Annotated in this window: 57 protein-coding genes, 1 tRNA gene, 1 other RNA gene and 1 pseudogene (2 of these 60 only partly in view); 35 read left to right on the forward strand and 25 right to left on the reverse strand. The window is 62.7% G+C overall.

Going from position 1 to position 54,439, the window contains the following annotated elements:
• Positions 1-597, reverse strand: partial view of a tRNA lysidine(34) synthetase TilS gene (tilS, locus tag ACZYTC_RS27990; protein ID WP_441771273.1) — the 5' portion only. Its footprint begins 447 nt before the window's first position; only the first 597 of its 1,044 coding nucleotides appear in the window; it begins with the start codon at positions 595-597; its stop codon lies off the left edge, out of view.
• 72 nt (positions 598-669) lie between these two features.
• Positions 670-1,809, reverse strand: a complete 1,140-nt coding sequence (ybgF, locus tag ACZYTC_RS27995; RefSeq protein ID WP_441771272.1) for a tol-pal system protein YbgF — start codon at positions 1,807-1,809, stop codon at positions 670-672.
• A 197-nt stretch (positions 1,810-2,006) separates the two neighbouring features.
• On the opposite strand from ybgF, the gene ybgC reads away from it, so the two are divergent.
• The 5 genes from ybgC to tolB all read left to right on the forward strand — a co-directional run bounded on the left by ybgC (position 2,007) and on the right by tolB (position 7,065).
• Positions 2,007-2,441 (forward strand): tol-pal system-associated acyl-CoA thioesterase, encoded by a 435-nt coding sequence (gene ybgC, locus ACZYTC_RS28000; protein ID WP_441771271.1) that lies wholly within the window; start codon positions 2,007-2,009, stop codon positions 2,439-2,441.
• A gap of 530 nt (positions 2,442-2,971) precedes the next feature.
• Positions 2,972-3,691 carry a protein TolQ gene (gene tolQ, locus ACZYTC_RS28005; RefSeq protein ID WP_441771270.1) on the forward strand — a complete coding sequence of 240 codons (720 nt, stop codon included), beginning with the start codon at positions 2,972-2,974 and terminating at the stop codon, positions 3,689-3,691.
• Between the two features lie 40 nt (positions 3,692-3,731).
• Positions 3,732-4,187 (forward strand): ExbD/TolR family protein, encoded by a 456-nt coding sequence (locus ACZYTC_RS28010; RefSeq protein WP_441771269.1) that lies wholly within the window; start codon positions 3,732-3,734, stop codon positions 4,185-4,187.
• A 147-nt stretch (positions 4,188-4,334) separates the two neighbouring features.
• Complete coding sequence (gene tolA / locus ACZYTC_RS28015; protein WP_441771268.1) at positions 4,335-5,699, forward strand: cell envelope integrity protein TolA; 1,365 nt, start codon at positions 4,335-4,337, stop codon at positions 5,697-5,699.
• A 37-nt stretch (positions 5,700-5,736) separates the two neighbouring features.
• Entirely contained in the window at positions 5,737-7,065 is a 1,329-nt protein-coding gene (gene tolB, locus ACZYTC_RS28020; RefSeq protein ID WP_434955148.1) for a Tol-Pal system beta propeller repeat protein TolB, read from the forward strand.
• Positions 7,066-7,111: 46 nt separating this feature from the next.
• On the opposite strand, the gene ACZYTC_RS28025 is transcribed toward tolB, so the two are convergent.
• The 6 genes from ACZYTC_RS28025 to ACZYTC_RS28050 form a co-directional block, all read right to left on the reverse strand.
• A complete protein-coding gene (locus ACZYTC_RS28025; RefSeq protein ID WP_441771461.1) occupies positions 7,112-8,146 on the reverse strand; it encodes a bile acid:sodium symporter family protein in 1,035 nt (344 codons plus the stop codon).
• Positions 8,147-8,369: 223 nt separating this feature from the next.
• Positions 8,370-9,482 (reverse strand): sulfate/molybdate ABC transporter ATP-binding protein, encoded by a 1,113-nt coding sequence (locus ACZYTC_RS28030; protein ID WP_434955149.1) that lies wholly within the window; start codon positions 9,480-9,482, stop codon positions 8,370-8,372.
• Positions 9,483-9,496: 14 nt separating this feature from the next.
• Positions 9,497-10,402: a sulfate ABC transporter permease subunit CysW gene (cysW, locus tag ACZYTC_RS28035; protein ID WP_488991063.1), complete on the reverse strand. Its 906-nt coding sequence runs from the start codon at positions 10,400-10,402 to the stop codon at positions 9,497-9,499.
• A complete protein-coding gene (cysT, locus tag ACZYTC_RS28040; RefSeq protein WP_441771267.1) occupies positions 10,395-11,249 on the reverse strand; it encodes a sulfate ABC transporter permease subunit CysT in 855 nt (284 codons plus the stop codon). Before cysT ends, cysW begins: the two co-directional genes overlap by 8 nt.
• 180 nt (positions 11,250-11,429) lie before the next feature.
• Positions 11,430-12,404 (reverse strand): sulfate ABC transporter substrate-binding protein, encoded by a 975-nt coding sequence (locus ACZYTC_RS28045; protein ID WP_434959588.1) that lies wholly within the window; start codon positions 12,402-12,404, stop codon positions 11,430-11,432.
• 255 nt (positions 12,405-12,659) lie between these two features.
• Entirely contained in the window at positions 12,660-13,709 is a 1,050-nt protein-coding gene (locus ACZYTC_RS28050) for a sulfate ABC transporter substrate-binding protein (RefSeq protein WP_488991064.1), read from the reverse strand.
• Between the two features lie 362 nt (positions 13,710-14,071).
• Here ACZYTC_RS28050 and pal point away from each other — a divergent pair, with 362 nt between their 5' ends.
• Positions 14,072-14,602, forward strand: coding sequence for a peptidoglycan-associated lipoprotein Pal (pal, locus tag ACZYTC_RS28055; protein ID WP_434955153.1), 531 nt, complete (start codon positions 14,072-14,074; stop codon positions 14,600-14,602).
• Between the two features lie 121 nt (positions 14,603-14,723).
• Here pal and ruvB read toward each other — a convergent pair whose 3' ends face one another.
• From ruvB to ACZYTC_RS28105, 10 genes are all read right to left on the reverse strand, one after another.
• Entirely contained in the window at positions 14,724-15,797 is a 1,074-nt protein-coding gene (ruvB, locus tag ACZYTC_RS28060; RefSeq protein ID WP_434955154.1) for a Holliday junction branch migration DNA helicase RuvB, read from the reverse strand.
• Positions 15,794-16,411 carry a Holliday junction branch migration protein RuvA gene (gene ruvA, locus ACZYTC_RS28065; protein WP_454812824.1) on the reverse strand — a complete coding sequence of 206 codons (618 nt, stop codon included), beginning with the start codon at positions 16,409-16,411 and terminating at the stop codon, positions 15,794-15,796. Before ruvA ends, ruvB begins: the two co-directional genes overlap by 4 nt.
• A 72-nt stretch (positions 16,412-16,483) precedes the next feature.
• Positions 16,484-17,302: an isocitrate lyase/PEP mutase family protein gene (locus tag ACZYTC_RS28070; RefSeq protein ID WP_488991065.1), complete on the reverse strand. Its 819-nt coding sequence runs from the start codon at positions 17,300-17,302 to the stop codon at positions 16,484-16,486.
• A gap of 118 nt (positions 17,303-17,420) precedes the next feature.
• Positions 17,421-17,930 (reverse strand): crossover junction endodeoxyribonuclease RuvC, encoded by a 510-nt coding sequence (ruvC, locus tag ACZYTC_RS28075; RefSeq protein WP_434955157.1) that lies wholly within the window; start codon positions 17,928-17,930, stop codon positions 17,421-17,423.
• A gap of 93 nt (positions 17,931-18,023) precedes the next feature.
• Positions 18,024-18,770 (reverse strand): YebC/PmpR family DNA-binding transcriptional regulator, encoded by a 747-nt coding sequence (locus tag ACZYTC_RS28080; RefSeq protein ID WP_434955158.1) that lies wholly within the window; start codon positions 18,768-18,770, stop codon positions 18,024-18,026.
• A 134-nt stretch (positions 18,771-18,904) separates the two neighbouring features.
• A complete protein-coding gene (locus ACZYTC_RS28085) occupies positions 18,905-19,723 on the reverse strand; it encodes a TIGR00282 family metallophosphoesterase (RefSeq protein WP_488991066.1) in 819 nt (272 codons plus the stop codon).
• A 317-nt stretch (positions 19,724-20,040) separates the two neighbouring features.
• Positions 20,041-20,619, reverse strand: a complete 579-nt coding sequence (locus ACZYTC_RS28090) for a 5-formyltetrahydrofolate cyclo-ligase (RefSeq protein WP_434955160.1) — start codon at positions 20,617-20,619, stop codon at positions 20,041-20,043.
• Between the two features lie 22 nt (positions 20,620-20,641).
• A non-coding RNA gene (gene ssrS, locus ACZYTC_RS28095) (6S RNA) lies at positions 20,642-20,799 on the reverse strand.
• Positions 20,800-20,905: 106 nt separating this feature from the next.
• Positions 20,906-21,271: a cell division protein ZapA gene (locus tag ACZYTC_RS28100; protein WP_434955161.1), complete on the reverse strand. Its 366-nt coding sequence runs from the start codon at positions 21,269-21,271 to the stop codon at positions 20,906-20,908.
• Position 21,272: 1 nt separating this feature from the next.
• Positions 21,273-21,554, reverse strand: coding sequence for a DUF4164 domain-containing protein (locus ACZYTC_RS28105; protein WP_434955162.1), 282 nt, complete (start codon positions 21,552-21,554; stop codon positions 21,273-21,275).
• A 265-nt stretch (positions 21,555-21,819) separates the two neighbouring features.
• On the opposite strand from ACZYTC_RS28105, the gene tkt reads away from it, so the two are divergent.
• From tkt to ACZYTC_RS28125, 4 genes are all read left to right on the forward strand, one after another.
• Entirely contained in the window at positions 21,820-23,808 is a 1,989-nt protein-coding gene (gene tkt, locus ACZYTC_RS28110; protein ID WP_434955163.1) for a transketolase, read from the forward strand.
• A 137-nt stretch (positions 23,809-23,945) separates the two neighbouring features.
• Positions 23,946-24,956, forward strand: a complete 1,011-nt coding sequence (gene gap, locus ACZYTC_RS28115) for a type I glyceraldehyde-3-phosphate dehydrogenase (RefSeq protein ID WP_434955164.1) — start codon at positions 23,946-23,948, stop codon at positions 24,954-24,956.
• Between the two features lie 171 nt (positions 24,957-25,127).
• Positions 25,128-27,245 (forward strand): tetratricopeptide repeat protein, encoded by a 2,118-nt coding sequence (locus ACZYTC_RS28120; protein WP_488991067.1) that lies wholly within the window; start codon positions 25,128-25,130, stop codon positions 27,243-27,245.
• A 2-nt stretch (positions 27,246-27,247) separates the two neighbouring features.
• On the forward strand, positions 27,248-27,961 hold the full coding sequence (locus ACZYTC_RS28125) for a DUF3142 domain-containing protein (protein WP_441771260.1): 714 nt from the start codon (positions 27,248-27,250) through the stop codon (positions 27,959-27,961).
• A 452-nt stretch (positions 27,962-28,413) separates the two neighbouring features.
• Here ACZYTC_RS28125 and ACZYTC_RS28130 read toward each other — a convergent pair whose 3' ends face one another.
• Together ACZYTC_RS28130 and ACZYTC_RS28135 are read right to left on the reverse strand one after the other, a co-directional pair.
• Positions 28,414-28,650 (reverse strand): hypothetical protein, encoded by a 237-nt coding sequence (locus tag ACZYTC_RS28130; RefSeq protein WP_488991068.1) that lies wholly within the window; start codon positions 28,648-28,650, stop codon positions 28,414-28,416.
• 27 nt (positions 28,651-28,677) lie between these two features.
• Positions 28,678-29,553: an NmrA/HSCARG family protein gene (locus tag ACZYTC_RS28135; protein WP_488991069.1), complete on the reverse strand. Its 876-nt coding sequence runs from the start codon at positions 29,551-29,553 to the stop codon at positions 28,678-28,680.
• A 96-nt stretch (positions 29,554-29,649) separates the two neighbouring features.
• Here ACZYTC_RS28135 and ACZYTC_RS28140 point away from each other — a divergent pair, with 96 nt between their 5' ends.
• The 9 genes from ACZYTC_RS28140 to ACZYTC_RS28180 all read left to right on the forward strand — a co-directional run bounded on the left by ACZYTC_RS28140 (position 29,650) and on the right by ACZYTC_RS28180 (position 36,796).
• A complete protein-coding gene (locus ACZYTC_RS28140) occupies positions 29,650-30,546 on the forward strand; it encodes a LysR family transcriptional regulator (RefSeq protein ID WP_488991070.1) in 897 nt (298 codons plus the stop codon).
• A gap of 167 nt (positions 30,547-30,713) precedes the next feature.
• On the forward strand, positions 30,714-31,904 hold the full coding sequence (locus ACZYTC_RS28145; protein WP_434955170.1) for a phosphoglycerate kinase: 1,191 nt from the start codon (positions 30,714-30,716) through the stop codon (positions 31,902-31,904).
• A 47-nt stretch (positions 31,905-31,951) separates the two neighbouring features.
• Entirely contained in the window at positions 31,952-33,016 is a 1,065-nt protein-coding gene (gene fba, locus ACZYTC_RS28150) for a class II fructose-bisphosphate aldolase (protein ID WP_488991071.1), read from the forward strand.
• A gap of 129 nt (positions 33,017-33,145) precedes the next feature.
• Entirely contained in the window at positions 33,146-33,796 is a 651-nt protein-coding gene (locus ACZYTC_RS28155; RefSeq protein WP_488991072.1) for a thiamine phosphate synthase, read from the forward strand.
• The gene (locus ACZYTC_RS28160; protein WP_434955173.1) at positions 33,793-34,899 is read left to right on the forward strand and encodes a tetratricopeptide repeat protein; all 1,107 of its coding nucleotides are present in this window, start codon (positions 33,793-33,795) and stop codon (positions 34,897-34,899) included. The genes ACZYTC_RS28155 and ACZYTC_RS28160 overlap by 4 nt, the downstream gene beginning before the upstream one ends.
• 56 nt (positions 34,900-34,955) lie before the next feature.
• Entirely contained in the window at positions 34,956-35,402 is a 447-nt protein-coding gene (locus ACZYTC_RS28165; RefSeq protein ID WP_454812849.1) for a pyridoxamine 5'-phosphate oxidase family protein, read from the forward strand.
• 138 nt (positions 35,403-35,540) lie between these two features.
• Positions 35,541-36,329 carry an inositol monophosphatase family protein gene (locus ACZYTC_RS28170; RefSeq protein ID WP_434959589.1) on the forward strand — a complete coding sequence of 263 codons (789 nt, stop codon included), beginning with the start codon at positions 35,541-35,543 and terminating at the stop codon, positions 36,327-36,329.
• A gap of 137 nt (positions 36,330-36,466) precedes the next feature.
• A tRNA-Met gene (locus tag ACZYTC_RS28175) sits at positions 36,467-36,543 on the forward strand.
• Between the two features lie 37 nt (positions 36,544-36,580).
• A complete protein-coding gene (locus ACZYTC_RS28180; protein WP_488991073.1) occupies positions 36,581-36,796 on the forward strand; it encodes a hypothetical protein in 216 nt (71 codons plus the stop codon).
• 249 nt (positions 36,797-37,045) lie between these two features.
• On the opposite strand, the pseudogene ACZYTC_RS28185 reads toward ACZYTC_RS28180, so the two are convergent.
• The 4 genes and pseudogenes from ACZYTC_RS28185 to ACZYTC_RS28200 all read right to left on the reverse strand — a co-directional run.
• A pseudogene (locus tag ACZYTC_RS28185) lies at positions 37,046-38,107 on the reverse strand (recombinase family protein); the annotation flags it as partial.
• A 155-nt stretch (positions 38,108-38,262) separates the two neighbouring features.
• Entirely contained in the window at positions 38,263-38,679 is a 417-nt protein-coding gene (locus ACZYTC_RS28190) for a helix-turn-helix domain-containing protein (protein WP_488991074.1), read from the reverse strand.
• Positions 38,676-39,656 (reverse strand): hypothetical protein, encoded by a 981-nt coding sequence (locus ACZYTC_RS28195; protein WP_488991075.1) that lies wholly within the window; start codon positions 39,654-39,656, stop codon positions 38,676-38,678. The genes ACZYTC_RS28190 and ACZYTC_RS28195 overlap by 4 nt, the downstream gene beginning before the upstream one ends.
• 109 nt (positions 39,657-39,765) lie before the next feature.
• Complete coding sequence (locus ACZYTC_RS28200; RefSeq protein WP_488991076.1) at positions 39,766-40,548, reverse strand: XRE family transcriptional regulator; 783 nt, start codon at positions 40,546-40,548, stop codon at positions 39,766-39,768.
• Positions 40,549-40,631: 83 nt separating this feature from the next.
• Here ACZYTC_RS28200 and ACZYTC_RS28205 point away from each other — a divergent pair, with 83 nt between their 5' ends.
• The 7 genes from ACZYTC_RS28205 to ACZYTC_RS28235 all read left to right on the forward strand — a co-directional run bounded on the left by ACZYTC_RS28205 (position 40,632) and on the right by ACZYTC_RS28235 (position 45,208).
• Positions 40,632-40,844 carry a YdaS family helix-turn-helix protein gene (locus tag ACZYTC_RS28205; RefSeq protein ID WP_488991077.1) on the forward strand — a complete coding sequence of 71 codons (213 nt, stop codon included), beginning with the start codon at positions 40,632-40,634 and terminating at the stop codon, positions 40,842-40,844.
• 268 nt (positions 40,845-41,112) lie between these two features.
• The gene (locus ACZYTC_RS28210; RefSeq protein ID WP_488991078.1) at positions 41,113-41,523 is read left to right on the forward strand and encodes a hypothetical protein; all 411 of its coding nucleotides are present in this window, start codon (positions 41,113-41,115) and stop codon (positions 41,521-41,523) included.
• Complete coding sequence (locus ACZYTC_RS28215; protein WP_488991079.1) at positions 41,520-41,945, forward strand: hypothetical protein; 426 nt, start codon at positions 41,520-41,522, stop codon at positions 41,943-41,945. Before ACZYTC_RS28210 ends, ACZYTC_RS28215 begins: the two co-directional genes overlap by 4 nt.
• Before the next feature lie 65 nt (positions 41,946-42,010).
• Positions 42,011-42,982, forward strand: a complete 972-nt coding sequence (locus tag ACZYTC_RS28220; RefSeq protein ID WP_488991080.1) for a hypothetical protein — start codon at positions 42,011-42,013, stop codon at positions 42,980-42,982.
• Entirely contained in the window at positions 42,976-43,287 is a 312-nt protein-coding gene (locus tag ACZYTC_RS28225) for a hypothetical protein (protein ID WP_488991081.1), read from the forward strand. The genes ACZYTC_RS28220 and ACZYTC_RS28225 overlap by 7 nt, the downstream gene beginning before the upstream one ends.
• The gene (locus ACZYTC_RS28230) at positions 43,238-44,641 is read left to right on the forward strand and encodes a DnaB-like helicase C-terminal domain-containing protein (RefSeq protein ID WP_488991082.1); all 1,404 of its coding nucleotides are present in this window, start codon (positions 43,238-43,240) and stop codon (positions 44,639-44,641) included. The genes ACZYTC_RS28225 and ACZYTC_RS28230 overlap by 50 nt, the downstream gene beginning before the upstream one ends.
• Positions 44,642-44,644: 3 nt before the next feature.
• Entirely contained in the window at positions 44,645-45,208 is a 564-nt protein-coding gene (locus tag ACZYTC_RS28235) for a hypothetical protein (RefSeq protein WP_488991083.1), read from the forward strand.
• A 397-nt stretch (positions 45,209-45,605) separates the two neighbouring features.
• Here the strand turns inward: ACZYTC_RS28235 and ACZYTC_RS28240 are convergent, their stop codons facing one another.
• Positions 45,606-45,806, reverse strand: coding sequence for a hypothetical protein (locus ACZYTC_RS28240; protein ID WP_488991084.1), 201 nt, complete (start codon positions 45,804-45,806; stop codon positions 45,606-45,608).
• Positions 45,807-45,903: 97 nt separating this feature from the next.
• Between ACZYTC_RS28240 and ACZYTC_RS28245 the strand changes: the two genes are divergently transcribed.
• The 9 genes in view from ACZYTC_RS28245 to ACZYTC_RS28285 are tightly spaced (at most 43 nt apart) and all read left to right on the forward strand, a layout consistent with a single transcriptional unit that may run on beyond the window.
• Positions 45,904-46,416 (forward strand): terminase small subunit-like protein, encoded by a 513-nt coding sequence (locus tag ACZYTC_RS28245; protein WP_488991085.1) that lies wholly within the window; start codon positions 45,904-45,906, stop codon positions 46,414-46,416.
• Complete coding sequence (locus ACZYTC_RS28250) at positions 46,382-47,953, forward strand: terminase (protein ID WP_488991086.1); 1,572 nt, start codon at positions 46,382-46,384, stop codon at positions 47,951-47,953. The genes ACZYTC_RS28245 and ACZYTC_RS28250 overlap by 35 nt, the downstream gene beginning before the upstream one ends.
• Complete coding sequence (locus ACZYTC_RS28255; protein ID WP_488991087.1) at positions 47,953-50,139, forward strand: hypothetical protein; 2,187 nt, start codon at positions 47,953-47,955, stop codon at positions 50,137-50,139. Before ACZYTC_RS28250 ends, ACZYTC_RS28255 begins: the two co-directional genes overlap by 1 nt.
• Entirely contained in the window at positions 50,139-51,149 is a 1,011-nt protein-coding gene (locus ACZYTC_RS28260; RefSeq protein WP_488991088.1) for a hypothetical protein, read from the forward strand. The genes ACZYTC_RS28255 and ACZYTC_RS28260 overlap by 1 nt, the downstream gene beginning before the upstream one ends.
• Positions 51,146-51,421 carry a hypothetical protein gene (locus ACZYTC_RS28265; RefSeq protein ID WP_488991089.1) on the forward strand — a complete coding sequence of 92 codons (276 nt, stop codon included), beginning with the start codon at positions 51,146-51,148 and terminating at the stop codon, positions 51,419-51,421. Before ACZYTC_RS28260 ends, ACZYTC_RS28265 begins: the two co-directional genes overlap by 4 nt.
• Before the next feature lie 2 nt (positions 51,422-51,423).
• Entirely contained in the window at positions 51,424-51,783 is a 360-nt protein-coding gene (locus ACZYTC_RS28270; RefSeq protein WP_488991090.1) for a hypothetical protein, read from the forward strand.
• 43 nt (positions 51,784-51,826) lie between these two features.
• Positions 51,827-52,951: a hypothetical protein gene (locus ACZYTC_RS28275; protein ID WP_488991091.1), complete on the forward strand. Its 1,125-nt coding sequence runs from the start codon at positions 51,827-51,829 to the stop codon at positions 52,949-52,951.
• Positions 52,952-52,975: 24 nt separating this feature from the next.
• A complete protein-coding gene (locus ACZYTC_RS28280) occupies positions 52,976-53,977 on the forward strand; it encodes a phage major capsid protein (RefSeq protein WP_488991092.1) in 1,002 nt (333 codons plus the stop codon).
• 11 nt (positions 53,978-53,988) lie between these two features.
• Positions 53,989-54,439, forward strand: the 5' portion of a protein-coding gene (locus tag ACZYTC_RS28285; RefSeq protein WP_488991093.1) for a hypothetical protein. It continues 326 nt past the right edge of the window; only the first 451 of its 777 coding nucleotides appear in the window; the start codon lies at positions 53,989-53,991; its stop codon lies beyond the right edge, outside the window.

Consider the following 54,439-nt stretch of genomic DNA (forward strand, 5'->3'; position numbering starts at 1 on the left):
GCGTACGCGCTCGAATCGGGGATTGCGGTTGGAGGGATCTTCGAGCCAGGCCACCCCGGCGGCCTGCAGGGTCGCCACCAGCCGGGCCCGCGTCGTGCCGAGCAGGGGGCGGAGAAGGCTGAGGTCGGCCAGGGGCGTGAGGGGACGCATCGCCGCCAGGCCGTCGACGGCCGAGCCGTGAAGCAGCCGCATCAGCACGGTTTCGGCCTGGTCGTCGAGCGTATGGGCCGTGGCGATCGCGTCCGCTCCGACTTCGGTGGCCACCGCAGTCAGCAGGGCGTAACGGGCGCTGCGAGCCGCTTCCTGCAAGCGTGCGGCAGGCTTGTCGCCCTCCCAGCGCTTGACGATACAGGGCAAACCAAGATCGACGGCTCTTGCGGAAACGATACGGCATTCCTCCGCGCTTTCGGCACGCAGGGCGTGATCGATGCTCGCGACGGTGAGACGGGTTTGCGGGCTTTGCTCGCGCCAGCGCGCGGCCAGCAGCATCAGGGCGGTGGAATCGCCGCCGCCCGAGACAGCGAGGATTACATGGGCGCGATTGTGGAAATCGGCGAAGAGGGCAGGAAGTTCCTGCAGGGCAATGGCTGCGGACACGGCTCAGTCCCCGAACGCGCGGTTTGCGTCCGCAATGGCAATGTTCCGGTCAGGCATCTGCAGATGCCTGACTCACCCCACCTTGCAGGCGTTCTTCTTGATCTCGCGATCGGCACCGCTGAGGATGGTCGGGCCGGCCTTGGGGTATTTGCTGCCGACGGCCTGAAGAGCCGCGCAGGCTGCATCCTTCTCACCCATGGCCGCCAGCGTGATGCCCAGCTTAAGCATGCTGGCGGGTGCGCGCCTGGAATTGGAATAGGTCTTGGTGACCTTCAGGAACTGCTCGGCCGCATCGGTATATTGCTTGCGCTGATAGAGGCTCTCGCCGATCCAATGGATGGCGTCGGGCACGCGCTTGTCCTTGGGATGGCTGGCGACGAAATTGCGAAAGGCGGCCTCGGCCTGGTCGTAGCGCTGGGTCTCGATCAGGCGATAGTCGGAAGCGTATTCGGCCTCTGGCGTAGCGGGGGCGGCCGGTGCCGGTGCCGGTTCAGCGCCTGCTTCCGGCGCATTGCTGGCCATGGGACGCGATGTGTCGACGGCGATACCCGGCAGGCCAGGGGAGACGGTGGAGTTGCGCGGGCGCGGCGCCGAGGGCGGCGGCGCCTGTTCGGGAACATCGCCTGTGGAGTCCTGCATGGCGACATCGTTGCCACCGCGGGCGGGAAGGCTGCCCAGGGAATTGGGCTGCGTGGCCGGGGCGCTCTGGCCGCTCTTCTGGCGCGAAGGCGCGCTGGGCGCCGGCTTTGGAGCGGACGCCTTGCCCCCGCCGCCTTCGAGGGCCTGCAGGCGATATTCGGTATCCTCCTGCTGCCGCTTCATGTCGTCCTGAAGCTTGCGCACCTGTGACTGTAGATCCTCGACGGTGCCAAGCAGTCGGCGGTTCTCGCCTTCGAGCCGTTGTACGCGCACGAGAAGATCGCCCATGGTGGATTCCTGGGCTACGACATAGCCGTTCTGCGGCGCGCTCGGGGCCGCAGCCGCGGGGGGCTGTTCATCGGTCGAGCCTGTGACGTTGCCGTCATACCCGGCCTGTGCGGGCGGCTGGGGGTAAGGTTGGTCGGGCGTGTAGCTGTTGTCCTGCGTGGACTGGTCCTGCCCGACGCTGCCGGGCGGCATCAGTCCCTCGTCATAGGACGCTGCGCGCACCGGGCCCAAGGGCAGGGCCAGGGTCACGGCCAGCAAAAGCGCGGCGGAAGCGGGGCGGAGCATGAGGCGGCTCATTCGGTTGCAATCAATCCAAAGCGTTCTGCGATCTGGCGGAATCGCCGTAAATCGCAAGGATGGGTCGAAACTCGGTATTCGGGCAAGGCGTGTTCTCATAAAAACACATCCTGCTCCAGTCACGTCGATACCACACAGGTCAAGTCAGGCGAAACTTTGAACAAACGGCTTTCCCCATGATAGAAATGGCGCAAACCCCGCCGAATTTCGGCGGCGTGCTTAATGAGGCGTGCCACAGCCTGCCTCTTCGGGTCTATTACGAGGACACCGATTTCTCCGGCATCGTCTACCATGCCAACTATCTGCGCTTCTTCGAACGGGGGCGAACCGAGTTCATCCGCGCGCTCGGTGTCGATCAACTCGCCCTTCACCGCGAAGAGGGCATCGCCTTTGCCGTGCGTTCGATCCAGGTCGAGTTCCTGCGCCCTGCGTTGATGGACGACATCGTCGAAGTGGAGACCAAGGCCGGCGAGGTGCGCGGGCCTTCGCTGCATCTCGAACAGAGCATCCGGCGGGGCGAGGAAGTCCTGACCACCGCCAAGGTTCTGGTGGTCTGTATCCGCAACGGCCGGCCCCAGCGCCTGCCGGAGAGTCTGCGCAACGTGTTGTCCAAAGCATAGTGCATTGAAGCGTAAATGCTTTTTTGCGCCAACGTCTTGTTTCCGCACTTCTTCGCGGTTTGGGCTGTTTCCATCAAATCGTAAAACGCTTTAGTCGGGATCAGTAATCGGTCGGCTTTGGAGCCGCCGTCATCAATGTTGCAGCGCATCGTAAATAAGAATTCGCGAATCGAGGTCGGCCGTAACCCGACATTAACGGTACCGATGATCAATAGGCCTGGAATCCGCCGTTTATCGCGGTCGGGAAGGGGTGCCGCACTGCGGTCACATTCAAACGTCAAAAGGAGCCCGTGACGCTTGGTGTTGTTGCTCTGCACAACCAGGTGCGTGGATTTCCCGAGTAACGTTTGGTGTGTGCCGGGGCGGTGCCTGAGGCAGGCTTGATCTCGGCTTGAAGCGCGGGATCGAGATCAGGCTCGCCGATTATTGTTGCGACTATGCCGATCTTGCACGGATCTGCTTAGCTACGAATGTGCCGATCCCCTGCGGACCGGCTTGGCCCGTCGGCCTCAGGACGAGGAATTGAAGGAATGGAAGCGACCGCCGATATGGCCCAGACGGCCCTGGCTCCGGTAACCGATGTGAGCCTGCTCGGATTGATCATGAATGCCGGTCTGGTCGTCCAGATCGTCATGCTGGGCCTGATGGCAGCCTCGGTGTGGTGCTGGGCCATCATCATCGACAAGGCCATCCTGTTCTCGCGTTCGCGTGCCGCCATGAATCGTTTCGAGCAGGTGTTCTGGTCGGGCCAGAGCCTGGAAGAGCTCTATCGTTCGCTGTCGCAGCGCCAGAACTACGGCATGGCCGGCCTGTTTGTCTCCGCCATGCGCGAGTGGAAGCGCTCGCTCGAATCCCCCGGCCGCTCCTTCCTCGGCCTGCAGGCTCGCATCGAAAAGGTGATGGACGTCACCGTTCAGCGCGAGGTGGAGCGCCTGGAATCCAAGCTCCTGGTGCTCGCCACCGTCGGCTCCTCCAGCCCGTTCATCGGTCTGTTTGGCACGGTGGTCGGTATCATGACCGCTTTCCAGTCGATCGCGGCCACCAAGAATACCTCGCTCGCCGCCGTGGCGCCCGGTATTTCCGAAGCCCTGTTCGCCACCGCGATGGGTCTGGTCGCCGCCATTCCGGCGGTGATCGCCTACAACAAGTTCAACGCGGAAGTCGCCAAGCAGCAGGCGCGCCTGGAAGGCTTCGCCGACGAATTCTCCGCCATCCTGTCGCGCCAGATCGACGAGCGCATGGCCGCCTGAGCGGCCGCCTCGTTCCGGTCCCTCATTCAAGGAAAGCATCATGGGTGGAAGTGTCGCGACAGGTTCAGGCGGCTCGGGTGGCGGAACACGCCGCCGCCGCCGTCACAAGGCGCCGATTGCCGATATCAACATGACGCCGTTCATCGACGTCATGCTGGTGTTGCTCATCATCTTTATGGTCGCTGCGCCGCTGTTGACCCAAGGCGTCGATATCGATCTGCCACAGACCCAGGCGAAGGCCATTTCGGTGGACAAGCGCCCGATCACCGTCTCCATCAAGGCGGACGGCCAGTCCTATCTGAACGACAGCGACAAGCCGGAGCCTGATTTGCTCGGCCGCCTCAAGGCGATGACGGAGAACGGGGCAGGGATCGAAGAGCGCATTTTCGTCAAGGGCGACGGCAAGGCGAGCTGGGATCAAATTGCCAAGGTGATGAGCGATATCACGAGCGCGGGGTTCAAGAAGGCAGCGCTGGTAACCCAGCCGCAGAGCTAGAAACGGGAATGCTCGCATTTACCTCGTTTCGGCTGATGTTCGCGCTGACAGGCGGGCGGCACGGGGGCGGGGTAGCTTGGCGACGTCGCGGAATATCGAGCAGGCGATGACGTCGAGATTGGGGTTTGAAAGGCCGGTTTGAGTACGATGCGTGATTATGGACTTCCCGTTTCGGCGGCGGTGCATGTAATTTTGCTGGGAGCGTTGCTGTTCGCGTTTCCGGCCGCCAAGCCGCTCGACTCGGCCCCGGCCGTTCCGGTGGATATGGTCACGCCGGAACAATACGACCAGATCATGAAGGGCGATCCGACACCGTCAGCCGGCGGTGGCGGCGGACAGGAAGCGCCGCAGCAGGTGCAGGCTCCGCCGACGCCGCCCACGCGTGACGTACCGGATGCCGAAGTCGCCGACAATTCCGACGACGCCCCGCCGCCCTCGCCGACACCCAAGCCCGAATCGAAGCCGGATAAGCAGGCCCTCGCCAAGCTGGCTGAGGCCGCTGCCGCTGCCGAGGCCGCCGCCAAGGCTCAGGAACAAGCCAAGGCCGATGCTGCGGCCAAGACTGCGCAGGCCAAGGCGGAAGCCGCGGCGAAGGCGGCCCAGGCCAAGGCTGCCGCCGATGCTGCTGCCAAGGCGCAGGCCCAGGCCCGCGCCGAGCTTGCCGCCAAGGCCGATGCTGCGGCCAAGGAAGCGGCGGAGGCCGAAAAGCAGCAGAAGCTCGCCGAGGCCGCGGAGGCTGCCAAGAAGGCCGAGGCCGACAAGCAGCGCAAGGTCGCCGAAGCCGAAGCTGCCAAGAAGGCCGAGGCCGACAAACAGCGCAAGATCGCCGAGGCGGAAGCCGCCAAGAAGGCTGAGGCCGAGAAACAGCAGAAGATCGCCGACGCCGAAGCCGCCAGGAAAGCGGAAGCCCAAAAGCAGAAACAACTCGCCGATGCCAGGGCCAAGGCTGATGCCGAGCGTCAGGCTGCCATCGACAAGGCGATCGCCGACAAGAAGGCAGAGGCTGCCAAGCAGGCTTCGGCCGCCAAGAACGCCAAGCAGCTCGACGGCATTGACGGTATCCTCGCCAAGCGCAAGGCCAAGGAAGGCCAGCAGGTGGCGAGCAATGTTCCAGCAACGACGCCGAGCAAGCCCTCCGGGCGGGCGGGCAATACCCGCGACAATGTCGGCCAGACTTCATCCACCGGCAGGCCGGATGCTAGTGCGCCCCGCCTGAGTATGGGCGAGCAAATGGCGATGCAGAGCATGATCAACAGTCAGATCAGGAGCTGTCTAAATCCCTCCTTTGGTAAGGATGGGGCCGGTGATAGCGCAACCATCCGCCTGCATATGAATGAGGACGGCACCATTGCGGACGCCCAATTGGTGAGTGCAAGCAATCCGACGGTCGCCGGTGCTGTTACGCGTGCAGTCAAGCGCTGCATCACAGCAGAGAACCCCTTGAAGTTCAAACGAGACCTCTACGCATCCTGGAAGGTCTTCAACTATGTCGTGAAGCCCGGCAGCTTTTGACCGAGTGTAAGGCCTTCCGAAAAATCGAGAGATGAGAATGTCCATCGCCTCCTTGTTACATAAAAAGGTCAGCCTTCTATTGGCCGCACTGGCCGTGGCCACTTTGAGCACGACGGTACCAGCGGCTGCGCAGAGCAGCATATTGACGCTGACCTATGATGGAGCGACGGCGGTTACCCCTGTTTCCGTTGCTGTTATGCCCATCAGCGGGGGCGGACGCGATCTCTCGGGCGTAATCAGCAACGACCTTGGTCGCTCGGGTTTGTTCCAGCCGATCGATTCCAAGGCTTTCGTCGAGCAGGTAGGACCAAACGCGGCGCCTAATTTCGCCAGCTGGCAGACGCTGAATGCCCAGGTCGTGGTGGCCGGCCAAGTAGTGGCAGGTGGGAGCGGTCTCAGCATCCAGGTTCGTGTCTGGGATGTCGTCCAAGGCAAGCAGATTGCCGGCCAGCAGTTCTCGACCTCTGCCAATAACTGGCGTCAGCTCGGCCATGTCGCCGCCAACGCGGTATTCAAGGCAGTGACGGGTGAGCCCGGCGCTTTCGACACACGCATCGCTTTTATCTCCGAATCCGGCTCCAAGGATAAGCGCGTGAAGCGTCTTGCCGTCATGGACCAGGATGGCGCAAATACCGTCTATCTCAGCCGTGGCACCGATCTGGTGCTGACGCCGCGCTTCTCTCCGACCAACCAGGAGCTGACCTATCTGTCCTTCGGCAATGCCGATCCCCGCGTCTATCTGGCCAATGTCCAGACCGGCCAGCGTGAAGTGGTCGGCAACTTCCCGGGCATGACCTTCTCGCCGCGGTTTTCGCCCGATGGCCGCAAGGTCATCATGAGCTTGGAGAAGAACGGCTCCTCGACCATCCAATTGCTGAATCTGCAGTCGAAGCAGGCGACGCAGCTCACCAATGGCAGCGCGATCGATACCTCGCCATCCTATTCACCGGATGGCAGCCGCATCGTGTTCGAGTCGGACCGCGGCGGCACCCAGCAGATCTACATCATGAACGCCGATGGTTCGAACCAGCAGCGCATCACCGGCGGTGATGGCGGTGCTCGCTACTCGACTCCGGTGTGGTCGCCCCGCTCCGACCTGATCGCCTTCACCCGCCAGAAAGGCGGCCAGTTCGGCATCGGCATCATGAAGCCGGACGGTACGGGCGAGCGCATGATCACCGAGGGCTTCCACAATGAAGGCCCGACTTGGGCCCCCAACGGTCTCTATCTGATGTGGTTCCGCGACCTTGGCCAGGGCCCGCAGCTCTGGCAGGCCTCGATCTTCGGCACCCCCGAGCAGCGCGTGCCGACGCAAGGCTATGCCTCCGACCCGGCTTGGTCCGCCAATCTGTTCAAGCGGAATTAACGGGGAAAGCTGTTCGGCTTTCATGTATCGGCTCAAGCCCTCCCCTTCATCGGGGAGGGTTTTTCATTTGGCCTGCGACGATTGCTTCCTTCGCGGCGGCCTTGCGGGTGGGCCAGTCCTCGTCCGCAATTTCAGCCTCGTCGAGTGCCACCGGTTTGAGGCGCCGGGCATAGCGCTGGGCCAGGATGGCGCAGGTCATCAGCTGGATCTGGTGGAAGAGCATCAGCGGCAGCACGATGGCCCCGATGTTCTGGCCGGCGAAAATCACGGTTGCCATCGGCACGCCGGTGGCGAGGCTTTTCTTCGAGCCGCAGAACACGATGGTGATCTCGTCCTCCTTGGAGAAGCCGAGACGGCGGCTGCCATAGGTGGTGATAACCAGCACCAAAGCGAGCAGGGCGGCATCGACGAACACCATGGTGAGCAAGGCCGTAGCCGAGAATTGCCGCCACAGGCCGCCCGTGACGGCATCGGAAAAGGCCAGATACACCACCATCAGGATCGAGCCGCGGTCGACGAAGCTCAGCACATAGCGGTGCCGGCGCACGAAACTACCGATCCAGGGTTGCAGCACCTGGCCGAGCACGAAGGGCAGCAGGAGCTGGGTGACGATGGTGATCAGGACGGAACCGGAAAAGCCCGCGCCGCGCGAAGCGAAAAGCAGGCCCGCCAGCAGCGGTGTGATGAAGATGCCGAGAATGTTGGAGCCCGATGCCGCGCAGACGGCAGCAGGGACATTGCCGCCCGCTATCGACGTGAAGGCGATCGAGGACTGTACCGTCGAGGGCAGGATGGCGAGGAAGAGGATGCCGCTGGCCAGCGTCGGCGTCAGCGCCGAGACCAGGCCGTAATCGAGGGCGAGCGCCAGTACCGGGAAGAGGGCGTAGGTCGATAGCAGGATGGTCAGGTGCAGGCGCCAATGCGAAAGACCGGCAATCACCGTTTCGCGCGAGAGCCGGGCACCGTGCAGGAAAAAGAGCAGGGCGATCGCGCCGTTGGTCAGGGCTCCGAATATCTCGGCCGGCTTGCCCGCGATGGGCATGAAGCTCGCCAACGCCACGACGCCCAGCAGCATCAGCATGAAATTGTCGGGGCGGAAGCGCGAGAACAAGTTGATGACCACCTGACGGGGAGAGACGGTGTTGCCGAAAAGACCGGCGCCGAAAACGCCGCTCAGCGTTAACCCATCCTTGCGAGGGGCGGAAGCCTCACCAGCGCCGTGGCGGGCAGGCGCAGACCTGCCATGCACGCGCCGTGTGGGAGCAGGACGCTCGCAGCGCTGCTGTGCCGCACCATCGGCGGGGTCAGGCGCGCTGGAAGGCGCTCGGCCGGACGACCACCGGTTCGGTGGCCGCGCCGCGGAAATAGCGGGCCTCGCCATTGCCGGCGAAAAGAGCGGCGTTGAGCAGCTTCAGGCCGACCGGCTTGTTGTTCTCGCTGGTCCTGAGACTGGGCGTATCGACCTCCACCACCGTGCCTTGGGTGCCCAGGGCCACCTCCAGGCGGCGGGTGGCGCCGACGCGGCGCTGCGCCACGATCAACCCGTTGAGGACCGATGCGCCCGGTTCGACCGGTGCGACGTCGTGCGGGCGTAAGAACAGGCTGGCCGGCCCGTCCGGCAGGCCGTCGGCATTGAAGGGCAAAGCGGTGCCTTCGAGCAGGATGCGACCCTGCGAAATCGTCACCGGCACACGGCTCGACTCGCCGATGAACCCGAAGATGAAGGGGGTGGCCGGATGGTCGTAGATTTCGTCGGGCACGCCGAGCTGGTCGATGCGGCCCTTGTCCAGCACGGCGATGCGATCCGACAGCTCCAGCGCCTCGTCCTGGTCGTGGGTGACGAAGATGGTGGTGTGGCCGGTCTTGTCATGGATGGTGCGCAGCCAGCTGCGCAATTCCTTGCGGACCTTGGCATCGAGGGCGCCGAAGGGCTCATCGAGCAGCAATACCTTGGGTTCCACCGCCAAGGCGCGGGCGAGGGCGACGCGCTGGCGCTGGCCGCCGGAGAGCTGGGACGGGAAGCGCTGGCCGAAAGCGCCGAGTTGCACCAGATCGAGGAGTTCGGCCACACGCCGGACGATTTCGCCTTCTGCCGGCCGCTTGGCGCGCGGGCGCACCCGCAGGCCATAGGCGACATTGTCAGCCACCGTCATGTGGCGGAACAACGCATAATGCTGGAATACGAAGCCGACCCGGCGCTCCTGCACCGTCAGGCCGGCCGTGTCGTCCGTGCCGAAAAAGACCGTGCCGGTGGTAGGGCGCTCGAGCCCGGCGATGATGCGCAGCAGCGTGGTCTTGCCTGATCCGGAAGGGCCGAGCAGGCCGAGCAACTCGCCCGACTTGATGTCGAGATCGATGCCGTGCAAGGCCGGCGAGACGCCGTAGCTCTTGGTCAGGCCAGTAACGCGGATATCCATGGATCTGGTCCTTATCAGTGCTTGGCGCCGTGGGCGAGTTCATCGCCATAGCGCCATTCGAGCAGCGTCTTGGCCACGAGGGTCACCAGGGCCAGCAGGGCAAGCAGGGAAGCGACGGCAAAGGCGGCAATCGCGGCCGAGCCTCCACCTTCATAGAGGATCTGGATATGCAGCGGCATGGTGTTGGTGCCGCCGATGACGTGGCCCGATACCACCGAGACCGCTCCGAACTCGCCCATGGCCCTGGCATTGCACAAGAGTACGCCATAGAGCAGGCCCCAGCGAATGTTGGGCACGGTCACCGTCCAGAACATTTTCAGCGGCGAAGCGCCCAGCGTCAGCGCCGCCTCCTCGTCCGCCTTGCCCTGGGCCTGCATCAGCGGAATGAGTTCGCGCGCCACGAAGGGGAAGGTGACGAAGATGGTGGCGAGCACGATGCCGGGCAGGGCGAAGATGATCTGGATGCGATGGGCTGATAGCCAGGGGCCGAGCAGGCCCTGGGCGCCGAACAGCAGCACGAAGACGAGGCCCGCCACCACCGGTGACACCGAGAAGGGCAGGTCGATCAGGGTGATGAGCAGGCTCTTGCCCTTGAAATCGAACTTGGCCACGGCCCAGGCCGCGATCACGCCGAAGACGATGTTGAGCGGCACCGCGATCAGGGCGACGATCAAGGTCATCCAGACGGCCGTGCGGGTATCCGGGTCCTCGAAGGACTCAAAATAGGCGGCCGCTCCGCTGCGGAAGGCCTGGTAGAACACCTCGATCAGCGGCATTACCAGGAAGGCCGCCAGGAAAGCGAGGGCGATGCCGATCAGCACGCGCCGGACCAGGCGGGATTCACTGGTGACGTTGTGCTCGCGCGAGACGGGCGGTTCGCGATAGAGCTCGATCGCGAGTTCGGAGGTCACTTCAGGCATCACCCATCCTCCTGCGGCTCCAGGCCTGGATCAGGTTGATCGCCAGCAGCATGGCGAAGGAAATCGCCAGCATGATGATGGCGATGGCGGCGGCATCGGCATATTTGTTCTGCTCGAGCTTCTGGAAGATCAGGCTCGGCACGATCTCCGAGACATAGGGGATGTTGCCTGCGATGAAGATCACCGAGCCATATTCCCCGACGGCGCGGGCGAAGGCGAGGGCAAAGCCGGTCAGCACCGCCGGCAGCAAGGGCGGCAGCAGCACGCGCGTCACCGTCTGGAAGCGCGTGGCACCGAGCGTGGCCGAGGCCTCCTCGATCTCCTTGTCGATCTCGGCGAGCACCGGCTGGAGCGTACGCACCACGAAGGGCAGGCCGATGAAGACGAGGGCGACGAAGATGCCCTTGGTGGTGAAAGCGACCTTGATGCCGGCAAGGGCGAAGAACTGGCCGATCCAGCCATTGGAGGCATAGAGGCTCGACAAGGCGAGGCCCGCCACGGCTGTCGGCAGGGCAAAGGGCAGGTCCACGGCGGCATCGACCAGGCGCTTGCCCGGGAAGTCATAGCGGACGAGCACCCAGGCGACGATGACGCCGAAGACGACATTGACCAGGGCCGCGAGGAGCGAAATGCCGAAGGTGACCCTCAGGGCGGCGGAAACCTGCCCCTCGGTCGCGATTGCCATGATGCCGGAAGGGCCGAGCACGGCCGCCTTCTGCAACAGCGCGGCCAGGGGGATCAGCACGATCAGGCTGAGATAGAAGATCGTGTAGCCCAGCGTCAGCCCGAAGCCCGGCAGGGCGGTCGGCTTGACGAAGGGGGCTCGCAAGGTGGCGGCAAGAGCCATGGGTGTCCTGTGGCGATCACATTCCCTTACCCTCCCCTGGAGGGGGAGGGTCGGCCCGAAGGGCCGGGGTGGGGTGAAATAGGGGGCGCTGGAAATGGATGCGGGGGGACCTCACCACGGAGAGTCATCCCACCCCGAGGCTTCGCCTCGACCCTCCCCCTCCAGGGGAGGGTAGGTCCACTACCCCTTCGGCTTGTAGATCTGGTCGAAGATGCCGCCATCGGCGAAATGCTTGGCCTGAACCTTGGCCCAGCCACCGAATTGGGGCTCGGAAATCGTAAACAGCTTCAGCTTGGCAAAACGAGCGAGATCGGCCGGATCGGCGGCTGCCTCGTCGCTGGCGCGATAGCCGTTATGGGCGATGATCTTCTGGGCGGCCGGGGTGTAGAGAAAATTGAGATAGGCCTCGGCCTGCTTGCGTGTGCCCTTGGCGTCGACATTGGCGTCGACGATGCTGACGGGCGGTTCGGCCAGGATCGAGATCGAGGGAACCACGACCTCCAGCTTGTCCTCGCCGAATTCCTTCAGCGTCAGGAAGGCCTCGTTCTCCCAGGCGATCATCACGTCGCCGACTTCGCGCTGCGCGAAGGTGATGGTGGCGCCGCGGGCCGCCGAGTCGAGCACCGGCACGTTGTGGTAGAGCGCAGCCACGAAATCGCGGGTCTTGGTCTCGTCGCCGCCGGTCTTGTCCCAGGCATAGCCCCAGGCAGCCAGATAGTTCCAGCGCGTGCCGCCGCCTGTCTTGGGATTGCCGGTGATCACGGCGACGTCGGGGCGCACGAGGTCGCCCCAGTCCTTGATGCCCTTGGGATTGCCCTTGCGCACCACGAAAACGATGGTGGAGGCATAGGGCGTGGAATTGCGCGGCAGGCGGGACTGCCAGTTTTCCGGGATCTTGTTGGTCGCCTTGGCGATGGAATCGATGTCGTTGGACAGGGCCAGCGTCACCACATCGGCATCGAGCCCGTCGATGACGGCGCGCGCCTGCTTGCCGGAGCCGGCATGGGACTGCTTGATGGTGACGTCCTCGCCCGTCTTGGCCTGCCAGTCCGCCGCGAACGCCTTGTTGATCTCCTTGTAGAGCTCGCGCGTGGCGTCATAGGACACGTTGAGAAGCTCGGCGGCATGGCCGCGCGCGGGCGCGCCAAAGGTCATCCACAGCACGAAGCCGAGAGCCAGCAGCACGGCGAGAGTGTCGCGAAGGCGGGTGGGGCTGGTCATGCCGTTCATTTCACAACCTGGAAGTGGGAAAGGGGAATTTACAACTTCTTTATATATCCACTAAATCAATCGACATTGTCAATGTGTTAAATGCAATAAATTCCACAAAAATTGTGTGTTATATGGCGGCTGCCGCCAAAAGGAAAGCGGGCCCTTGGGGCCCGCTCTGATCGCGTTCGTTTGTGCGCCTTATTGCGGCTTGTAGATCTCGTCGAACACGCCGCCATCGCCGAAATGCTTGGGCTGGGCGGTCTTCCAGCCCCCGAAGCGGGGATCGTCGATGGTCACCAGCTTGAGCTTGGGGAAGCGGGCGAGATCGGCCTTGTCGGCTGCGGCTTCATCGATCGGCCGATAGAAGTTGTGGGCGATGATCTTCTGGGCGGCCGGGGTGTATAGGAAGTTGAGATAGGCCTCGGCCTGCTTGCGCGTGCCCTTGGCATCGACATTGGCGTCGACGATGGCCACCGGCGGCTCGGCCAGGATCGAGGAGGAAGGTGAGACGATCTCGTATTTGTCGGCGCCGAACTCCTGCAGCGTTAGGAAGGCCTCATTCTCCCAGGCGATCAGGACGTCGCCAGTGTCGCGCTGGGCGAAGGTGACGGTGGAGCCGCGGGCGCCCGAGTCGAGCACGGGAACGTTGCGATAGAGCGCCGCCACGAAGTCGCGGGCCTTGGCCTCGTCGCCGCCATTCTTGTCGAAGGCGTAGCTCCACGCGGCCAGATAGTTCCAGCGAGCGCCGCCGCTCGTCTTGGGATTGGGCGTGATCACCGCAATGCCGGGCTTGACCAGATCGTCCCAATCCTTGACGCCCTTGGGATTGCCCTTGCGCACCACGAAGACGATGGTCGAGGTATAGGGCGAGGAATTGTGCGGCAGGCGTGACTGCCAATTGTCCGGAAGCTTCTTGGTCGCCTTGGCGATGGCGTCGATGTCGCCGGACAGAGCGAGGGTGACCACATCGGCTTCCAGGCCATCGATGACCGAGCGCGCCTGCTTGCCCGAACCGCCATGCGACTGCTTGATGGTCAGGTCCTCACCGGCCTTGGCCTTCCAGTCGGCGATGAAGGCGGTATTGATCTCCTTGTAGAGCTCGCGCGTCGGATCATAGGAGACATTGAGCAATTCGGCGGCGCGGGCGCCGGCAAGAGCGCCGAAAACCAGCCAGAGCACGAGGCCGAGGGCCAGGAGTACGCCGAGCGTGTCCCTCAGGCGCGCAAGGCGGAGCGTTTTGATCGTCATGATGTCGGTTTCCAGTCGGGAGAAGCGTGTCCCGAATGTCCACTAAATCAATCGACCTTGTCAATCTATAAAATGCATAGATTAATGGTATTATAAATCAATTCACATGAAGTGAATGTGCGACAAGATTGCCACAGTGCATGAGAAAGGCGGCCTGCCTTGCCCGAGCCCAGCCGGAGCCACCTTTGCGCCGGAATTGATCAGCACTTGGTTAACCATAGTGGCAATTTGGCTCTTGCGGCGAGGCGCGGCGGTACCACAGCGGCCAAGAAATCGCCACGGGCCGTGTTTCCAGAACGTTCGATTAACCAGCTTTCGCTATGGCTGGTTTACCAATTCTGACGACCGGAGGAGTAACCGGAATGATGACGTCCCTGCGCGCGGTCCCCGCACTGCGCTTTGCCGCTGCACTGACCTGCGTGCTTGCACTGGCGGCCTGTAAGAGCAAATCGGGTGCCGATGGTGGCCTCGGCGGTCCCGGTGGAGCCGGCGGTGGCGGCTACGGAGCCGGTGGCGCTGCATCGCCCGGTAGCCAGCAGGACTTCGTCGTGAATGTCGGCGATCGCGTGCTGTTCCTCGTCGACCAGTCCGACATCACCCCTGAGGGTCAGCAGACGCTGAACAAGCAGGCCCAGTGGCTGAAGGCCTATCCGCGCTACTCCGTCACCGTCGAAGGTCATGCCGACGAGCGTGGCACGCGTGACTACAACTTCGCCCTCGGCCAACGCCGCGCCCAGTCGGTGCGCGACTATCTGATGGCACAGGGCATTTCCGGCGGTCGCATGCGCACGATCTCCTACGGCAAGGAGCGCCCGGTCGCGACCTGCAACGACATCTCCTGCTGGTCGCAGAACCGCCGCGCCGTCACCGTGCTGAACGGCGGCAATTCCTAAGTTGGGGGCAGGTCTTCGAACCCGCCTGACCCGGGGCCGGATCGTGATTATGCATAAGAAGGGCGCCCATCGAGGCGCCCTTTCCATTGGAAGAAGACGGGTCCGAAGACCCACCCCATCATCACTCTTCGTCGGTGAACAGCGGCATCTGCGGCGTCGTCGAACTCGGCACTGCCAGGCCGAGATGGCGATAGGCATGCGGGGTCATCACCCGGCCGCGCGGCGTGCGCTGCAGGAAGCCCTGCTGGATCAGATAGGGCTCGATGATGTCCTCGATGGCATCGCGCGGTTCGGAGAGGGCTGCGGCGATGGTCTCGATGCCCACAGGGCCGCCGCCGAAGCTGAGGGCGACTAGATTGAGGTAACGGTTGTCCATGGCATCGAGCCCGGCCTGGTCGACTTCCAGCGCGCTCAGGGCCTTGTCGGCGATGGTGCGGGTAATGGTCTCGGCGCCCAGAACCGAGGCGAAGTCGCGCACGCGGCGCAGCAGGCGCCCGGCGATGCGGGGCGTACCGCGCGCGCGCCGGGCGATCTCGTTGGCACCGTCCTCGGCGATCGGCGTACCCATCACGCGCCCGCCACGCTTCACGATGAGCTCGAGCTCCTCCACCGTATAGAATTGCAGGCGGATGGGAATGCCGAAGCGGTCACGCAGCGGCGTGGTCAACAGGCCGGCCCTGGTGGTGGCGCCGACCAGTGTGAACTTGGCAAGATCGATGCGCACCGACCGTGCCGCCGGTCCCTCGCCGATGATGAGGTCGAGCTGGAAATCCTCCATCGCCGGATAGAGGATTTCTTCCACCGCCGGATTAAGGCGATGGATCTCGTCTATGAACAAGACGTCGCGTTCCTCGAGATTGGTGAGCAGTGCGGCGAGATCGCCCGCCTTGGCGATCACCGGCCCCGACGTGGCACGAAAATTGACCCCGAGTTCGCGCGAGACGATCTGGGCCAGCGTGGTCTTGCCCAGGCCGGGGGGACCGACGAACAGCACATGGTCGAGGGCGTCGCCTCGCTTGCGGGCAGCCTCGATGAAGACGGAGAGATTTTCGCGTGCCTTGGCCTGGCCGACGAATTCGGAAAGATCCTGCGGGCGCAGCGTGGAGTCGGTCGTATCCTCGTTGCGCTGGTCACCGTCCAGCAGGCGGGCAGCCTTGGGCGCCTCAGCGCCGGATTGTCGCCGCGTCGGCTTCATCGCGACAATTCCTTCAGGCCGAGGCGAATGAGCTTGGCCGTCTCGGCACCTTCGCCAGCTTCGCGCAGGGCGGAAGCGATGGCGGCCGAGGCCTGGGTCTGGCCATAGCCGAGATTGACCAGGGCTGAGACGGCGTCGCTGATCGGGCCGGCGGCGCGCTGCTCGCCGAGATCGGCCTGCAGGCTAATCACATCGGCGGGGACGTGGCCGAAGCTCGGCACCTTGTCCTTGAGTTCGGTGACGATGCGCTGGGCCACCTTGGGACCGACGCCAGGAGCCCGCGCCACGGCGGCTTTGTCCCCGAGCGCGATGGCAGAAGCAAGGTCCGCCGGTTTGAGCGTGGAGAGGATGGCGAGTGCCACCCGGGTGCCGATGCCCTGCACCGTCTGCAACAGGCGGAACCAGTCCCGCTCATTGTCGCTGGTGAAGCCGAACAGCCGGATCTGGTCCTCGCGCACATAGGTCTCGATGGCGAGCACAGCCGCTTCGCCGGCGGAGGGCAGGGCGCCGAGCGTGCGGCTGGAGCAATAGACGACATAGCCCACACCCTGCACGTCGAGGATCACCCAATCCTCGCCATAGCTGTCAACGATGCCGCGCAGTTTACCAATCATGAGACCCTCATTGGGCCATATCTAGCGGTTTCGATTGATTCGTGCGCCCGCTTCACGTGCCGAGGTCCCGTCTCAGGCGCCCTTGCCGAACAGGGCGCTGAGCTCGGCATAGGACATGGCATCCTTGGCAAAGCCGAAGCTCCCCTGGTCGCGCAGCTCGAGGGCGGCACGCTTCAAGGCGCCGAAAGCCGCCCGGGCGAAGGAGCCGCCGACGCTGACGCGGCGCACGCCGAGCCTGGCGAGATCGGCGACGGTGAAATCCTGCCCGCCCACGGTGAACAGGACGCTGAGCGGCCTGTCGATGGAGCTCAGCACGCTGGAAATCTGGTCGAGGCGGGTCAAGGCAGGCGCGTAGAGCACTTCGGCTCCCGCTTCCTGGAAGGCCTGGAGGCGGCGGATGGTGTCGTCGAGGTCGGCGATACCATGCAGGAAGTTCTCGGCGCGGGCGGTGAGCACGAATCCCCCGGCGCGCGCCGCCTCGGCCGCTGCGCGGACGCGGTCGACGGCATGGCCGAACTCGTAGATCGGCTGGTCGGGTCGACCGGTGGCATCCTCGATCGAGCCTCCGGCGAGCCCCACCTCGATGCCGGCAAGGATGGTGCGCCGGCAGTCCTCGGGTGAGTCGCCGAAACCGTTTTCGAGATCGGCGCTTACCGGCAGGCTGGTCGCTTCCACGATGACCCGCGCATTGGCGAGGGTTTCCTCGCGCGTCATCTGGCCGTCCTTGCGCCCCACCGTGAAAGCCAGGCCGGCACTGGTGGTAGCGATCGCTGAAAAGCCTAGCGAATCAAGAAGCTTGGTGGACCCGGCATCCCAGGCGTTGGGTATGAGGAAAAGTTCGGGGCGCTGGTGCAGTTCGGAGAAGACGGCGGCGCGGCGAGCCTGGGTCATGGCGAATCCTCAGATAAATTCACGGTTTGTTCTAGGGGTGCGAAGCGCGAGAGGCAAGCGCTATTTCCCTGGGGCCGGCGCTTCTCAACCTGCGGGTCCAGTGGGCGCCGCCAGGGAATTACTTCAGGATCGCCGCCAGATTATGGCTGGTGCGGTGATGGGCGTGGGTGATGGCGACGGCGAGGGCATCGGCCGCGTCCTCCGATTTCGGATCGGCCTTGGGCAGCAGCACCTTGATCATCAGGCCGATCTGCTTCTTGTCGGCGTGGCCGGAGCCGACCACGGTCTTCTTGACGAGGTTGGGCGCATATTCGCTGACGGCGAGGCCGGCCTGGGCCGGCACCAGCATGGCAATGCCGCGAGCCTGGCCGAGCTTCAGGGTCGCCGTGGCGTCCTTGTTGACGAAAGTCTTCTCGACGGCGGCCTCGTCCGGCTCGAAGCGCGTCATCACCTCCGTCAGGCCCTCATGCAAGGCGAGCAGGCGGTGGGCGAGTTCTTCGCTGTCATCGGAAAATACGGTGCCGCAGGCGATGAAGGTCAGCCGGTTGGCCAGTACCTCGATCACGCCCCAGCCGGTGCGGCGCAGGCCGGGGTCGACGCCGAGGATACGGATGGGGGTCTGTGACATGACTTCCTGGGACCGCCGGCATCCCTGCCGGCTCTTGGAATCGCTGTGCTTGCAGGATGGGAAGAGCCGGCTGGAAGCCGGCGATCCCAGGATTTACTCCGCCAGCTTCGCCATCATGGCGTCGGAAAGCTCGAAATTGGCGTAGACATGCTGCACGTCGTCATGGTCGTCGAGATTGTCGACCAGGCGCATCAGCTTTTCGCCGGTCTCGTCATCGACGGCCACTGTGTTCTGCGGCCGCCAGACCAGGCTGGATTTACGGGCTTCGCCGAGCTGGGTCTCCAGAGCCTTGGTCACTTCGGCGAGGTTCTCGGCGGCGCAGATGAATTCGTGGCCGTCTTCGGAGGAAGAACAATCATCGGCGCCGGCTTCCAGTGCCGCTTCGAGCATCGCGTCGGAGGAGCCTTTGTCCGCGTCATATTCGATCACGCCAACTCGGTCGAACATGAAGGACACGGCGCCGGTCTCGGCGAGATTGCCGCCAGCCTTGGTGAAATAGGAGCGCACGTCCGATGCAGTACGGTTGCGGTTGTCGGTGAGCGCTTCGACGATCAGCGCCACGCCGCCCGGGCCATAGCCCTCATAGCGGATCTCGTCATAGTTCTCGCCATCGGTGCCGGCGGCCTTCTTGACGGCGCGGTCGATGTTGTCCCTGGGCATGTTTTCAGCGCGCGCGGCCAGGATGGCTGCCCGCAGCCGTGCATTCATGTTGGGATCGGGCAGGCCGAGCTTGGCCGCGACGGTGATTTCACGGGCGAGCTTGGAAAACAGTTTCGAACGCTTGGCATCCTGCTTGCCCTTGCGGTGCATGATGTTGGCGAATTGGGAATGACCGGCCATTGTTTTGCCCTGGTTCGTTATGTGTGCGGGCTCGTCGGTGTGTACGAACCCAATGAATTGTGGCGCGGCTTATAGAAGCGGCGGCGAGAAAAATCCACCTTTGTGCGGAACGGGGAGGCGGGATGACCCGTCCTTCACCAGAAATCGGGCTCGGCCTGCGACAGCTTTCCACCGATGCGTACAGGCGCGATCTTCACCGCCAGGCCGGTGCGATCGTCGGTTTCCACGGCCAGGCCCGACAGGGTTGCCTCGCCCGTGGCCGGCTCGAAGCGCAGACCCGGCGTCTTCTGGATGAAGCGGCGGATGGGCTCTTCCTTGTCCATGCCGAGCACGCTGTCATAGTCGCCGCACATGCCGGCATCCGACATATAGGCAGTGCCATGGCCGAGGATCTGATGGTCTGATGTCGGCACATGGGTGTGGGTGCCGATCACCAGGCTGGCCCGTCCGTCGGCGAAATGGCCGAGCGCCTGCTTTTCGCTGGTGGCTTCGGCATGCACGTCCACCACCACGGCGTCGGCGCCGAGGCCGAGCGGGCAGGCGGCGAGCTCGCGCTCGAGGGCCGCGAAGGGATCGTCGAGCGCGTCCATATAGACCCGACCCATCACCTGGACGACCAGCAGCCGCATGCCGTTCTTCAGGTCCACCAGCGTGGCACCGCGCCCCGGCGTGCCCTTGGGATAGTTGGCAGGACGGATCAGCCGCGGTGCCCGCTCGATGAAGACGAGAGCTTCGCGCTGATCGAAGGAATGATTACCGAGCGTCACGACATCTGCGCCGGAAGCGACGACCTCGTCGAAGATTGCCTCCGTCAGGCCGAAGCCGCCGGCGGCGTTCTCGCCGTTGATGATGACGGCGTCGAGCTTCCAGGCCTCGCGCAAGCCGGGTAGGCGTTCGATCACGGCGTTGCGGCCGGTGCGGCCGACGATGTCGCCCAGGAACAACAGACGCATATTAGGGCCTGCCCTCAGCTATGGATTGGATTTGACGGGAGCGATTTTGGCCGAGGATGTCCGCACTTGCTTCGCAAGTGCGTGGGAGTTCGAGGACGCAAGCCTTTCGGCTTGCTACGTCTGCCACAGGCTTTGCCTGTGGCAGGAATGACGTGCTCATCGGCCAAAAGCGCCCCGCCGCCGAAGGCGGTGAGGTGAAAAATGGTCGTCTGCAGCGTCGCTTCGCTTGCCAAGACAGAAGTCTTGGCAAGCGCTCGCTCCTCCCATCCAACCATTTTTGACCTCATCAAATTCCAAACCATAGCTGAGGGCAGGCCCTAACGCCCCGTCACTGTGATGATTTCGTTTTCGGTGGCGATGGCATCGAGCGGCACGTCATGGTGCTCGGCCGGGAGGACCGCGACTTCCTGGCAGGCGAACGCGTAGCCGAGGGTGAAGACGGGATGCATCGCCCGCAATTGCGGTATGGTGCGATCGTAGAAACCCGCGCCATAGCCGATGCGGTAGCCACGCCGGTCGAAGGCGACGGGTGGCACCAGAAGCACCTGGGGATGCACTTCCTCCGCCTCGGGCGAGGGCTCGGGGATGTTGTGGCGTCCCACCACCAGCGGATCGCCCGGTGCCCAGGCACGGAAGGTGAGGGGGTGCCCATATTTCGGTGTGGTCGGCAAGGCCAGCTTGCGGCCCGTATGGTGCAGGCGCTCGGCGATTTCGCCGGGATGAATCTCGTCGCGAAAGGCCTGGTATAGACCGACGATACCGCTGGTGTATTTCAGGCGGCTGAAGGCGTGATGGGCGGCTCTCGCCGTCGCTGACTGGCGCTGATGACCGCGGATCTCTGCACGTGCCGCCATTGCCTTGTGGCGCAACTGGGTCTTGTGATCGGTAGAGGCCATTACACGTTTGGAAAGAGGAGGGAGCGGGCCACCTCGGCCGTTGGACGTTTCGATCCCGGGTGCCTACTGATGTAGGTGGGCGCCGTAATGTCCGAGCCCTCGAGCAAGAACAGTGACAGCTCCCTTGGGAGTCGTATGGCCCCGGGGATACAGTTGTCCTGACGAACCAGGCAGCACCGCATTGAGATAATAAGGGCGAGACGGTGCGAGCGCCAGAGGGCGATGAAAATATTGCTGGAAGCGCTGGCTTCCTGAGATGCCCGCGCTCCCGGAAAATTCAGATGCCCTATACGCCTGTCTTCGACAGAGAATCGATCAGCTTCTCGACCCGGACGGCGGCATCGGTCAGGGCCTGGGTCACCCGCATCTGGGTCTGCTGCTCGCGCTGCAGCGCATTGTCGCGGGTCTGGCGCAATTCGTCGAGATCATGCTGCAATCCGGCCGCCCGCCGCTGCATCTCAGCCAGCTCGTCCGCGACCATGATGCCGGCCATCACGGCGAGACGCATATCCCCGATTTCGCCGAATGACGAACGCAGGGCATCGATCTTGGCATCGAGCTGGCGGCCGAGGCCGAGGAGATGCTCTTCCTGGCCCTCGTCGCACGCCATGCGATAGGCGCGGCCCGCAATGGTGACGGATACATGCGCCATGCTAGCTGTCCTGCGGCTCAAGCACGTGACGGATGGAATCCATCGCCTGGTCGAGGCGTCGCGATACGTCGCGATTGGCGGTTTCCATCGCCGTGAAGCGTGCATAGCTCGCATCGAGTTCCAAGGCGAGGCGATTGCGATCTTCCGAGAGGGCCTGCACTTCGATGCGATGTCCGCCGATGGTCCGGTCGAGTTCCGCGCGATGCTCGGCGGCCTCTTCGAGCTGAACCAGGGCCATATTCAATCGTTGCAAGGCTGCATCCACAGACAAGGGCTTACTCACTCTTTCCCTATAGCGGCATTTCGTCGAATCATGACAGGGCCGCTCCGCGTTTTTGCTTAAATATCAAAGTATCGCGGTTTCGCCCAAGGGCCAAGTGAAAGCCGCCAGCCTTCCCCTGGTGATACGACCGGCTTTCGATCACCCCACCGCCGGTTGCGTGAATTTCAGGCACAAGCCCGGGGATCATTGACAGTCGGGGATGAGGTGCTAAGAACCCACCGCCCTTTTTTGCCAAATTCCGGCTGAAATCATCAGGAAACACTCCATGGCACTCACCGAAATGCAGAACCGCCTAGCCAATGCCATTCGTGGCTTGGCGATCGATGGGGTTGAGGCAGCCAAATCCGGTCATCCCGGCATGCCGATGGGCATGGCTGATGTCGCCACCGTGCTGTTCACGCGTTTCCTGAAGTTCGATGCCGCCAATCCCCATTGGGCCGACCGCGACCGCTTCATCCTGTCGGCGGGCCATGGCTCTATGCTACTTTATTCGCTGCTCTATCTGACCGGCGTCCCGGGCATGACGGTCGAGGAACTCAAGCATTTCCGCCAACTCGGCCACAAGACCCCCGGCCATCCTGAGAATTTCCACACCGTCGGCATTGAAACCACCACCGGTCCGCTCGGGCAGGGCATCGCGACCGCCGTCGGCTTTGCCTTCGCGGAGAAGATGCTCGCTGCCCAGTTCGGCAAGAAGGTTGTCGATCACTATACCTATGTCATCGCCTCCGACGGCGACCTGATGGAGGGCGTCAGCCAGGAAGCGATCGCTCTTGCTGGTCACTACAAGCTCAACAAGATGATCGTGATGTGGGATCACAATGGCATCTCCATCGACGGCCCGCTGACCCTTTCGGACTCGGTTGACCAGATCAAGCGCTTCCAGTCCGCTGGCTGGCGCGCGGTGAATGTCGACGGCCATGACCAGGATGCCATCGCCGCCGCCATCGAGGCTGCGCAGAAGTCGAGCAAGCCGACGCTGATCGCCTGCAAGACCACGATCGGCTTCGGTTCGCCCCATCGTGCCGGCACCTCCAAGGCCCATGGCGAGCCGCTCGGGCCGGAAGAAGCCAAGCTCTCCAAGGAGAATCTCGGCATCACCGGCGCGCCCTTCGAGGTGCCCGCCGACGTGCTCAAGGCCTGGCGCGAGGCGGGTTCTCGCGGCGTTGGTGCCCGCCAGGCCTGGGAAGAGCGTTTCGCCACTTTGTCCGAGCGCAAGCAGGCCGAGTTCACGCGCCGCATGGATCATGTGCGTCCCGCCAAGCTCGGCAAGGCCATCCTCGCCCACAAGAAGGCGCTCGCCGCCAATCCTACCGCGATGGCGACCCGCAAATCCTCCGAGGCTGCCCTCAACGTCATTGTCGAGGTCATGCCGGAACTGGTGCTGGGCTCGGCCGACCTGACGCCCTCCAACAACACCAAGGCCAAGGGCCTGGTGGAGATCACCCCGAAGGACTTCAAGGGCCGCTACATCCATTGGGGCATTCGCGAGCATGGCATGGCTGCCGCGATGAACGGCATCTATCTGCATGGCGGCTTCGTTCCGGCCGGCGGCACCTTCTTCGTCTTCACCGACTATGCCCGCCCCGCCATCCGCCTTGCGGCGCTGATGGGAACCGCTCCTGTTTATGTCATGACCCATGACTCGATCGGCCTCGGCGAGGACGGTCCGACCCACCAGCCGGTCGAGCATCTGGCGGCTTGCCGCGCGATGCCGAACATGCGCGTGTTCCGTCCCTGCGACGCGATCGAGACGGCGGAATGCTGGCAGCTCGCGCTGGAGCGCACCAACGGGCCGACCATTTTGGCGCTGACCCGCCAGAATCTGCCGCTGCTGCGAGAAGCCACCTCGGCCAATCTGTGCGCCCAGGGCGGCTATGAACTGGCCGGCACCGGCGGCGAGAAGGCCGCGGTGACGCTGTTCGCTTCGGGTTCCGAGGTCGAGATCGCCATGAATGCCCGCGCCATCCTCAACCAGCGCGGCGTGCCGACCCGTGTGGTCTCGGTGCCTTCGCTGGAACTGCTCATCGGGCAGTCGCAAGAGGTCAAGGCCAAGATCATCGGCGACGCTCCGGTGAAGGTCGCGGTGGAAGCCGCCGTCCGCTTCGGCTGGGATGCGGTGATCGGTGCTGATGGCGGCTTCGTCGGCATGACCGGCTTCGGCGCCTCCGGCCCGATCAAGGACCTCTACAACCATTTTGGCATCACGGCGGAAGCCGTGGCCGAAACCGCCTTGCGCCGCCACAATGGCTGAGCATGAGCTGTAAACGAGCTGGGCGCACGCAAGTGTGCTTTGCTCTAACTCTTTGTTTTGACGCATTTTCTTAATCGAAAAGCCTGTCGGCTTTTCTGTAAAATGCTCTAGCTGAAGGCAGAGAAAGGAAATATCGGATGACAGTTCGTGTCGCCATCAACGGCTTTGGCCGCATCGGCCGCAACATCCTGCGCGCAATCGTCGAGGGCAAGCGCAAGGATATCGAGGTCGTGGCCATCAACGATCTCGGGCCGGTGGAGACCAACGCCCATCTGCTGCGCTACGATTCGATCCACGGCATCTTCCCCGCCGAGGTGAAGGTCGAGGGCGACTCCATCGTCGTGCAGGGCAAGAAGATCAAGGTCACCGCCATCAAGGATCCGGCCCAGCTCCCCCACAAGGAGCTGAACATCGACATCGCGATGGAGTGCACCGGCATCTTCACCGCGCGTGACAAGGCGGCCGCCCACCTCAAGGCCGGCGCCAAGCGCGTGATCGTCTCGGCCCCCAGCGATGGCGCCGATCTCACCGTGGTTTATGGCGTCAATCACCAGGACCTGACCAAGGACCACCTGGTCATTTCCAACGCCTCCTGCACCACCAACTGCCTGACGCCGGTGGCCAAGGTGCTGCATGATGCCTTCGGCATCGAGCGCGGCTTCATGACCACGATCCACTCCTACACCAACGACCAGCCCTCGCTGGACCAGATGCACAAGGATCTCTACCGCGCCCGCGCGGCGGCGTTGTCGATGATCCCGACCTCGACCGGCGCCGCCAAGGCCGTCGGCCTGGTGATGCCTGAGTTGAAGGGCCGACTCGACGGCACCTCCATCCGCGTACCCACGCCCAACGTCTCGGTGGTCGATCTCAAGTTCAACACCAAGAAGAAGACCAGCGTCGAGAAGATCAACGAGGCTATCATCAAGGCTTCCAAGCGCGGCCCGCTCAAGGGCGTTCTGGCCTATACCGACGAGCCGCTGGTGAGCCGCGACTTCAACCACAACCCGGCTTCCTCGATCTTCGCGCTCGACCAGACCAAGGTCATCGACGAGAAGTTCGTGCGTATCCTGACCTGGTACGACAATGAGTGGGGCTTCTCGAACCGCATGGCCGACACGGCGGTGCATTTCGCCAGCCTGATCTGAGCGCCTTTTTCAGTGAAGTGAGCAAGGTGCCGCGGGTAACTGCGGCGCCTTTTCTTTTGTGTAGCCTCCACATCCGAGTTTGCCGGCGCCAGGCATCGTTTGCTTGTCCCGGGACGGGTGGCTGTGATTGAGTGGCGCCGCAATGGGCGGCGCGAAGGGGAGTGAAGCCATATGGCTCGGCGAGGCGTCTGGTTGGTCGTTCTGATCTTCGCCGTTTTGAGCCCCATGGCGGCTCGGGCCAGTTCCGATGGCGACTGTAAGCCGAGTTGGAAGATCGCGGGCACGGGATCGAACACCTGCAGCAATCTCGCCGTGCTGCAACCCGGCAACGACACGCGTGCCAATCTGCTGCTCCTGCTCGCCGGCCAAGACGATGCGCAGCCCGCACCGGTCCGGCCGGATGAGGAGGAGGCAAGCAAGGTGCTGGCTGAGCCGAGCGATTGGGCCACCTTCCGTAGCGCGCTCTACCCACCACCCTCGACGGGCGGCAACGGGCTCTATGCCGCGGGCGAGGGCTCGCGCTGCCGCAGCAACGATGCGGGTACAGCCGATTTCGTGACGGCTCTCAGGGCAGAGCAGGGCGTCACATCCGCTGAAAGGGATGAGTTGATCGCCGCCCGGCAGGGCCTGCGGCCCGATTGCAGCGGAGCCGGGGCGGGACGAGAGGCCGTTTCCGCGGCCGCCGAGCATGCCCAGTCGCCCCTGGCCAAGGACTTTGCTGCCTATCTGTCGGGAGCGGCAGCCTTCTATGCCGGTGATTTCGACGCGGCCGCCCGGCATTTTGCTGCCCTGAGCCGTTCGACCCAGCCCTGGCTGCGGGAGAGCGGACGCTATCTTCTGGGGCGCGTGGAGGTGAACCATCTGCAGGCCGGCGCCTTTGACGAATATGGCAATCTGAGGGAAGTCCCACAGCGCGATACCGGCAAGGCGACCGAGGCGGAAACGGGCCTCCAGGACTATCTGACGGCCTATCCGAACGGGCGCTACGCCACCTCCGCGCGTGGCCTGTTGCGCCGGGTCTATTGGATGAGCGGCGCCAATGCCAAGTTGCTCGCCGAATATGAGCGCCTCGTGGAGCAGAAGGCGAGCGAGCGCGGCATTTCCGATGCCGATCTCGCTCAAGAACTGGATAGCAAGCTGTTGCCCCTTTTGGGGGCGGAACAGGTGCGCTCGCCCGTGTTGCTAGCAACCCTTGACCTGGTTCGCATGCGCAAGGGCGGCTCTCTCAGTGGTGAAGCGTGCTGCAGCAAGGCCCTGACCTTGGAAGAACTGAACGGGCAACGCGAAGTCTTCGCAGGCAAGACGGACCTGTTCGACTATCTCGTCGCTTCCTATCAGTTCCATGTCGCTCGCCAGCCGCGTGTCGTTCTGGGCTTGCTGCCGGATCGGGCACAACGGAAAAGCTATGGCAATCTCGAATTCAGCCGGCAGGTGCTGCGCGGGCTGGCGCTGGATTCGGTGAAGGACCGTAACGCCCGCAGCTTTTGGCTCGATCTCATCCAGGGGGCAAGCCCCGTGAGCCAGCGTTTGGTCATCGAACTCGCTTTGGCCCTGCATGACGAGCGGGCAGGGACGCCTGAACACATCTTCGAGCCGGCCTCGCCGGTCCGCAATGAGACCATCCGGCAAACCTTGCTGCGATACAGCGCCGGCCCCCAATTGCTGCGCCGCCAGGCAGGCGATGCCGCCGCCTCACCGGCCGAGCGGGCGACAGCCCTCTACACGCTGCTTTATCGCGATCTCACCCGCGGGGCCTACAAGGCCTTTCCGGGGGATGTGGCGTTGGTGCCTGCCGATGCCAAGGTCGAGACGGATCCCGGTGATGCGAGGGGCGACGATCCACCGTCCTCGGATTTGTTCGTCAAACCGCAAACGGCGTCGGATTTCACTTGCCCCGATCTCAAGAGCAGCGTTGCCACGCTGTCCGCCAATCAGCGCGACATCACCGGACGACTGTGCCTGGGGGAGTTCATTCGCCTCAACGATCTCGATCGCGCCTTCCTGGATACGCCGCCGGCCAAGGATGAACTCGGCGGCAAGGGGGTGCAGTTTCCGGGCAGGAAATTTTCGCGGCTCGACACATATCGCACCGTCATCGGCGCGGCGGGCGCGACATCGGATCAGAAAGCCTATGCCCTCTATCGCGCCGTCTGGTGTTTCGCGCCGACGGGCAAGAATGGCTGTGATGACAGCGAGGTTCCCGCTGCACAGCGAAAGGCCTGGTTCAAGGCGTTGAAACGCGATTATCCGCAATCACGCTGGGCCCAGTCCCTGGAGTATTACTGGTAGAGATGCTGCGGCCAGTCTGTGCCCTCGCGATTTTCCTGGCGGCTGCCGGTGCCGCCGCGACGGCCGCGCCCGTTGACATCAACCGCCATCACAGTTTCTGGCTGTGGGCGGGGGTAAAGACGCAGCCCGAACTCGCACGGGCTCGCGAACTCTATCTCCTCGGCTCGGAGGTCGGCGCCCGGGAACCGGTTCGCCTCCTGTCGCGACGAAGCGCCGTTCCCCGCCTTCCCGATACGCCGCTGTGGCTGGTGGTGCGCGTCGAGACCCTGGCATGGCCGCCGCAGATCTACGATCAGGTTCTCGCTCAGCTCGGGCGCTGGCAAGCGGCAGGCAATCGTGTCATCGGCCTGCAGATCGATTTCGATGCCCGTACGCGCCATCTGGAGAGCTACGCCTCCTTCCTCTCGGGCCTGCGCCGCCAACTGCCGGCGGAATACAGGCTCGGCATTACCGGTCTGATGGATTGGAGCAGCAATGGCGATCCCAGGGGGCTCGAAGCGCTTGGCGGCGTCGTGGACGAAGTGATCATCCAGACCTATCAGAGCCGCATCACCATCCCCGGCTATGCCGCCTACCTTTCGCGTCTGGGCCGGCTGCAGATGCCTTTCCGCATCGGCCTCGTGCAGGCCGGCGACTGGCAGGAGCCGCCTGGCCTCACCGCCAATCCCTGGTTTCGCGGCTATGTCGTGTTCCTGCAGAATCCGAGGCAGCGCTGACTTAGGATTCGTCCGTCAACGAACGAATCCAATTGGCTCGACCTTGTCATTGCCGGCTTGACCCGGCAATCCAGTACCTCCTTCCGGACGTCGAAGAAGAGCCCCTGGATGCCCGGGTCAAGCATCGGCATGACAAAGGTGGCGCTTCAGTTATTTCCGGACAATGCCTTAGTGATGATTTGGAGACGGTCGGGGCTGCAGATGAGGTGGCCGTCTTGGCATGCTTCACGCGCGGTATTCTCTCTCGATCAATGCTCTGCCGAGCCGCGAGCCTTCGCCTCCTTCGCAAGGCGTCCGAGCTGGGCGGTCTGTGATGCATTGCGGTGATCGCTCCGGTAGCCGGCCGGAAAGAGGCGGACGCCGCTTTCGTGCTGCACCAGATCTCGACCGCGGCGGCGGCCATTTCCTGCACGACGAGCGATGCGAACAGCTCTTCCTGGCTGGCAAACAGGTCAAATGCCTTGGCCTCGGATAGGCCGGCGCGCGTGGCGATCTCCTTCCATGCTCACGGCGTCATAGGGCTTGGTGAAGAACTTCCTGCGAGCGATGCGCAGCATCTGTCGGGCGCAGGCGATCATGTCGTCGTTGCCCTTCACGGGCATGAACGGGGAGGATAGGTCCGAGTTGAGATCGCAACTGTCTCCGACGGAAACGGCGCCTCGGATGATCCGGGGCTCCGTTTTGCGCATGATTGTCAGCGGCAATGGCCCGCATGTTTATTGCGGATCGAGGATGCGCCAGTCGAAGCTGCCTGCCCAGTCGGCGAAATTGTGCCAGTTCATCTCGGGGAAATCCTTGTGCAGGCCGGCGACATCGACGTCGTAGCCGACCCGATCGAACCACTCGAACATGATGGCGGCATCCTCGCTCTGCTGGCGGATCGCGGCGGTCGGCACTTCCTGGTAACGGATCGGACGGTTGGTTGCCCGCGAGAGAATTCTCACCAGCTCCTCGCCGGAGAGCTCGTCCCCTGCATAGTCGAGGCGTTTGCCGAAGACCTTTTCGCGACGCTCCACCAGAGCGGCATTGAACGCGCCGATGTCTGCCAGCGCCACCTGTTGCAAGGCGCGCTTGGCCGGGACAGCGAGGGCGTACACACCCTGGCGCAGGCTGTCGATCGACCAGGGGGCCACGCTGTTTTCCATGAAGAAGACCGGCGCGCTGATCGTATAGGGCACGCCGAGCCCAGCAATATGCTGTTCGACCAGATATTTGCTGTCGAAATGCGGAATGCCGGTAGCCTTGTCGGCGTCGGCGACGGATGAGTAGATCAAGTGCCCGATACCGGCTGCCTTGGCCGCGTCGGCGGCGGCGATGCCCTGGCGGGTTTCTCCGTCAGTCCCGCCAGCCAGCATGGTTCCCATCAAGAACATCGTGTCGACGTCGCTGGCTGCCTTGACGATAGAGGCCGAGTCGTCGAGGTCACCAGGCACAATCTGTGCGCCCGCCGCTGCCAGGGCCTGCGCACCGGCACTGTCGGGTCTGCGGCTCAATGCCTTGACGTGATGCCCCCTGGAAAGCAGGTCGCGGGCGACTGCACCTCCCTGCTGACCCGTGGCACCGGTAACCAATACAGTCCGTTTGGTGGCCATTTCACCGCTCCTTGCTTGTGATGAAGCAAATTTAGCGCTGCCACATCGAACCATAATGGGCTATTATTGGAAAACATCGTTCCAAATTTGGATATAATGCTCGATCTCAACGACATTCTGGTTTTTGCCCGGGTGGTCGAGGCCGGCAGTTTCACCGGAGCCGCACGGCTGCTCCGTGCGCCCAAGACCACAGTGAGTCGCCGCATTGCTGCGCTCGAACAGGCCGTCGGTGCGCGCCTGCTGCAGCGCACGACGCGGAGCCTCGCCATGACGGAGGCCGGACGCCTCTATTACGAACGCAGCAGCGTGGCGCTGAGGCTGATCGAAGAGGCAAATCTGCGCCTTGCGGAAGCAAGAACGGAACCTTCGGGTACGATCCGCATTTCCGCGCCTGCCGGATTTGCCGACCATCTGCTCAACAGTGCCGTGTTCGATTTCCTTGCCGCCTATCCCAAGACCAAGGCTGAATTGATCCTGACCGATGACCGGCTCAATCTGATCGAGCATGGCATCGATCTGGCCTTCCGGACCGGTATCCTCCCGGATTCCACTTTGATCGCGCGCAAGCTTGGCGCCACGCATAGAATCTTGTGTGCCGGCCCGAATTATCTCACGCAGTTCGGAACGCCGCAGGCCACAGCGGATCTCGCCCGGCATGCCTGCGTGATCGTCGGCCCATCGGTGGACGGCGCGCCATGGGTACTGGAGGGGCCAGGGGGCCAGGAAACGGTGACGGTTTCAGGCCGTTTCGCCGTCAACGACATGCATTCGGCGCTATCGGCGGCGATTGCCGGCTATGGCATTGCCCAATTGCCCTACCAGTTCGCAGAGTCTGCCCTGCAAGACGGGAGGCTGCGGCGTATTCTCGAAGATCATACCATGTCAGCCGGTGGCCTCTATGTCGTCTATCCCAGCAGCCGGCATCTATCGCCGCTGATCAAGGCTTTCATCGAGCTGGCAGTGCGAAAGCTCGATACGCAATTGTTCCGATGAGCGCTGAAGACGACCGCGCGCCGAGCAATCTTTTGACGCAATTTAGGTCCTTCCGTCGTCTTGAGCGCTTTATCGATCCGGCAGCTTGCTCTATTGCTCGCCGGTGATTTTGCGTGGCGGGCGCGGTATGCTAGGCACCTTGCCGAAAACAGATGGACAGGACAGGCATGAGCGCTTTTCGCACCCTCGACGACGTCAATGTGGAAAACAAGCGCGTTCTGGTACGCGTCGACCTGAACGTCCCGATGGAGAATGGCGTCGTCGGTGATGCCACCCGCATCGAGCGTGTGATCCCCACCATCCTGGAGCTGGCGCGCGCCAGGGCAAAGGTCATCCTGCTCGCCCATTTCGGCCGGCCCAAGGGCGTGGATCCCAAGGAAAGCCTGAAGCCTGTCGCCGCCAAGCTCGCCGAGATCGCCAAGCGTCCCGTCGCCTTTGCCGAGGATTGCATCGGCGAGGTTGCGGCCAAGGCGGTCGCCGCCCTGCAGCCGGGCGACATTCTCTGCCTGGAGAACACGCGTTTCCATCCCGGCGAAGAGAAGAACGATCCTGACTTCGTCAAGGCGCTGGCCGCCAATGGCGACATCTGGGTGAACGACGCCTTCTCGGCCGCCCATCGCGCCCATGCCTCGACCGAAGGCCTCGGCCACCTCCTGCCGGCCTATGCCGGACGCACCATGCAGGCCGAGATCGAGGCGCTGTCGCGCGCGCTCGAGCAGCCCAAGCGCCCTGTCGTCGCCGTGGTCGGCGGTGCCAAGGTCTCGACCAAGCTCGAGTTGCTCGGCAATCTCGTCAGCAAGGTCGACGCGCTGATCATCGGTGGCGGCATGGCCAACACCTTCCTGCACGCCCAGGGCGTCGGCGTCGGCAAATCGCTGGCCGAGCGCGACCTCGCCGATACCGCCCGCGCCATCCTCGCCAAGGCGGAGAAGGTCAACTGCGCCATCATCCTGCCGGTGGATGCCATCGTGGCCTATCATTTCGCTGCCGACGCGCCGAACCACGCCTATGGCCTCGATTCGATCCCGCATGACGGCATGATCCTCGATGTCGGGCCGCAATCGGTGGAGCGCATCAAGGGTGCCATCGACGAGGCGGAGACGCTGGTGTGGAACGGCCCGCTGGGCGCTTTCGAGCTGCACCCCTTCGACCACGGCACGGTGGCGGCGGCCAAGCATGTCGCCGCGCGCACCAAGGCTGGCAAGCTGCTTTCGGTCGCCGGCGGCGGCGACACGGTGGCGGCGCTCAACCATGCCAAGGTCGCCGAACAGTTCTCCTATGTCTCCACCGCCGGCGGCGCCTTCCTCGAATGGTTGGAAGGCAAGCCGTTGCCGGGCGTGGAGATCCTGCGCGCCTGACGCGTCCGGCCAATCGCTCGCGCCTCGTCAAATTTCGGAGACTTCTCATGGCACGCATCACCCTTCGCCAGTTGCTCGACCACGCCGCCGAGCATGGCTATGGCGTCCCCGCCTTCAACATCAACAATATGGAGCAGGTGATCGCCATCATGGAGGCGGCCAAGGCCACCGGCTCGCCGGTGATCATGCAGGCCTCTCGCGGTGCGCGCCAATATGCCAACGACATCATGCTGACCAAGATGATGGATGCGGCAGTCGAGATCTATCCGGACCTTCCGGTCTGCGTGCACCAGGACCATGGCAACAACGAAGCGACCTGCCTTACCGCCATCCAGGCCGGCTTCACCTCGGTGATGATGGACGGCTCGCTCAAGGAGGACGGCAAGACGCCGGCCGACTATGGCTATAATGCCGGCATCACGCGCCGCGTCGTCGACATGGCCCATTGGGTCGGCGCCTCGGTGGAAGGAGAACTCGGCGTGCTCGGCAGCCTCGAAAGCGGCACGGGCGAGGCCGAGGACGGCCACGGCGCCGAAGGCGAGCTCTCGCATGACCAGCTCCTCACCAATCCCGACGAGGCGGTGAAGTTCGTCAAGGACACCAAGGTCGATGCGCTCGCCATCGCCATGGGCACCTCGCATGGCGCCTATAAATTCTCCCGCAAGCCCGATGGCGCCATCCTGGCGATGAACGTCATCAAGGAAATCAACCAGCGCATGCCCGACATGCATCTGGTCATGCATGGTTCTTCCTCGGTGCCGCAGGAGCTCCAGGACATCATCAACAAATATGGCGGCGAGATGCCGCAGACCTGGGGCGTGCCGGTGGAGGAGATCCAGCTCGGCATCAAATACGGCGTGCGCAAGGTCAATATCGATACCGATTGCCGCATGGCCATCACCGGCCAGATCCGCCGTATCTTTGCCGAAAATCCGGGCGAATTTGATCCGCGCAAATATCTCAAGCCGGCCCAGGATGCGATGATCAAGCTGTGCAAGCAGCGCTATGAGGAGTTCGGCACCGCGGGCCAGGCTGCCAAGATCAAGGTCATTCCGCACCACGAGATGGCCAAGAGCTACAAGGCCGGCAAATTCGAGCCGAAATTCGCTTGAGCGGTTCCGGAAAACCGCCTCGCGCCTCTCGGCTTGAGCGGGACGACAACGAAATCGTACAGTATCGGAGCCGATCCCGGGATCGGCCCCGATGCCGTAGCAAGAAGAAGGACGCCCGGGATTCCCTCCATGGCTGAAGTTCCATCCCGCCCTCCCGTCCAGATCTATCTGGTCACCCCGGCCCTCGACGATGTCGCCGCCTTCCTGCCGGCCCTGCGGGCCGCGCTGTCGGCCGGCGACATTGCCTGCGTGCTGTTCACCCCGGTGGCCGGCGACGACAACGGCGCCAAGAAGCTGATCAAGGAGATCGCGCCGGTGGTGCAAGGCGCGGGCGCGGCGCTGCTCGTCAGCGGCTGGAGCGCGGTGGTGGCGCGGGCGGGTGCCGATGGCGTGCATCTCAATGACGGCCGCAAGGGCCTGGCCGACGCGCTCGACAGCTTCAAGCCTGAGCGCATCGTCGGAGCGGGCGGCATCCGCACGCGTGACGAGGCCATGACCGTGGCCGAAAGCGGCGTCGACTATGTCATGTTCGGCGAGCCGGCGCGCGATGGCCGCATGCCGCCGCTGGAGGGCGTGGTAGAGCGCACCGCCTGGTGGGCCGAGCTCTTCGAAGTGCCTTGCGTCGCCTTCGCGCCGGATCTGGCGGCGGTGCCGCTGTTCGCCGATGCCGGTGCCGATTTCGTGGCGCTCGGCAATGCCGTCTGGAATCACGAGCAGGGGCCCGCCGAAGCGGTTGCGCTGGCGGACCGGCTGCTGAAGCAGAGAGGAAGTCTCGCATGAAGCGCATCGCTGTTGCGGCCGCGCTCGCGCTGCCGGTCCTTCTCGCCTCGTTGCCGGGCCGCGCGGAACCCTCGCCCCCTGCCGACGCCGCACAGCCGGCCGAAGCCAATGGCGGCGAGGCGGGCAAGCCGGCAGAGGCAGGTGCGCCGGCCACGGCTGCTCAACCCGCATCGGAAGCCGCCAAGCCCGCGGAGAACGCGCCTGGCGAGGCCGCGCCGCCATCCGGTGCCGCCAAGCCCGCGGAGGTGGCAGCCCCCGCCGTGCCGGGCGGGCCGCCGCCGGATCTTGCCTATGGCGCTTTCCAGCGCGGCTACTATCTCAGGGCGCTGGAGGAAGCCACCAAGCGCGTGGTGGCCGACAAGGATCCTGCGGCGATGACCCTGATCGCCCAGCTCTATGCCAATGGCCTGGGCGTGCCGCCCGATCCTGTGAAGGCAGCGCAATGGTATTCCGAGGCGGCCGAGCGCGGCGATCGCAACGCCATGTTCGCCTATGGCATGACCAAGCTCCTGGGCAAGAACGTGCCCAAAGACGAGCCGGGTGGCATGCTGCTGCTCAACCGCGCCGCCGAATTGGGCGTGCCCGAGGCGGCCTATAATCTCGGCATCATCGCCCTGCGTACCACCAACGGTCCGCCCGACTACGCCACCGCCTATAAGCGCTTCAGCCAGGCGGCTCTCGCCAATAATGGCGATGCCCTCTATTCGCTCGGCGTGCTGACCAAGGACGGCAAGGGCGTGCCGGCCGACAAGAAAAAGGCGACCGAGTTCTTCCTGGCCTCGGCCAATGCCAGCAATATCGACGGCATGGTGGAATATGGCATCGCCCTCTTCAACGGGGAGGGCGTGCCGCGCGACCAGGAGATGGCGGCCGACTGGTTCGAGCGCGCGGCCCGGCGCGGCTCGCCGATCGCCCGCAATCGCCTGGCGCGGATGTATGCGGCCGGCATTGGCCTGGCGCCCAATCCGGTGCTGGCCTGCATGTGGCATCTGCTCGCCAAGGCGGCGGGGCTCGACGACAAGCAGCTCGACGAATATGTCGCCCGACAAACGCCGGAGGTGCGGGCGGCGGCCATTCAAGGCGCCCGCTACTACGGCATGTAATGCCAACCGATCTTTTTCTTCAGGTTGGTACGAAGGATCGATAGGGGAGGTTGGCGGTGCTGGATGCGGCGGCGAGGGCAGTGATCGAGCGCCATTCGCTCGGCTATGTGGCGAGCGTCAATCCTGACGGCACCCCGAATCTGTCGCCCAAGGGCATGATGCTGGCCTTGGACGACCACCATATCGTTTTCGGGGAGGCGCGCTCCCCGGGAACCTTGCGCAACATACGCGAGCGCCCGGTGGTGGAGATCAATTTCGTCGATGTGCTGGCCCGCAAGGGCGTGCGCATCCGCGGCCGTTGCGAGGTCATCGCCAAGGAGAGCGAGGCTTTCGCGGTTTTGCGTCCGCATTTCGACCGCTGGGGCGCCCTGGCCGACCGCATCCGCCATTTCGTGCGTGTTCGCGTCGAGACGGTGAAGCCGATTTCATCGCCCGCCTATGACATCGGCGCCGAGGAAGAGGCGCTGCGCAGCCATTGGAAGGCCTATTATCAGGGCCTGTGAACCTTAAGGGCCGCTGCGATTCGAATTTTCACGCCGGTCGCATTTTCCCGTTCATATCGGCGGCATTTTCCATTAGACAGGCCGCTTCCCATTCCCGTGCCCCGTGCTCCGGGGCGGCTGTTATTTGAAAGTTTCATGATGCTGCGTTCACCTTTGATGAATGTGATGGTTGCTGCCGTGCTCAAGGCCGGCAAGGGTCTCAAGCGCGATTTCGGCGAGCTGGAGAACCTGCAGGTCTCGACCAAGGGGCCGGGCGATTTCGTGTCCGTCGCCGACAAGAAGGCCGAGCGCACGCTGCATCAGGAACTGGAGCGGGCCCGTCCGGGCTATGGCTTCGTGATGGAGGAAGCCGGCGTCGTCGAAGGCGCGGACAAGACCCATCGTTGGCATATCGATCCGCTCGACGGCACCACCAATTTCCTGCACGGCGTGCCTTTCTTCGCCGTTTCCGTGGCCTTGGAGCGCGAGGGCCTGCTGGTAGCCGGCGTCGTCTACAATCCCGCCACCGAGGACCTGTTCGTGGCCGAGCGCGGCAAGGGCGCCTTCCACAACGAACGCCGCATCCGTGTCTCCGGCCGCCGCCTGATGGAGGATTCGATCGTGGGCATGAGCCTGGCGCGCCTCGGCCGCGGCCAGCACCAGACCAACCTCGCCGATCTCGGTACCGTGATGGGCAAGGTTGCCGGCGTCCGCAATTTCGGCGCCGCCGCCCTGGACCTGGCCTATGTCGCTTCCGGCCGGCTCGACGGCCTGGCCGCGCGCTGGCTCTCCTCCTGGGACCTGGCGGCCGGCATCGTGCTGGTACGCGAAGCCGGCGGCTTCATCTCCGACATCCGGGGCGGGGACACCATGCTGGACACCGGCGACATCGTGGCCGGCAACGAAGCCATCCACAAGGGCCTGCTCGGTCTGCTCACCAAGGCCTGATATTGGGCCTGACATCGCGGCCGCGGGGGCGAGACGCCAGCAAAAACGGGGAGGGGAGAAGATTTCCTCTCCCGCCCGCTTGACAGTTTCGGCCCAGCCTTGCATAAGCCGCCCGTCCCGGCAGTGCCGGGCTCCGTGGCGGGGTAGCTCAGCTGGTTAGAGCAGCGGAATCATAATCCGCGTGTCGGGGGTTCAAGTCCCTCTCCCGCTACCATCGAATTCACCGACAGATCGCTCAAGAGCGGCGCAAGGTGGCCGGTCACTTCAAAGACATATGGCTCGTGCGCCTGCCTTGGGCGGATGGTTACGGCTTCGACGAATACCCGGAAGAGATTGTGGAGATCGGCGGGGATATCGCCGAAGCCGCCGCTCAGGATCACGTGCAGCATTTCGAGATTCTGATGGAAGGCCTTCACGGCAGTCGGGTGCAGCTCGATCACGTTCGTCTCGTTGGCGGCTGTCGCTAGCTCCGCAGCATAGCGGTCCCGGTCGGCGCGCAATGGCGCCAGACGCTCAGCGGCCTCGCCAGCGTCGAGAATTCCCGCTCCGATCATATCGACAATTCGGCTGATCCCGGCTTTAGCGTCCGCCAGTCCCTTCTCCAATTTCGCACGCCCGCGCCGCGAAGCAGCCTCAAGCGCTCGCCTTTCCTCCCGATAGGCAGCGACATAGGCCGCCAGCAGCTCGGGCGTTTTTAGTTGTGCTCGCAGGTGGTCGACGACAGCCGCCTCGATCCGCTCGACATAGTACCGGGATTGATTGTCGCAAGTTCGAGCCTCCTTATGGTTCGAACAGATGATGCGCTGGCCGCCGCGGTCGGGGCCTTGAATGACCATACTGCCGCCGCAGGCACCGCAGCGCATCAGACCGGACAGCAGCCTTTTCCCCGGTCGGCCGCCGCGAGAGTTCGGCCCACGCGCCAGAGCCTGCTTTCGGGCGGCTGCCTCACCGGCGTCATCTTCCCGTACAATCCGCAAATGCGGCACGTCGACCGTCTGCCATTCGTTTTCAGGGTTTGGCCTCGATACCCTCTTGCCGGTGTCAGGGTCGCGAACCATGCGCACGCGGTTCCAGATGAGCCGGCCGCTGTAGAGAGGGTTTTGCAGTAACCCGTTCCCGCGCTTGGCATTCCCGTTGATCGTTGACGCCGCCCAGCGGCCGCCGCGGGGCGCGGTTACGCCATCCTGGTTCAGACCGATGGCAATGGTGCGCGGGCTGGATCCAGCCCGGTACTCGGCAAAGATCCGGCGCACGACGGCCGCCTCTTCCTCAACAATCTCCATTTCACCAGGCTTGCCCGGAATCGGCCGGTAGCCATAGGCGCGGCCGCCGGCATGCCTTTTGTCTCGGATGACGCCGGCCAGGCCGCGGCGTACCTTATTGGCGAGGTCGGCCAGATAGAGGCTGCCGAGCATGCCACGAACGCCAATCTGGACCTGATCAACCTTCCCCTCGTGGACAGCGAGGATTTCCACGCCCCGGAATGACAGACGCTTGTAAAGGCCGGCAAGGTCCTCCTGATCACGGGAGAGACGGTCCAGGGCCTCAACGATGATGGTGGTGAAGGTGCCGTTCTTCGACGCGTCGATCAGGCTGAGGAGCCCATCACGCCCGAAGACAGAGGCCCCAGAGCGAGCGCGATCATGAAAGGTGGAAACGACATTGATGCCGTTCCGGTCGGCGTAGGAGCGGCAAAGCGCGATTTGATCCTCGACACTGCGATCGTTCTGCAGGTCAGTCGAGTATCTGGCGTAGATCGCCCCGCGCTTGGTGTTCATTGCCGCTTCCCGATGTGTTTGCGATGAGGCGGGCGTGATCGATGCGCGCCTGACGCCGTGCCAATGCTTGAACGAACTCGATTAAGAGAGGATCTGGCGGCTTATGCAAACGGTCGCAATGACTGTTTGCAGTGAGGACAGTGGGAAGAGCTGGCTCAGCCATCGCCATCGCTCCGAGTCGAGGCAGTAATCAGGGCGTCGGCATATTCAAGGGCGCGCGCCGCTGTTTCGGCAGGAGAGCAGGCCAGGCGGTACCTTTTCTCCACGTGGTCGAACTCCTGGCGAGAGACCAGAGAGGTCATGATGCGGGAAGCGATTTCCTGTCGCGCTGATAGTGGTGTGGCTCGACTTGCTGGACCGAAGATAATCTCGGCGGCTGAATATGAGGCGCCGCGGGCACGGAATACTTCTGCGTATTTCTCAGCGTCATCGATGCCGAAATCACGTGTGCCGTTCTCGTGGGAGCTATAGGTGCTTTCGACCCACCCGCAAGAGAGCGCCGCCGCCCGCGCGGATTTGAACCCCGCTGCCCTGCGGGCGGTGATCAGGTGGTGCGTTCTGTCGGCGTTCATGCTGCAGCCCAACCCGCAGCAAGCGTGTCTTCAATTAGCGAGAGGCAGCACTCGTCCTCGAAGCCGAGATATTTCGGCTCGATTTTCCACCACTTCGGATTTTGTCGCTTGACCATCTTGGCCTTCACGGCAAGGCCAGCGAGTGTCCTGGCTGGCGTTGCCAGGATCTCGTCCATCAGGGGCGCGCGGAGCTCATACAGTGCTTCGGAGCGTTCGGCGAGCGCCTCTCGCCCGGATGACTTGTTGAAATCATCGATAGCCTTGTGCCACCGCCTATAAGCCCCCCTAAGCTCCTCTAGGCGCTCATTGTGTCCGATCACTCTCTGTCGGGCAGTGGGGTATGCCACGGCCAGATCGAGGGGTTCGATGTAGCAGATAGACCAGGGACAGATCGTATTCCGGCCATCATCCTTGATGCCCGAGCCGAAATACATCTGATCGACGCGGGTAAACTCCAGGCCAGTGCGATCGTCGTGGACGCGCTGCCATTCGGCCTGCGTTTCGTTGAGCTTGTCATGGATTGTCTCGTCTTCGCGCTCCAGAGGCTCAAGCTGGGCATCGAGCGCCAACAGTTCTGCGTCGGGGTGAACGAGCGTAGAGCCGGAAGCGCTTTCAAGGAAACGAAGGGCGGCATCAATGAGCGGGCCGGTTGCAAGACTATCGAGGTGATAGCCCTCTTCCTTCTTGGCGAAACGAAGGGCGGCAATTGCGCCGGCTACAGTCTGGATCTCCCAAGCACCACCAACGATCTGATCGAAGGGCTCGCCGTAGGTGGCCTGGGCAAAATCGTCGCTATCGTCATCGGCCTCACGATACGCCTTGGCTCCGGCTTCGTAGGCTTCAATCAGGGAGATGATCGGCTCGGCCGCGCCGATAGCGAGCGCAGCAACGGGAATGACGGTGGTGCTGGTGAGATTTGCAACCTGCATGTTCATTGGAGTGGCCATCGGTTTGGTTTCGATGGCTTTAGAAAGCATTTCTTTCATTCCGATGCAAGGAAAAAGAAAGAAACGCTTTCATTTTGTCCCAAAACGCTATCCCTCACGCGCAGGCGCGCCATGCGCGTGCACGAAGGGTCATGCTCGTCTAGAAGATGTGAATCCCGCCGAGAACCTTGCCAACGATGGATATCTCGTCTTCTGACCGGACGGTCTCGACATGGCCACCGTTGTCGCTGATGATCTTTACGGCGAGGTCGCCGGCACCCTTGGCGGTTTCCAAGCGCTTCACTTGCACCTGTCCCCACCGGTCGCGGATGGCATAGACGCCATCGGGTGAGGGGATCCTATGTCTGGTATCAATGATCAGCGGCGTGCCTGGCTCGATTGTCGGGCGCATCGAATCCCCAGTAGCTTCAGCAACCAAGAGGTCGCCCGGTCGCGCGTTTAGGCGCGCAAGGAACCACGGCGGGAAAATCCACGGATAAACCTTGATTGCGTCCCTTGTTTCGATCTGATCACCCTCGCGATAGTACACATGGCCGATCTGGCCGCCGCCGCCCATCCCAGGTCGCGCATCTAATTCCACAATGCCGTTGGCTGGGATTTTAGGTGTGGCATCCGGGTCCAGGTTCTCGGGGGCTTCCGCTTCGAACGGGGCATCAGCTTCGGCTGCGCTATCATCGAAAGTTGCGAGACGAAGTCGCGGTATCCCCAGTTTTTCGGGAGGCTTTCCCATCCCGTCAGAAAGCCAATTGAGATCCGCGCCAAAGGTTCGGGCGATGAGCGACAGGTTCTCGCGCTTAATGCCTTGATCGCGTTCCCAATTGCCCACTGCGCCGCGCGTTATCTCGAGGCGCTCGGCAAAGGCCTCCTGTGAGAGCTTTGCGAGAAGGCGGATATATCTAATTCGAGAGCCAACGCTGTCCATTCGCATACCGTGTGCAAGAATCGCTGTCACTGCACTGAAAGTTTTGCTTGCATTCATATGAAAGAAATGCTTTCTAACGAGGTATGGAACAGTCAGTCTCTGAAAGCGCACTTGACCTGCCTCGTGGCAAGGCCCGCGCGGACCTCGCCAAGAAGCTTGGCATTACCCCGCAGGCTATCAGCTTGTGGAAGAAGGTTCCTGTCGGTCGCCTTGCCGCAGTCGAGGCCGCTACCGGCATCCCACGCGAGCAACTACGTCCTGACATCTTCGTCAGGCCTCCGCTGAACGCGGAATGACCGCTATGTCATTCCGGCCGACCTCGGCAGTGGGCTGCGATTTCATGGTGGGGTGCTCATCGCTCGCCGGCCGGCGGGTGCGGATATCTTCGGGTTGGCAACCGGCGGAGTGCCGGGCGCTTCAACTTCCGATGCTCCTCCTTGAGCCGCTTAATCAGGCGGCTCGACAGCTTACCGATCATTTCCATCGTCTCTCCTTTGGCTTGCGCGTCGTCCTGGCAGTTGCCGCGCAAAGCCGTGGCCTCGTGCCCCGCAACAGGAGCACGACATGCGCAATCAAATCATCCGCGATGCGCGGACCTTTTCCCAACGTGAGGCTGAAATGAGCACGGCAAATCCTGCCGACTATGACGATGCTGCGCGCGGTTTCGTGGAGCGCCTGGAGGGACTTCGCGGTCGTTCCGGCGCAGCTCGGGCGATCGGTGTCGGCCCGGGCACGACGGAGAACATTCGCCGCGGACGCCGCAAGAGCATTGGCGCCAAGCTTTTCGCCCGCATTCAAGGAGCCGTAATCCGTGAGCTGGAACGCGAAATTCGCACTTTTCAGGCTGAGATTGAACTTGCTCGCCAGTGCGGTTTCAGCCCTGGTGGGTCTGAGATTATCGAGGCGGAAGCTGCGATCAAAGTTGCACGCGATGCAATCGGAAGAATCAACCGGCAGATCGGAACTGCCGAATGACAACGCCGGGTCGCCAGAAGCTTGATCTCGTCCATGCTTTTCGGGCGTGCCTTCGCGAACTGGCGCTTGACCTTGGCTATGAGGTCTCGAACCAGACCGGGGGCAACGACACGATCGTGATCGAGCGCAACAAGTTGGTTTGCGGCCGGACCGCAGACCTTCTTGTGAGCATGGCCTTCCATGGCGCGACCATGTTCGTGGCCGTGACAATCGATCCGGTGGGCTGGGATCAGAAGACATCGCCTGAGATCGACGCCTATTTCCAATGGGCCAACCTCCTGCGCGCCCACGGCATCAGCGCCTTTCATTTCACCGGCACGGAGATCACTGCGGCCGTTGGCCTGTGCGCCGATCAGGCCATCAATTCCATCATCGATTTTCAGACCGGCCGCATCGTCGCGGCAGCAGCGGGTGTTGCATGAACAAGCCAGCAGAGAGGCCGGCACCTCTGACGCAATCGTATTGTGATTTGCGAGACTTCCAGTTCATGCCGCTCGACGTAGGGCGGCTTCGCGACAGTGACCTTGCCGCCAATGAGACGCCGGAAGCCTGCTGGGCTGCCGTTCTCCTGTGGTCAGCGTCGTGGCATCAGGTTCCGGCTGCCTCGATACCCAATGATGAAAAGTGGATAGCCAAGACTGCCGGCTATGCCCTGCGCGGCAGGATCGACAAGGACTGGGCCAAGATCCGGGCCGGCGCACTGCACCGGTGGATCGAGTGCAGCGACGGTCGGCTCTATCATCCCGTCGTTGCCGAGAAAGCGAACGAAGCCTGGCAGGGCAAGCTGCGCCAGCGCTGGAATAGTGAGTGCGCTCGGATCAAGAAACATAACCAGCGCCACCCAGACGCAGAGAAGCCGATACCGACCTTCGAAGAGTGGCTGTCTTCCTATTGTCCCGAGGGACAGTCCGCCAGTGTCCCCAAGGACAAAGGCGATGGTCCCGAAGACTTCCCCGGGGACAGTGGCTCCAAGGGACAGGGAGAGGGACAGGGACAGGGATATATTATCACCTCTACGGTTGAGGCTATCGCCTCAACCTCCGAGGTGCCGCCTGCCCAGCCTGCGGCAGCCTTGCCGGTAGAACAGTCCGACGAAGATGTGTTCTGGTCCCTGGCCAAGGAATGCGAGGCGAAGGGCATCACCCGTTCGCGTCTCGGCAAGCTCATGAAGCTGGCCCACGCTGGGGCAACCACCATGCCGGCAGCCACACGGCTGGTGCAGAGCTGCCTGAAGGCAAAAGACCCTTCGACCTATTTCGGCGCCACCATCCGAGAGCTTGAGGATGAGGCCGGCATCACCCGAGCCAAGCAAATCAACCAGGCCAAGAACGGCAAAAAGGTCCCTGCCTGGGTGAGCAAATGGCGAGAGGCAGGCGAGACAGTCACGCCGATCGGCCCGAACCAATGGGCTTCCCGTGGCAACACCTATGACGACGAGGGGAGGCTGACCGGATGGTAGCGCGCAACGTCGACGAGATTTTCCGAGAACATCACATTCAGGCCAGGTCGAACCGCAATGGACGTTTCAGAACAGTTTGCCCCGAGTGCAGCGCCAAACGGAAGCACAAGCGCGACCGGTGCCTCTCCGTCAAGGTCGACGGCACTGGCGCCCAGTGGTACTGCCACCACTGCGGATGGAACGGCGGCGAATTCTTCGAAACGCAGCGCAGCGGCTACGGCTTACGCCGCGAGCAGGGGTATCAGTTCAGCGACTTTGGATCGGCTCAACGCCGAGTCCGGTACAACCTTTTTCCCGGGCATTGAGCGGCGGGACGAGGCTCTTTTCTGGCCCTACTTTGTCGGCGGCCAGCGAACCTACTGGAAGGCGAGGGCGCTCTCGGAAAAAACCTTCGTGTCGCAGAAGGACGCCAAGGCCTCGTTCTTCAATCTCGACAACGTGCTGAGCGGCCCTCTCGATGCTGTTTACATCACGGAAGGGGAGTTTGACGCGGCATCGCTGATCGAGGCCGGCATCTCCCTCAATCGCGTGCTGTCGGTCCCTGGTGGCGCGCCTGAGAAGCTGCGCGAGGAGGACGAGGAGAGCACCGACGGTTTCGGGTACGTTCTCGATGCGCTTGCGATGGGCCTGAACAAGGTTCGGAAATTCGTCTGGTGTGGCGACAGTGACGGCCCCGGACGGATCCTGCGCCGTATCATGGCGAAGATCCTCGGGCAGGCTCGCTTTCACTTCCTCGAATGGCCGGACGGGGTGAAGGACGCCAACGATTTCCTGTTGAGCGACGGCGCCGATGCGCTTCGCGAAATGGTCGAACAAGGCTCGTTGCCTTGGCCGGTAGACGGTCTGTATCTCATGAGCGAGATCCCGGAACCGCCACCGATATTTACGTGGTCGCCCGGCTTCGAAGAATGGGAAAACAAGATCAAGCTCGCGCCAGGCATGCTCAGTGTCGTCACCGGTCTGCCCAACCACGGAAAGACGGTCCTATGGGCTCAGATCTGGTTCCAGATCGTGCGCAAATACGGATTCCGCATAGCGATGGCGTCTTTCGAGACCGGCGAAAAGCCCCACCTTCGCCGGCAGATCCGCACCCTGCACAGCCTCGTCCCTGAGATGAACATGGATGGCCGGATGATGGCCGCCGCCGATCGCTTCATTGACGATCATTACGTGTTCCTCAAGCACCCCGAAGGGCAGCCGGATCTGAACTGGCTCCTGGATCGCGCCGAGGTCGCGGTTGTGCGCTACGGCGTCAAAGCGATCCAGGTCGATCCTTGGAACCGCATGGAGCACAAGCGCGAGAATCGCGAGAGTGAGACCGACTATATCGGGCGCTGCCTCAACGCGGTCATCCAGTTCGCTCGGGACATGCACTGCCATGTCCAGATCCTGGCCCACCCGTCCAAGCGCGATGGCCACCTGAGGAAGGAACCGCCGGAACTAGAGGACATCTCAGGTTCCATGAACTGGTTCAACAGGGTGGATCAGGGATTTGTCGTGCACCGGCCTGACTTCTTCAAGGACGGCAAGCGCTGCACGGAAGCAGACCTCTACCAGCGGAAAGCTCGCTTCGAAGAGCTGGGCTACGTCTGCAAGGTCGGACTGAATTACGACCTTGAGAAGCGCCGCTACGTCTCCACCGATTATGAAACGAGGTGATCCATGGCTCGTGCAGGACGCAAACGACAGCTTGGCATTCGGGAACCCAACGGGCGCCTTTCGCGCTCAAAGCCAGCCAGGATCGAACGGGAGAGGGATATCAAGGCCGTGATGATTTCAGCCCGCATGCGTCAGACCGGGTTGCCTGAGAGCCTCGTGGATGGTCGCCCCGAGTTGGGAAAGCCCAACGTCGGCACCACGCAGGGATGGCTGCGGATCCAGGGCGAGCTGAACAAAGATCAATTCCAGGCAGCGGAATGGTACCTCGGCAAGCGGAATGAATATCTGCAGGCCATTGCCGCACCCGGCGCCGTATCTAACCGTGTTGTCTTGCCAGAGGAGGGCGATCCGGAGGCCTATGCTCGGTGGTGCAGGCGCTCGATGTCGAAATGGGAAGAGATCATGCATTGCCTGCAGGTCGCATCCACGATCGCCCGCACACCGATCATTTCGGCCTTCGATCACATCCTCGATCGTCAGACGCCGAACCTGCCCCACATGTACGGCGGTTTGCGCATCGGTCTCACGGCAATTTACCGCATATTTCTAAGGGTTGGCACCAGTTAGGCTTGACAACCCCCATGTCAGAAATTCATCGTCTCTAATGGTACCTGAGGATATTCGCGCCCGGAGCTGAGAAGCTGCCGGGCTTTCGCACACCGAACCAATGGATGTGCGATATGGCTAAAATTCAGGAACCGAAACGAGCCCGCCGCATTCGCGATCTTCTCCGCATGAAGGCGCGTAGTCGGCGTGTTCGCCCTTGGGACACCGAGGCGAAAAACGCAGAACACATGCAAGTGTGCTCCAGTTGGTGTTGCGGCAATCAGCGCCGTTGGCAGGGACCACCCATCCGAGAGCTACGCTGCAGCTAAATTCATGGTGCCCAAGCCACGTGTAAGTTTCAAGCAGGCAGACGGACGAGGGATGGCGCTCGCCCGGTTCTGCCCTGCTTGATATGGCACTATTTCCTGTCCCGCCTGCCATTGGGAATACTGTTCAAGATTGCCAGCGTGCCGCCGCCGACCAATCCTGAAATCAGAGATGCATACAGCGTCTCCATCGGGTTCGATACGAAACGATGCCAGTCGATCGCGGCCCTAGCGACGCAAAAGGCCAACCAGAACAACAAGATCTGTAGAATGATCTTTTTGAGATTCGACATGAGGGCTCTCTCTTAGAGTTCCCAATCATCCTAGCACGGCTCAATCCTGTTGAGATCGAAATAACCAGAAGGCGCCCCGTCAACCGGGCGAGCTTCCATGACTGATGATACACATCCTACACATGATGCTGACGACGCGGCCGCCCCCAAGACAGGGCGCCCGTCGAGCTTCACGCAGGAGACAGCGGACGCGATCTGCGAGCGGCTGGCAAACGGGGAGAGCCTGCGCAGCATCTGCCTTGATGGGAACATGCCGGCACAGTCGACAGTTTTTCGTTGGCTGGCGGCGAACGCCAGCTTTCGCGAGCAGTACGCCCACGCGAGGGAGGCCCAGGCAGATGCGCTTTTCGACGAGTCGTTGGATATTGCGGACGATGGCAGCAACGATTGGATGCGGCGCAACGAACCTGAAAATCCCGGCTGGCAAGCGAATGGCGAGAATATCCAGCGCTCCAAATTGCGGATCGAAACGCGGCGATGGATGGCGGGCAAGCTTCGCCCCAAGGTCTACGGCGAAAAGACCGCTGTTGAACACGGCGTGAGCGGCGAAGTCTCCGAACTGCTGAAAGCGATCGATGGCAGAACGCGCGGCCTTCCAAACGGCGGTTGATCAGTTCTCTGATGTCCGGTGGAGGCTCAGCAACCTCTATTTCATCGTGAACAAGGAGGGGCATCGCGTACCGTTTCGGATGAACTGGGCTCAGCAAGCCCTGTTCGACGCGATGCACTACCAGAACGTGATCCTGAAGGCGCGTCAGCTCGGGTTCACCACCTTCATTCAGATCTTCATGCTGGACGCGGCGGTTTTCAATTCGAACATCCGGTGCGGCACCATCGCTCACACCTTGGGCGATGCCCAGACGATTTTCCGGGACAAGGTGAAGCTGCCCTATGACTATCTGCCGGATGGCATCAAAGCCGCGGTATCGATCGTCAACAGCAATTCCCAGGAACTGCTGCTGAGCAACAATTCGAGCGTGAGGGTGGGCGCATCGCTTCGATCCGGCACGCTGCAATATCTGCATGTGTCCGAGTATGGGAAGCTCTGCGCAAAGTTCCCCGAGAAGGCGAGAGAGGTTCGAACCGGCGCGCTGAACACTGTCCAGGCCGGCCAGCTCGTCTTTATCGAGAGCACGGCAGAAGGGCAGGAGGGGCACTATTACGAGACGTGCACCATTGCCCAGGCCAAGCAGCGCACCAGCACGCCTTTGACGCCGCTCGATTTCAAATTTCACTTTTACCCATGGTGGAAGAACCCCGAATACGAGATTGACCCGGCCGGCGTCGTCATCGGCGATGACATGGCCAAATACTTCGACAAGCTGGCCAAGACCGTTGTCAGCCTGCGGCCTGGTCAGAAGGCCTGGTACGTCAAGAAGGCGGAAACCCAGCTTTCGGACATGAAGCGGGAATATCCGTCGACACCGGAAGAGGCTTTCGAGGCGGCTGTGGAGGGCGCCTACTACGCTGATGAGCTGGCCAAATTGGAGCTTCGCGGCGGCATCGGAATATTTCCGGCCGATCCGCGCTATCTGGTTCTCGGCGCCTGGGATATCGGCAAGCACGACTATACGGCGATCTGGTTTTTCCAGCTCATTGGCGGGCGCATTCGTATTGTCGGCTATTACCAGCTTGCCGGCGAAGGCCTGCCGCACCACGCCAAGGAAATCAAGGATCTGGCCAAGCAGCGCGGCTGGACGCTCGGCACGCAGATCTGGCCGCACGATGGCCGCGTGACGGAATGGGGCTCAGGCCTGGGCCGTGTCGAGCAAGGCTTGCAGCACGGTTTGAAGATCATCATCGGCGCCGATCTCAGTATCGATGACGGTATCAACGCGGTGCGCTCCACGCTGCCGCTCTGCGACTTTGACGAAGGCGCGACAAGCGAAGGCCGCAAGGCCCTGTCTGCCTACCGCAAGGAGTGGTCCGACGATCGGGGCATGTGGCTGGATAAGCCCTGGCACGGTTGGCCCAGCCATGGCGCCGACGCTTTCCGGTACCTGTCGGTGAGCCGGCACATGATTTCTGACGTGCTGGTTCCCAAGGATCCAGAGGAAGAGAAGCCCAAGCTCGGGCTGTCCGACTGGACATTTGATGAGCTGCACGAGGACGCGAACTTGATGACAGATCGCAGAGAGCGCGCCTGATGGCAGACGATTACAATTCGCGCGAACAGCCTGGTACCGTGGCCATGAAATGGCTATCGGAGATCGAGGCCGCCCAGCGCGACATGCAGCCATACCGCACGCGGTGCAACAAGATCCGTAGGTTCTACCGGTATGACAGCAGCCGCACGGCCAAGCGTCGGCGGTTCCAGTTGTTCTGGTCGAATATCGAGACCATGAAGCCGGCCGTCTATGCCCAGACGCCCAAGGCGGTGGTGGACACCCGTTTTCGCACTGGCAACCCTGTCGCCCGCATCGCCTCGCAGTTGCTCGAGCGGACAATCCAGTTCCAGTTCGACGCCAACGATTTCGACCGATTCCTGAAGCAGATCCGCGACGACTATTTGCTCTATGCCCGCGGCGTTCCCAGGCTGCGCTATGAAGCGGTGTTCGAAGAGGCCGATGTCGAAGACGGCCTTACCGAGGCTCCGCAGGAGCAGCGCGCCGAGGCCGAAGAGGCAGGCCCTACGGAAGTGCTCGCCTTTGAAAATGTCCGGCTGGACTATGTGCAGCGCGAGGATTTCATTCACCCCAAGGGACGGACGTGGGAAGAGCTGCCCTGGCTGGCATATCGGGCCTATCTGACGGGAAAGCAGTTCAAGGAGAGGTTCCCCGACTATCCCGGCGCCGTACCGCTCAACAGTTCCGAAAGCCGCGAAACCAATGACGGGCAGCCTTCGGACAGCGAAACCCGCAAGGCTGAGATATTCGAAATCTGGGACAAGGTGAACCAGCGCGTCTTGTGGGTTGCCAAGGGATGCGCCGAGGTCCTGGAGGAAGGTGCGCCCTATCTCAAGCTGAGCGGCTTTTATCCGTCACCTCGTCCCGCCTATGGCACGCTGACCAACGACAGCTTGGAGCCGATCCCGGATTTCATTTTCTACCAGGATCAGACCGAGGAAATTGACGATCTGACGAACCGGATCGCGGCCCTGACCGATGCTCTAAAGCTCATCGGCTTCTATCCGGCTGGGCCGCAGGGAGAAGGCGCTCCGGAAATCGAGCGTGCAATGACGCCCGGCGTCGAAAACAAGATGATCGCGGTGAAGTCTTGGGCGGCTTTCACTGACAAGGCCCAGGGCGGGGCGCCGATCGTCTGGCTGCCCGTCGATCAGGTCGCCAAGATCATTGTGGAGTGCATCAACCTTCGCAAACAGCTCAAGGATGATGTTCGGGAGATCACCGGCATTTCCGACCTGATGCGTGGCGATACCGATCCGAACGAGACGGCGCATGCGCAAAATCTGAAGGCGCAATATGGGTCGTCCCGCATGGGGGATCGCAAGAAGGAGCTTGCCCGTGTTGCCCGCGATATCGTCAGCATGGCGGGGGAGATCATCGCCGAGCAATTCCAGCTCTCCACGATGATGGAAGTGTCGGAAACACAGCTTCCCACTCGGCAGGATGTGGCCATGCAGCAGCAGCAGGCCGCGCTTGAGTTCCAGAAGGCTCAATCGCAATGGCAGCAGGCAGCTCAGATGGCGCAGCAGCAGGGCCAGCAGCCTCCTCCCCAGCCTCAGCCGCCGCAGGTCCTGAACAACCTCGGGCCGACACAGGAGGACGTTCAGGAACTGCTCCGCAATGGTGTTCTTCGCCGCTTCCGCCTCGATATCGAGACTGACAGCACTGTGTCGGCCGACGAGACGCAGGAGAAGCAGGACCGCACCGAGTTCCTGCAGGCAGTGAGCCAGTTCATGACGGTCTGGGGGCCGATGGTTCAGCAGCAGCCTGACCTGGCACCAATGGCCTGTCAGTTCCTGCTGTTTGGCGTCCGCGCTTTCCCTGTCGCCCGCGAGCTGCAGAACGTGATCGAGGAAACCACTGACAAGCTGATGGCGATGGCCGGCCAGCCCAAACAGCCGCCGCAGCCCTCGCCCGATGAGCAGATCAAGATGGAAACCGCCAAGATCAAGGGGCAAGCGGAGATCCAGAAGGCGAACACCGAGGCCCAGACGTCCCAGTTCGAAGCTCAGGCCAAGATGGGGCAGACCAAGATGGAAATGGATCGGGCCGCCCAGGAGCATCAGATGGGCATGGAGGCCATGCAGGCCGACCACGCCATCAAGATGCGCACTCTTGAGCAGCAAGTTCTGATGGATGAGCGCCGCATGGTGGCACAGGATGCCGTGAACGGGATGCTGCGGCCGAAGAACACGGGGCAGCCCTGATGTCGAACCAAGCGCTGCGCCAAGCCTCAGTGCGGGCCGCCACGGGCACCGCCTACGACTATAACGGCGACTGGTCCGCCCTGTTCGACCTGGCCGGCGTGCCTGCCTATGACTGGAACGGCCGGCTGCTGGCTTATATCAATCTAAAGCTTGGCACCCCTTACACCGAGATCAACGGGGCGATGGCCGCCTTTGCGATTGCGAACGGCGCACCCGACTGGAATTCCCTCGGTACGTTCCCGGCAGCGCTCTTCGACCCGGCCGCCACTGCTCTCTTTGCTCGCATGACCGTGCAGCCCGACAACACCCGGAAGGCGCTCATCAACTCCACGATCGTGGGGTTGAAGGCCAGCGGCATATGGGCCAAGGCAGACGCGCTTTACGTGACGGCCGCACATGATGCGCAGTCCGCTCGGCTCAACTGGGTACAGGACCTCTACAATCTGACGGCGATAAACGCGCCTACATTCACCGTGGACCGTGGATACGCTGGCGACGGCTCGACATCGAGCCTTGTCACCGGAATAACTCCAGCGACAGCCAGTCTCAAGTTCAAGCAGGACAGCTCTCATATCTCTTTCTACAATCGCTCGGTGCGCGCGGCCGATGCCTCAATCCAAATGGGAGTATTCACCGGCTCGACGGCGACATACCTACAAACACGCGGCACCGGTGATCAGTTTAATCAAGCCCTCAACGATGCTGGTTCGGCACCGGCAATAGCGAATGCCGCAAACCCCGGCCTCTATGCCATTGACCGCGCATCCTCTGCGCAATTCTTGGCGTTCAAGAACGGAGCGCAAGTTGGAACGTCGGTGATCGCCAGCACCGCCCCGACGAACGCCGCTCAATTCGGCATTCTATTCATTACATCTGACGGCGGTTCTCTTGGCTTCACCACCGATCAAGTTGGCTGTGCCACGATTGGAGCAAGTCTTGGCGTGACGATGCAGGGGCAGCTCTACACCGCCATCCAAACCTACATGACAGCCATAGGAGCTGCAGTATGACCGTCCAAGCCTTCATCGTGCTCGACACAGACCAAAAGAACGCGGCTGCCGCGCTCAATAGTCCCGATGCTGCGGTAATGCCTCAGGTGGTCACCAACACTTTGGCCAACAATCTGAGCTTTGGCACGCTGGTGGGCCTCTTCGTGTTGCCGGCGCGTCTCCTGAACGATCCGGCCTATGCCGCTTGGGTGCCTTCGCTGGGAACGCTTCCGATCCATATCATGGACAGCGAAACCCTGTTCGTCCCGGTGACACTGCCTTGGGGGCACTGAGCATGAACGCAGACCAGGCATACCGCGACAATTTCAAGCTGATCGATTGGTCGATACCGATCGAGACGGTGAAGCCTGAGCGCTCACGCGGCGCACGCTCTGACCTGCCGTGCCCGATGCTTGTTCGCGATGACATCGGCGCCGTGAAGAGCATGCAGGACGGCAAATTCTACGACAGCCGTTCCGCTCTCTATCGCTCCTACAAAGATCAGGGCGTTCGCATCATGGAAGCCGGCGAAGAACCGTCCCGGCCCGAGCGCCCCCCGGTGACCAAGGCTGAGATTGCCGAGGCAGTCGAGAAGGTAAAGCAGGGCTACAAGCCCGATCCTCTTCCGACCTCTGTCCTTCCTGAGGACGAATAGCCAGCCCGACATCAACGGGTAGCGGCGCAACCCCCAAGAGAGCATGACCGACGAAGTCCTGAACGAGGGCGTCATTGAGACGCCAGCGGGCGATGACCTGCGTGCGACGATCACCGCGGCTATTGAGCAGCAGCGGGCAGCCGTCACGGAAACCCCGGCTGAAACTCCCCTTGCCAATGAGCAGGAAGAGGCAAAGCAGGCCCGCGCCCGCGACGAGAGCGGCCGGTTCGCCAGCCAGGAGAGGGCCCAGGAGAAGCCCCAAGAGGGCAAGGAGCAGAAGGCCGACGCGGCTGATGCCCCGAAGGGCGACAATGCCGCTCCTGAGACTCCGCAGGAGGATCAGCAGGCTATCCGGCCGCCGCCGGGGTGGTCTCCCAAGAGCAAGGCCGCCTTTGATAGCCTGCCGCCCGAGGTGAAGGCTGATATCGTCAAGCGCGAGCAGGAGGTGAACCAGGGGTTTGCCAAGCTCACGGAATACAAGGGTATCGAGCGCTTCGCCGATCAGGCACGCCAGAGCGGCACCACACTTGAACGCGCGCTGACGAATTATACGAATTGGGAGGGTGCCTTTAAGCGCGATCCCTTCACCGCCGTAGCGCACCTGGCCGGCAACCTCGGCATGCACCCCCAGCAGTTCGCCCAGGCCCTCCTGCAGCGTCTGGGCAGTGGCCAGCAGCCACAGACCGACGCCGACCCGAACGCGATGCAGATCCATCCGGCTCTGCTGCAAGAACTTGCCCAGCTAAAAAGCATCGTCACCAATCAAGAGAGTGAACGAGCCAACCAGCACAGGCAGACCGTGGCTCAGAACGTCGACACGTTCTTTGCCGATCCCAAGAACAGGTATGCCGACAACGTGTCGGAGATCATGGTGAGCCTCATCAACCAGGCCAACACCAGCGGGCAGAAAATCGACCTTCCCGCGATCTACGAAACGGCCTGTTGGATGCATCCCGACGTCAGGCAGTTGCTCATCAATGAGCGTGCCCCCACTCCCGCCGCATCAAACGCGGCAAAGGCCAATGCGGCAGCTCAAGCCCGCCAGGCCTCCAAAGCCGTGACCGGCGCACCGGCTCGAGGTGAGACCCCGACCAACGCGCCACCCGCCAATGAATCGCTCAGAGAGACTATCCGGCGCTCTATCGCAGAGCAGCGCGGCGAGGCCTGAGTATCATCATAAGGACATAGGCAGATGCCTGCACCTCTCGTCACTTCCGTTGACTGGGGCGATGTCGTCACGACCACCTTGGAGAACCGCTCCAAGAAGCTCTCGGACAACATCACCAACAACAACGCCTTGCTCGCCTACATGAAGGATAAGAGCCGCAAGCCCTTTTCCGGTGGCCGCGAGATCATCGAGGAACTGCGCTACGCGCAGAACCAGACGTTCATGTTCTACTCGGGCTACGAGTTCCTGAACATCACGCTCAACGACACCATGACTGCCGCGCGATTCCCCATCAAACAGGCATCGATCGCGGTGGTGATTTCCGGCCTGGAGCAGCTCCAGAACACCGGCGAAGAGCAGATGATCGACCTCATCGAGGCTCGCGTCGACGGCGCCGAAGATACCTTCTGGAACCAGATGTCTGCCGGCATCTATTCCGATGGTACCGGCTGGTCCGGCAAGCAGATCACCGGCCTTGCGGCCCTGATCTCCAAGGCGCCGACCACCGGCCTGATCGGCGGTATCGACCGCGCCGCGAATCCCTGGTGGCGCAACGTGTCGGTGAACGCGAACACCGATCCGCTGGGCGTCGTCACGTCGACCAACATCGTCCAGTACATGAACAAGACCACGATCGGCCTGAAGCGCAATCAGGACGGCGTCAATCTGATCGTGGCCGACAACAACTATTACCTCGCCTATCTGAGCTCCCTGCAGAGCATCCAGCGCATCACGGATGGCGGCGGGGACAAGGTTGGCATGGGCTTCACCGGCCTCAAATACTACGGCGCCGGCAAGTCGGTCGATGTCATCCTCGATGGCGGCAAGAACGGCCAGATCCCCGTAAACACCATGTACTTCCTGAACACCGACTTCCTGAAATACCGCCCCCACACTCAGCGGAATTTCAAGGTGGTTGGCGGCAATCGCCAGAACGCCAATCAGGACGCCACGGTGCGGATCTACGCGTGGGCGGGCAACATGTCCGCTGACAACCTGTCCCTCCAGGGCGTGCTCTGGCAGTAAGGATCCTCACAATGACCATTGCATACCTCCAGTATGGGGGCATTGGCCCGCGTCTCTACGCGCCCGAAGGCCCTCTCGACGTCACCGGCAAGTCTGGCCCCCTGCCGTCCTTCCGCGTCGGCGAAGTAGTCAGCGGCGATCAGGAAGCGGAGTTTGTATTTCTCCTCTTTACTGTCGCCTCTGCGCCCCTGACCGTGAACCAGGGCGACCTGTTCCAGTGGGATAACAACGGCACCGCCACGCAGCTCACCACGGCCGCCGGCGTTCGCGGCCAGTCTGTCGGCGCCTTCTATCTGGGCGGCCGGTATGGCGATCCCGCCGCCACTCCCTTCTCCTATGTGTTCCCGGCCACGGGCACCTATGGGATTTGGGTTCAGCGCTCGGGCGTCAGCCTGCTCAAGGCGGCTTCCGCTGCCGCTGCCGGCAACCTGGCAGAGACCACGGCAACAGCCGGCCAGGCCA

This window comes from Labrys sp. F242 (assembly GCF_057813875.1).

What these genes read in the sequence shown, in the direction of transcription:
- ACZYTC_RS28160 (WP_434955173.1), top strand. Translation starts at nt 33,793, where the DNA reads ATGAAGCGCATCGCTGTTGCGGCCGCGCTCGCGCTGCCGGTCCTTCTC.
- pal (WP_434955153.1), top strand. Translation starts at nt 14,072, where the DNA reads ATGATGACGTCCCTGCGCGCGGTCCCCGCACTGCGCTTTGCCGCTGCA.
- ruvB (WP_434955154.1), bottom strand. Translation starts at nt 15,797, where the DNA reads ATGAAGCCGACGCGGCGACAATCCGGCGCTGAGGCGCCCAAGGCTGCC.
- ACZYTC_RS28250 (WP_488991086.1), top strand. Translation starts at nt 46,382, where the DNA reads ATGGCAGAACGCGCGGCCTTCCAAACGGCGGTTGATCAGTTCTCTGAT.
- ruvC (WP_434955157.1), bottom strand. Translation starts at nt 17,930, where the DNA reads ATGTCACAGACCCCCATCCGTATCCTCGGCGTCGACCCCGGCCTGCGC.
- ACZYTC_RS28030 (WP_434955149.1), bottom strand. Translation starts at nt 9,482, where the DNA reads ATGGATATCCGCGTTACTGGCCTGACCAAGAGCTACGGCGTCTCGCCG.
- ruvA (WP_454812824.1), bottom strand. Translation starts at nt 16,411, where the DNA reads ATGATTGGTAAACTGCGCGGCATCGTTGACAGCTATGGCGAGGATTGG.
- ACZYTC_RS28270 (WP_488991090.1), top strand. Translation starts at nt 51,424, where the DNA reads ATGAACGCAGACCAGGCATACCGCGACAATTTCAAGCTGATCGATTGG.
- ACZYTC_RS28050 (WP_488991064.1), bottom strand. Translation starts at nt 13,709, where the DNA reads ATGACGATCAAAACGCTCCGCCTTGCGCGCCTGAGGGACACGCTCGGC.
- ACZYTC_RS28070 (WP_488991065.1), bottom strand. Translation starts at nt 17,302, where the DNA reads ATGACCCAGGCTCGCCGCGCCGCCGTCTTCTCCGAACTGCACCAGCGC.
- ybgC (WP_441771271.1), top strand. Translation starts at nt 2,007, where the DNA reads ATGGCGCAAACCCCGCCGAATTTCGGCGGCGTGCTTAATGAGGCGTGC.
- ACZYTC_RS28210 (WP_488991078.1), top strand. Translation starts at nt 41,113, where the DNA reads ATGCGCAATCAAATCATCCGCGATGCGCGGACCTTTTCCCAACGTGAG.
- tolQ (WP_441771270.1), top strand. Translation starts at nt 2,972, where the DNA reads ATGGAAGCGACCGCCGATATGGCCCAGACGGCCCTGGCTCCGGTAACC.
- ACZYTC_RS28170 (WP_434959589.1), top strand. Translation starts at nt 35,541, where the DNA reads ATGCTGCGTTCACCTTTGATGAATGTGATGGTTGCTGCCGTGCTCAAG.
- ACZYTC_RS28140 (WP_488991070.1), top strand. Translation starts at nt 29,650, where the DNA reads ATGCTCGATCTCAACGACATTCTGGTTTTTGCCCGGGTGGTCGAGGCC.
- ACZYTC_RS28120 (WP_488991067.1), top strand. Translation starts at nt 25,128, where the DNA reads ATGGCTCGGCGAGGCGTCTGGTTGGTCGTTCTGATCTTCGCCGTTTTG.
- ybgF (WP_441771272.1), bottom strand. Translation starts at nt 1,809, where the DNA reads ATGCTCCGCCCCGCTTCCGCCGCGCTTTTGCTGGCCGTGACCCTGGCC.
- ACZYTC_RS28265 (WP_488991089.1), top strand. Translation starts at nt 51,146, where the DNA reads ATGACCGTCCAAGCCTTCATCGTGCTCGACACAGACCAAAAGAACGCG.
- gap (WP_434955164.1), top strand. Translation starts at nt 23,946, where the DNA reads ATGACAGTTCGTGTCGCCATCAACGGCTTTGGCCGCATCGGCCGCAAC.
- ACZYTC_RS28240 (WP_488991084.1), bottom strand. Translation starts at nt 45,806, where the DNA reads ATGTCGAATCTCAAAAAGATCATTCTACAGATCTTGTTGTTCTGGTTG.
- tolB (WP_434955148.1), top strand. Translation starts at nt 5,737, where the DNA reads ATGTCCATCGCCTCCTTGTTACATAAAAAGGTCAGCCTTCTATTGGCC.
- cysT (WP_441771267.1), bottom strand. Translation starts at nt 11,249, where the DNA reads ATGGCTCTTGCCGCCACCTTGCGAGCCCCCTTCGTCAAGCCGACCGCC.
- ACZYTC_RS28025 (WP_441771461.1), bottom strand. Translation starts at nt 8,146, where the DNA reads ATGCTGATGCTGCTGGGCGTCGTGGCGTTGGCGAGCTTCATGCCCATC.
- ACZYTC_RS28100 (WP_434955161.1), bottom strand. Translation starts at nt 21,271, where the DNA reads ATGGCGCATGTATCCGTCACCATTGCGGGCCGCGCCTATCGCATGGCG.
- ACZYTC_RS28235 (WP_488991083.1), top strand. Translation starts at nt 44,645, where the DNA reads ATGGCTCGTGCAGGACGCAAACGACAGCTTGGCATTCGGGAACCCAAC.
- ACZYTC_RS28090 (WP_434955160.1), bottom strand. Translation starts at nt 20,619, where the DNA reads ATGGCCTCTACCGATCACAAGACCCAGTTGCGCCACAAGGCAATGGCG.
- ACZYTC_RS28080 (WP_434955158.1), bottom strand. Translation starts at nt 18,770, where the DNA reads ATGGCCGGTCATTCCCAATTCGCCAACATCATGCACCGCAAGGGCAAG.
- ACZYTC_RS28135 (WP_488991069.1), bottom strand. Translation starts at nt 29,553, where the DNA reads ATGGCCACCAAACGGACTGTATTGGTTACCGGTGCCACGGGTCAGCAG.
- ACZYTC_RS28205 (WP_488991077.1), top strand. Translation starts at nt 40,632, where the DNA reads ATGGAACAGTCAGTCTCTGAAAGCGCACTTGACCTGCCTCGTGGCAAG.
- ACZYTC_RS28260 (WP_488991088.1), top strand. Translation starts at nt 50,139, where the DNA reads ATGTCGAACCAAGCGCTGCGCCAAGCCTCAGTGCGGGCCGCCACGGGC.
- fba (WP_488991071.1), top strand. Translation starts at nt 31,952, where the DNA reads ATGGCACGCATCACCCTTCGCCAGTTGCTCGACCACGCCGCCGAGCAT.
- ACZYTC_RS28275 (WP_488991091.1), top strand. Translation starts at nt 51,827, where the DNA reads ATGACCGACGAAGTCCTGAACGAGGGCGTCATTGAGACGCCAGCGGGC.
- ACZYTC_RS28130 (WP_488991068.1), bottom strand. Translation starts at nt 28,650, where the DNA reads ATGCGCAAAACGGAGCCCCGGATCATCCGAGGCGCCGTTTCCGTCGGA.
- ACZYTC_RS28145 (WP_434955170.1), top strand. Translation starts at nt 30,714, where the DNA reads ATGAGCGCTTTTCGCACCCTCGACGACGTCAATGTGGAAAACAAGCGC.
- ACZYTC_RS28220 (WP_488991080.1), top strand. Translation starts at nt 42,011, where the DNA reads ATGCCGCTCGACGTAGGGCGGCTTCGCGACAGTGACCTTGCCGCCAAT.
- ACZYTC_RS28010 (WP_441771269.1), top strand. Translation starts at nt 3,732, where the DNA reads ATGGGTGGAAGTGTCGCGACAGGTTCAGGCGGCTCGGGTGGCGGAACA.
- ACZYTC_RS28200 (WP_488991076.1), bottom strand. Translation starts at nt 40,548, where the DNA reads ATGGACAGCGTTGGCTCTCGAATTAGATATATCCGCCTTCTCGCAAAG.
- tolA (WP_441771268.1), top strand. Translation starts at nt 4,335, where the DNA reads ATGCGTGATTATGGACTTCCCGTTTCGGCGGCGGTGCATGTAATTTTG.
- ACZYTC_RS28155 (WP_488991072.1), top strand. Translation starts at nt 33,146, where the DNA reads ATGGCTGAAGTTCCATCCCGCCCTCCCGTCCAGATCTATCTGGTCACC.
- ACZYTC_RS28190 (WP_488991074.1), bottom strand. Translation starts at nt 38,679, where the DNA reads ATGAACGCCGACAGAACGCACCACCTGATCACCGCCCGCAGGGCAGCG.
- ACZYTC_RS28255 (WP_488991087.1), top strand. Translation starts at nt 47,953, where the DNA reads ATGGCAGACGATTACAATTCGCGCGAACAGCCTGGTACCGTGGCCATG.
- ACZYTC_RS28215 (WP_488991079.1), top strand. Translation starts at nt 41,520, where the DNA reads ATGACAACGCCGGGTCGCCAGAAGCTTGATCTCGTCCATGCTTTTCGG.
- ACZYTC_RS28125 (WP_441771260.1), top strand. Translation starts at nt 27,248, where the DNA reads ATGCTGCGGCCAGTCTGTGCCCTCGCGATTTTCCTGGCGGCTGCCGGT.
- ACZYTC_RS28195 (WP_488991075.1), bottom strand. Translation starts at nt 39,656, where the DNA reads ATGCTTTCTAAAGCCATCGAAACCAAACCGATGGCCACTCCAATGAAC.
- cysW (WP_488991063.1), bottom strand. Translation starts at nt 10,402, where the DNA reads ATGCCTGAAGTGACCTCCGAACTCGCGATCGAGCTCTATCGCGAACCG.
- tkt (WP_434955163.1), top strand. Translation starts at nt 21,820, where the DNA reads ATGGCACTCACCGAAATGCAGAACCGCCTAGCCAATGCCATTCGTGGC.
- ACZYTC_RS28280 (WP_488991092.1), top strand. Translation starts at nt 52,976, where the DNA reads ATGCCTGCACCTCTCGTCACTTCCGTTGACTGGGGCGATGTCGTCACG.
- ACZYTC_RS28245 (WP_488991085.1), top strand. Translation starts at nt 45,904, where the DNA reads ATGACTGATGATACACATCCTACACATGATGCTGACGACGCGGCCGCC.
- ACZYTC_RS28225 (WP_488991081.1), top strand. Translation starts at nt 42,976, where the DNA reads ATGGTAGCGCGCAACGTCGACGAGATTTTCCGAGAACATCACATTCAG.
- ACZYTC_RS28085 (WP_488991066.1), bottom strand. Translation starts at nt 19,723, where the DNA reads ATGCGTCTGTTGTTCCTGGGCGACATCGTCGGCCGCACCGGCCGCAAC.
- ACZYTC_RS28045 (WP_434959588.1), bottom strand. Translation starts at nt 12,404, where the DNA reads ATGACCTTTGGCGCGCCCGCGCGCGGCCATGCCGCCGAGCTTCTCAAC.